Origin of the sequence: Escherichia sp. E14S1 (genome assembly GCF_004211995.1) — a bacterium.
GTDB lineage: Bacteria > Pseudomonadota > Gammaproteobacteria > Enterobacterales > Enterobacteriaceae > Escherichia.
This window is the reverse complement of sequence record NZ_RHJQ01000017.1, coordinates 1-57,671: the sequence shown is the minus strand read 5'-3', so window position 1 is coordinate 57,671 and position 57,671 is coordinate 1. Positions and strand designations below refer to the sequence as shown.

At 45.4% G+C, this 57,671-nt stretch carries 44 protein-coding genes and 2 pseudogenes (1 of these 46 running past the window's edge); 33 read left to right on the top strand and 13 right to left on the bottom strand.

Annotation, left to right across the window (positions count from 1 at the left end):
- Window positions 1-649, bottom strand: partial view of a conjugal transfer protein TraF gene (locus D9734_RS18460; protein ID WP_205712822.1) — the 5' portion only. It extends 563 nt beyond the left edge of the window; the window shows 649 of its 1,212 coding nt (coding positions 1-649); it begins with the start codon at window positions 647-649; its stop codon lies beyond the left edge, outside the window.
- 844 nt (window positions 650-1,493) lie between these two features.
- Here D9734_RS18460 and D9734_RS18455 point away from each other — a divergent pair.
- From D9734_RS18455 to D9734_RS18450, 3 genes are all read left to right on the top strand, one after another.
- Window positions 1,494-2,033 (top strand): C40 family peptidase, encoded by a 540-nt coding sequence (locus D9734_RS18455; RefSeq protein ID WP_130209563.1) that lies wholly within the window; start codon window positions 1,494-1,496, stop codon window positions 2,031-2,033.
- Between the two features lie 482 nt (window positions 2,034-2,515).
- Window positions 2,516-2,776 (top strand): Ig-like domain-containing protein, encoded by a 261-nt coding sequence (locus tag D9734_RS23600; RefSeq protein ID WP_240730454.1) that lies wholly within the window; start codon window positions 2,516-2,518, stop codon window positions 2,774-2,776.
- Window positions 2,736-3,161, top strand: a complete 426-nt coding sequence (locus D9734_RS18450; RefSeq protein ID WP_240780414.1) for a hypothetical protein — start codon at window positions 2,736-2,738, stop codon at window positions 3,159-3,161. The genes D9734_RS23600 and D9734_RS18450 overlap by 41 nt, the downstream gene beginning before the upstream one ends.
- Window positions 3,162-3,492: 331 nt before the next feature.
- Here D9734_RS18450 and D9734_RS18445 read toward each other — a convergent pair whose 3' ends face one another.
- From D9734_RS18445 to D9734_RS18435, 3 genes are all read right to left on the bottom strand, one after another.
- The gene (locus tag D9734_RS18445; protein WP_165382768.1) at window positions 3,493-4,020 is read right to left on the bottom strand and encodes a polymer-forming cytoskeletal protein; all 528 of its coding nucleotides are present in this window, start codon (window positions 4,018-4,020) and stop codon (window positions 3,493-3,495) included.
- Between the two features lie 1,188 nt (window positions 4,021-5,208).
- Complete coding sequence (locus D9734_RS18440; RefSeq protein WP_130209559.1) at window positions 5,209-6,630, bottom strand: hypothetical protein; 1,422 nt, start codon at window positions 6,628-6,630, stop codon at window positions 5,209-5,211.
- 2,362 nt (window positions 6,631-8,992) lie between these two features.
- The gene (locus tag D9734_RS18435; protein ID WP_130209653.1) at window positions 8,993-9,985 is read right to left on the bottom strand and encodes a RepB family plasmid replication initiator protein; all 993 of its coding nucleotides are present in this window, start codon (window positions 9,983-9,985) and stop codon (window positions 8,993-8,995) included.
- 569 nt (window positions 9,986-10,554) lie between these two features.
- Between D9734_RS18435 and D9734_RS23595 the strand changes: the two are divergent.
- The 4 genes and pseudogenes from D9734_RS23595 to flhC form a co-directional block, all read left to right on the top strand.
- Window positions 10,555-10,701 (top strand): annotated as a pseudogene (locus tag D9734_RS23595) (IS3 family transposase); the annotation flags it as partial.
- 325 nt (window positions 10,702-11,026) lie between these two features.
- Window positions 11,027-11,659: a response regulator transcription factor gene (locus D9734_RS18430; RefSeq protein WP_130209557.1), complete on the top strand. Its 633-nt coding sequence runs from the start codon at window positions 11,027-11,029 to the stop codon at window positions 11,657-11,659.
- A 1,109-nt stretch (window positions 11,660-12,768) separates the two neighbouring features.
- On the top strand, window positions 12,769-13,116 hold the full coding sequence (gene flhD / locus D9734_RS18425) for a flagellar transcriptional regulator FlhD (RefSeq protein WP_130209555.1): 348 nt from the start codon (window positions 12,769-12,771) through the stop codon (window positions 13,114-13,116).
- A gap of 10 nt (window positions 13,117-13,126) precedes the next feature.
- Entirely contained in the window at window positions 13,127-13,678 is a 552-nt protein-coding gene (gene flhC, locus D9734_RS18420; RefSeq protein ID WP_130209553.1) for a flagellar transcriptional regulator FlhC, read from the top strand.
- Window positions 13,679-13,800: 122 nt separating this feature from the next.
- Here the strand turns inward: flhC and flgN are convergent, their stop codons facing one another.
- The 3 genes from flgN to flgA all read right to left on the bottom strand — a co-directional run bounded on the left by flgN (window position 13,801) and on the right by flgA (window position 15,323).
- Window positions 13,801-14,247 carry a flagellar export chaperone FlgN gene (flgN, locus tag D9734_RS18415; protein WP_130209551.1) on the bottom strand — a complete coding sequence of 149 codons (447 nt, stop codon included), beginning with the start codon at window positions 14,245-14,247 and terminating at the stop codon, window positions 13,801-13,803.
- Window positions 14,248-14,262: 15 nt separating this feature from the next.
- Window positions 14,263-14,556, bottom strand: coding sequence for a flagellar biosynthesis anti-sigma factor FlgM (gene flgM, locus D9734_RS18410; RefSeq protein WP_130209549.1), 294 nt, complete (start codon window positions 14,554-14,556; stop codon window positions 14,263-14,265).
- A 68-nt stretch (window positions 14,557-14,624) separates the two neighbouring features.
- A complete protein-coding gene (gene flgA / locus D9734_RS18405; protein ID WP_130209547.1) occupies window positions 14,625-15,323 on the bottom strand; it encodes a flagellar basal body P-ring formation chaperone FlgA in 699 nt (232 codons plus the stop codon).
- 277 nt (window positions 15,324-15,600) lie between these two features.
- Here flgA and flgB point away from each other — a divergent pair, with 277 nt between their 5' ends.
- The 21 genes from flgB (at window position 15,601) to cadA (ending at window position 40,237) form a co-directional block, all read left to right on the top strand.
- The gene (flgB, locus tag D9734_RS18400) at window positions 15,601-16,014 is read left to right on the top strand and encodes a flagellar basal body rod protein FlgB (RefSeq protein WP_130209651.1); all 414 of its coding nucleotides are present in this window, start codon (window positions 15,601-15,603) and stop codon (window positions 16,012-16,014) included.
- Window positions 16,015-16,022: 8 nt separating this feature from the next.
- Window positions 16,023-16,427, top strand: coding sequence for a flagellar basal body rod protein FlgC (gene flgC, locus D9734_RS18395; RefSeq protein WP_130209545.1), 405 nt, complete (start codon window positions 16,023-16,025; stop codon window positions 16,425-16,427).
- 10 nt (window positions 16,428-16,437) lie between these two features.
- Window positions 16,438-17,151: a flagellar hook capping FlgD N-terminal domain-containing protein gene (locus D9734_RS18390; protein ID WP_130209543.1), complete on the top strand. Its 714-nt coding sequence runs from the start codon at window positions 16,438-16,440 to the stop codon at window positions 17,149-17,151.
- A gap of 33 nt (window positions 17,152-17,184) precedes the next feature.
- Window positions 17,185-18,393, top strand: coding sequence for a flagellar hook protein FlgE (gene flgE / locus D9734_RS18385; protein ID WP_130209541.1), 1,209 nt, complete (start codon window positions 17,185-17,187; stop codon window positions 18,391-18,393).
- A 9-nt stretch (window positions 18,394-18,402) separates the two neighbouring features.
- Complete coding sequence (locus D9734_RS18380; RefSeq protein ID WP_130209539.1) at window positions 18,403-19,140, top strand: flagellar basal body rod protein FlgF; 738 nt, start codon at window positions 18,403-18,405, stop codon at window positions 19,138-19,140.
- A 23-nt stretch (window positions 19,141-19,163) separates the two neighbouring features.
- A complete protein-coding gene (flgG, locus tag D9734_RS18375; protein WP_130209537.1) occupies window positions 19,164-19,946 on the top strand; it encodes a flagellar basal-body rod protein FlgG in 783 nt (260 codons plus the stop codon).
- A gap of 55 nt (window positions 19,947-20,001) precedes the next feature.
- Window positions 20,002-20,715, top strand: coding sequence for a flagellar basal body L-ring protein FlgH (locus D9734_RS18370; protein WP_130209535.1), 714 nt, complete (start codon window positions 20,002-20,004; stop codon window positions 20,713-20,715).
- Window positions 20,716-20,783: 68 nt separating this feature from the next.
- The gene (locus D9734_RS18365) at window positions 20,784-21,845 is read left to right on the top strand and encodes a flagellar basal body P-ring protein FlgI (RefSeq protein ID WP_276319617.1); all 1,062 of its coding nucleotides are present in this window, start codon (window positions 20,784-20,786) and stop codon (window positions 21,843-21,845) included.
- Window positions 21,845-22,795: a flagellar assembly peptidoglycan hydrolase FlgJ gene (gene flgJ, locus D9734_RS18360; protein ID WP_165382767.1), complete on the top strand. Its 951-nt coding sequence runs from the start codon at window positions 21,845-21,847 to the stop codon at window positions 22,793-22,795. Before D9734_RS18365 ends, flgJ begins: the two co-directional genes overlap by 1 nt.
- Window positions 22,796-22,893: 98 nt before the next feature.
- The gene (flgK, locus tag D9734_RS18355; protein WP_130209531.1) at window positions 22,894-24,531 is read left to right on the top strand and encodes a flagellar hook-associated protein FlgK; all 1,638 of its coding nucleotides are present in this window, start codon (window positions 22,894-22,896) and stop codon (window positions 24,529-24,531) included.
- Between the two features lie 36 nt (window positions 24,532-24,567).
- Window positions 24,568-25,503: a flagellar hook-associated protein FlgL gene (gene flgL, locus D9734_RS18350; RefSeq protein ID WP_130209529.1), complete on the top strand. Its 936-nt coding sequence runs from the start codon at window positions 24,568-24,570 to the stop codon at window positions 25,501-25,503.
- Window positions 25,504-25,599: 96 nt separating this feature from the next.
- Complete coding sequence (locus tag D9734_RS18345; RefSeq protein ID WP_130209527.1) at window positions 25,600-27,252, top strand: methyl-accepting chemotaxis protein; 1,653 nt, start codon at window positions 25,600-25,602, stop codon at window positions 27,250-27,252.
- Between the two features lie 175 nt (window positions 27,253-27,427).
- Window positions 27,428-28,165: an RNA polymerase sigma factor FliA gene (locus D9734_RS18340; RefSeq protein ID WP_130209525.1), complete on the top strand. Its 738-nt coding sequence runs from the start codon at window positions 27,428-27,430 to the stop codon at window positions 28,163-28,165.
- A 237-nt stretch (window positions 28,166-28,402) separates the two neighbouring features.
- Window positions 28,403-29,296, top strand: coding sequence for a flagellar motor stator protein MotA (gene motA, locus D9734_RS18335; protein ID WP_130209523.1), 894 nt, complete (start codon window positions 28,403-28,405; stop codon window positions 29,294-29,296).
- On the top strand, window positions 29,293-30,372 hold the full coding sequence (gene motB / locus D9734_RS18330; RefSeq protein WP_130209521.1) for a flagellar motor protein MotB: 1,080 nt from the start codon (window positions 29,293-29,295) through the stop codon (window positions 30,370-30,372). Before motA ends, motB begins: the two co-directional genes overlap by 4 nt.
- 1 nt (window position 30,373) lies before the next feature.
- A complete protein-coding gene (gene cheA, locus D9734_RS18325; protein WP_130209519.1) occupies window positions 30,374-32,392 on the top strand; it encodes a chemotaxis protein CheA in 2,019 nt (672 codons plus the stop codon).
- Between the two features lie 10 nt (window positions 32,393-32,402).
- Entirely contained in the window at window positions 32,403-32,912 is a 510-nt protein-coding gene (locus D9734_RS18320) for a chemotaxis protein CheW (RefSeq protein WP_130209517.1), read from the top strand.
- Between the two features lie 43 nt (window positions 32,913-32,955).
- The gene (locus D9734_RS18315) at window positions 32,956-34,476 is read left to right on the top strand and encodes a methyl-accepting chemotaxis protein (protein WP_130209515.1); all 1,521 of its coding nucleotides are present in this window, start codon (window positions 32,956-32,958) and stop codon (window positions 34,474-34,476) included.
- 338 nt (window positions 34,477-34,814) lie between these two features.
- Window positions 34,815-36,332 carry a lysine decarboxylation/transport transcriptional activator CadC gene (gene cadC / locus D9734_RS18310; RefSeq protein ID WP_130209647.1) on the top strand — a complete coding sequence of 506 codons (1,518 nt, stop codon included), beginning with the start codon at window positions 34,815-34,817 and terminating at the stop codon, window positions 36,330-36,332.
- A 363-nt stretch (window positions 36,333-36,695) separates the two neighbouring features.
- Window positions 36,696-38,027 carry a cadaverine/lysine antiporter gene (cadB, locus tag D9734_RS18305; RefSeq protein ID WP_130209513.1) on the top strand — a complete coding sequence of 444 codons (1,332 nt, stop codon included), beginning with the start codon at window positions 36,696-36,698 and terminating at the stop codon, window positions 38,025-38,027.
- Between the two features lie 77 nt (window positions 38,028-38,104).
- Entirely contained in the window at window positions 38,105-40,237 is a 2,133-nt protein-coding gene (gene cadA / locus D9734_RS18300; protein ID WP_130209511.1) for a lysine decarboxylase CadA, read from the top strand.
- A 680-nt stretch (window positions 40,238-40,917) separates the two neighbouring features.
- On the opposite strand, the gene D9734_RS18295 is transcribed toward cadA, so the two are convergent.
- The 3 genes from D9734_RS18295 to D9734_RS18285 all read right to left on the bottom strand — a co-directional run bounded on the left by D9734_RS18295 (window position 40,918) and on the right by D9734_RS18285 (window position 51,396).
- Window positions 40,918-41,889 (bottom strand): ParB family protein, encoded by a 972-nt coding sequence (locus D9734_RS18295; RefSeq protein ID WP_240780413.1) that lies wholly within the window; start codon window positions 41,887-41,889, stop codon window positions 40,918-40,920.
- Window positions 41,886-43,091 (bottom strand): AAA family ATPase, encoded by a 1,206-nt coding sequence (locus D9734_RS18290; protein ID WP_130209509.1) that lies wholly within the window; start codon window positions 43,089-43,091, stop codon window positions 41,886-41,888. The genes D9734_RS18295 and D9734_RS18290 overlap by 4 nt, the downstream gene beginning before the upstream one ends.
- Before the next feature lie 448 nt (window positions 43,092-43,539).
- On the bottom strand, window positions 43,540-51,396 hold the full coding sequence (locus tag D9734_RS18285; RefSeq protein ID WP_165383294.1) for an Ig-like domain-containing protein: 7,857 nt from the start codon (window positions 51,394-51,396) through the stop codon (window positions 43,540-43,542).
- Between the two features lie 849 nt (window positions 51,397-52,245).
- On the opposite strand from D9734_RS18285, the gene D9734_RS18280 reads away from it, so the two are divergent.
- The 3 genes from D9734_RS18280 to D9734_RS18270 all read left to right on the top strand — a co-directional run bounded on the left by D9734_RS18280 (window position 52,246) and on the right by D9734_RS18270 (window position 54,135).
- Window positions 52,246-53,169 carry an omptin family outer membrane protease gene (locus tag D9734_RS18280; RefSeq protein WP_130209505.1) on the top strand — a complete coding sequence of 308 codons (924 nt, stop codon included), beginning with the start codon at window positions 52,246-52,248 and terminating at the stop codon, window positions 53,167-53,169.
- Between the two features lie 229 nt (window positions 53,170-53,398).
- Window positions 53,399-53,665, top strand: coding sequence for a DUF1778 domain-containing protein (locus D9734_RS18275; RefSeq protein WP_130209503.1), 267 nt, complete (start codon window positions 53,399-53,401; stop codon window positions 53,663-53,665).
- Entirely contained in the window at window positions 53,653-54,135 is a 483-nt protein-coding gene (locus D9734_RS18270) for a GNAT family N-acetyltransferase (RefSeq protein ID WP_130209501.1), read from the top strand. The genes D9734_RS18275 and D9734_RS18270 overlap by 13 nt, the downstream gene beginning before the upstream one ends.
- 513 nt (window positions 54,136-54,648) lie before the next feature.
- Here the strand turns inward: D9734_RS18270 and D9734_RS18265 are convergent.
- The 3 genes from D9734_RS18265 to D9734_RS23265 form a co-directional block, all read right to left on the bottom strand.
- Window positions 54,649-55,149, bottom strand: a complete 501-nt coding sequence (locus tag D9734_RS18265) for a DUF6622 family protein (RefSeq protein WP_130209499.1) — start codon at window positions 55,147-55,149, stop codon at window positions 54,649-54,651.
- 56 nt (window positions 55,150-55,205) lie between these two features.
- The gene (locus D9734_RS18260; RefSeq protein WP_130209643.1) at window positions 55,206-55,709 is read right to left on the bottom strand and encodes a helix-turn-helix domain-containing protein; all 504 of its coding nucleotides are present in this window, start codon (window positions 55,707-55,709) and stop codon (window positions 55,206-55,208) included.
- A gap of 312 nt (window positions 55,710-56,021) precedes the next feature.
- Window positions 56,022-56,183 carry a hypothetical protein gene (locus tag D9734_RS23265; RefSeq protein ID WP_165382765.1) on the bottom strand — a complete coding sequence of 54 codons (162 nt, stop codon included), beginning with the start codon at window positions 56,181-56,183 and terminating at the stop codon, window positions 56,022-56,024.
- A gap of 449 nt (window positions 56,184-56,632) precedes the next feature.
- Between D9734_RS23265 and hipB the strand changes: the two genes are divergently transcribed.
- Together hipB and D9734_RS18250 are read left to right on the top strand one after the other, a co-directional pair.
- On the top strand, window positions 56,633-56,899 hold the full coding sequence (hipB, locus tag D9734_RS18255) for a type II toxin-antitoxin system antitoxin HipB (protein WP_130209497.1): 267 nt from the start codon (window positions 56,633-56,635) through the stop codon (window positions 56,897-56,899).
- Window positions 56,899-57,671 (top strand): annotated as a pseudogene (locus D9734_RS18250) (HipA N-terminal domain-containing protein); the annotation flags it as partial. The gene hipB and the pseudogene D9734_RS18250, both read left to right, overlap by 1 nt.

The following is a 57,671-nucleotide window of genomic DNA, read 5'->3' as shown; positions in this document are numbered from 1 at the left end:
ACCTGAGCCCGTTCGTCTCAAACGTCCTAGCAATAGCAATCCCGACATCACTCACTGCCGCCGCACGACCATAGGCCCGCGATGTCAACGTATCAGTATCGCTCGCTGTTGGAATAATTTTGCCCTTAGTCACATCATCCAGATATTGCAGATCGTGGTCGCTGACCTTTCCTGCCACCGTTGCCGTCCCCCATGACTTCAGTATCAGGGCAAAAGGTAATTGACTGTTCGGAACTGTCGCGACCATGCCTACACTCGCCAGGACATTCACCTGTGTATTTTTAAATTTCTCCAGTTGATGTTGCAGATCGGTCGCGGCCCCCAAAGGCGCGACTGCACCAGATAGAGCTGCATCATAGCGATCCCAGGCATCTTTCACGGCATCCACATCGCTCTGCAAATGGTCAGGATCCGATACCTGTACTCCGACTGACGGCAGAATCATGCTGAAATCATCGGAAGCGGTGGCACTCGTCATCAGTGCCGGATTAGCGAGTGCTGCCGCACAATAATGAGACGATGCAACTCCCGTCCCTCCCATAGCATCATTACTGGCTTCCATATAGGTCGTAGACGACTGAGCATTACCAGACAGAGCAGTAAAAAAAGCACAGGTCAGCAGAGAATACTGACTTAGCGTAAATTTCATTTTTATTTTCCTGGCCAAAAGAATGAATTGTTTTTAATAAAAATCCCACCGAAGCTATATACAGGCATCGCCCCCAAAAAATAGTGCGTAGTTATCACGAAGGGAGATGCTGATATTTAATCGATGCCGAAACAGATTGTTTCCTATAACTCAAGACACCTAACCAATCGGTAAGTTCACGGATATTAATCGCAGTAACTAATAATCTTTTTTTAATACTCTGAGGCTGGTTCAGCACTACCATGTCCAGCATCAGACAATGCTTACTTATTGATTTTAATGAATATAACTTACATAAACGACAATGTGTATTTAATTTACGACTTACAAGCACGCCATTCCTGTGTTACGCAGGACTCTCATATTTTCCGTATTTTGCACATTATTTTATTTATGTTTATTTAAATTCATTCAGTTATGATTTTTTATCAAACATCATATTTTAGCCTTATGTAAAATAAAATCACCACCACCGTACAATTCATTAACAAATAAACCATTGATGATATACAAAAATAGTCACACCAAACAGTAAATTACTTTAAGAAAACACAATTCTTATTTCACGTTCTAATCCATCACTGAATAGAAAAGCAGATTCATTGTAACAGCTCCTGCTTTATGACTTCCCATCAGAATTTCATCACGACACCATCAGGATATTCCAGTCTCCCGTTGCAATGATAGACGAACAAAATCCGATCTTTTCTACCCGTTCAAAAGCCGGTCCAGAGTTAACAGTTTTTCACATCGTGCCAACTCCCGGGTTCAAAGAGATCTTAAAGAAATCATCGGATGAATTTACAGCATCGGAATTTCTACATATTAACGAGAGGTCTACATTATGTATCGACATCATCGTTCTTTATTGTTTTTACTGATGTTAGGTTACCATGCCTCAACACTGGCATCGCCGGTACACCACATCAGACACACTCCTGTCGTCAATCATCATCGCAAAACAAAAACATCCCACTCGACAAGACAGCATAAATTGTCGCCCAATACAGTCTTCATTAATACGCTGATGGCACAACTGGGTAAGCCATATCGCTGGGGAGGCGCTTCCCCTGAAACCGGATTTGATTGCAGTGGTCTTATCTGGTACGCGTGGCGTAAGAATTTTCACATTACCCTTCCCAGGACCGCCGCCGGCATGTATTCCATGCCACAGGCACACCATGTTCCTTATATGCTTCTACAACCTGGTGACATGGTATTTTTCTCAATACATGGGGAACGTGTCGATCATGTCGGTGTTTATGTGGGAAATGGACATTTCATAGAAGCGCCACATACAGGGCAAAATGTCAAAATTGTCAGCCTGGAAAAAGATTTTTACCGCCGTCATTATCTGGGAGCAAGACGTCTGATGATTTCCTGAGGCGTTCCGATTCCGTATGCTGACCACACAAAAGCAGGGAGGACTTCAGTACATCCTTATACTGGACGGACTGGAGTTCTCCCTCCAATGGATATGTGCTTAGAAAGCGTCATATATATCCATCATTCTCTCTGGAGAGAGACCGCCCGGAAACGGGGAACACTTATGCGATCATCGAGAAGAACAATTCACCAGACATATCAAATTATTTCTATATCGCACACCACTTTATACCTATCAAATTAATTAACCAAATGATTTAAAACGATATTTATAGACTTCACCATAAGGATATAATAATTATTATTCCTATGGTAATAAATTATACAGTACATAAGATTGAATGAACAATAAGATAACCATAAACAGGTTAGTATATAAGCCATAAATAACATCGGATTTCATTTAATTTTATTAATATCCATAGTGTTCCATTCTACAGGAATAAAAATATTAATTTTACCAGCAATGAGGGGTTGTTTATGAATGCAATTACCGGTGTTTTAGTGGATGGATATATTTTTGATATTAAAAATTATATGATTGATGATTATCATTTTCCTAACACTCTGTTCCCTGGTGCTACCTTTAAGATGGTCATTGATGATGACCCGGCCAACAATACTAACGTAGCCTGGAAGTGTATTCCTGATAAAATACTGACTGTTAGTCAGGATGGCACAGTGACCTTTCCGAACGTGGATGAAAGTTGTTGTAGTAAATCGTTTTATATTTTTGCTTAGTGAATTTTTGTCAGGATATACCTTTACTGTAAAACGTTATTTTAAATATAGCACTGAAATTTATCACACAAAAGAAGGGGCTTTAACATGGATTGCAAGTGTAAAGGGACAACTTCCAGCACGGCGCGATATTAATGATTCCGATTTGAACAATTATGAACAATATAACAGGCGCGAGGTTAATACCGGCCTTTATCAGGAATGGGGCACATTGGCTAATGTTGGATGGAAATTAGAACCACAGTTAGATGGTTACTGTCGCATTTATACGGCTGAAAACGATGAATTTTATTGTGCAGAGAATAATAGACTAGATCAGCTCACTGATTCTGGGTATATCGTTCAGGCAGTAGCATTCTATGGCGAGCCTATAGCCAAGTGGTGAGAAAGGTTAAATTCCTTTGCTCACTGTCATTTTCATTATTGTAAAGTAAACAACCACTAAAATTATCAAAATACACGCAGTAAAAAAGGATCTTATAAAGATCCTTTCTTGCGCTATCCATACAGTCCTTATCCTTACCAAACCTGTCTGCAACACCAGACCGTACGAATGAGGACGTTTGAGGTACAACCTTACTGCATTTCGCTCGTTTTTATGCTCCAGGAAATCTGAAGCGTTTAACGTTCATAGCAGGAATCGATTACCTGTCTGTTGTAAATCCTGACCAGGCACTTTCACCAGTTACAGTTCTTAAATTGCAACCATGTGCAGATTATCGCTTCTCGCGTGATGCACATTTTTCTGGAACAACAGTGACGCTCTCACTTTTTAGCTCGACAATTTTTTGTTTTACGGGAGCCTGAGTTAATACTTCAGCTTTACCTGTAAAAACACCCCCTTTCTTAATAGATAAAGAAATATAAACCAATGTTCCATCCAGACGGCCATTTTCATAAATATCAACAGAATCAGACTGACAATGCCCTTTTATATTACCATCCACAATTAACTCCCGGCTGGTAATATTTCCTTCCACGACACCATTGCGCATTATTTTCACCAACCCATCCTTAGCAATTACGTTCCCATTCACACAACCATAGATGTATATTTGTTTATTAGAATTTATATTGCCATCAAAGACGACATCACTGGCAATAACCGTGCTATCTGTCCCTGTCTCATTAGCTGAATTTCTGTTTTCCATTTTTTTTACAGTACTACCGACGTCTACAACACTTTCCGGTGTTGAAAGTATTTCTAATTTATCTTTTGCTGCCTTAGATTTGTTAAACATCATGAGTATCCTTTTCTGTAAAAAATGCGTTGAGAAAGAAAAAATTATGAGAAAAAACAATATCACTGCGATAAAAAACTTTCCTGAATACCAGAAAAATAATGCCAGACTCCAGGAAATGATTCCCGCATTCAGAAACATGTTGTTCGCTGTATAATTATGAGAAATAGAGTTCATCGGTGAAATCATCTGTAAACGATATCTTCGGGAAGATGCTTATCCCAAATGATGTTAAGGCAAGGTAACTTCCCCATAAATACAGTCGCCATTACTGTGATTGTGTACGCTACCTCATCCCACAATAACTGTGATGTATTGCTTCTCATCTCAACATATTTACTTTGATTTACAATAATCATGGACCGGGACATAACATACCTTCTTCAGTGGTTATACGACTGCAATGAGGATCGCTGCCGCAATGTACATTGACTCACTGTACAAATCGGCCCAGGGGGAAAATTCTAAAGGGTTGAGGTCATGCGCTAAACGGTAGGTAACCAGAAAGTGTCGTTGGCCATCTGAACAGAGATAATATGCTCTCCACAGAACATGACAGCCGATGGCGTAAAAAGTATCGCAACAATAACAACACATGAAGGGTGTAATGATGGGACTATAGCCTGATGGCGGCTCACGAAAGAACAGGGGTAGTTAGTTGCCAGCTGCCCACCATGGGTATAAACGCGGTGGTCCTGGATACACGCTATCTTGAATCACCTTAACTGGTTGAGAGATGGCCAGTTTTAGTTAATCAATACAAATCCACGTTAAGCGTTATGTGTTGATATCGATGCGAAGGTATTGAGAAAGTAGTGAGCCGTACAGGGTTAGCCTACCGGACATCATGAAACCGGCGCGAATGCCTTCGCCCCTGTACACCCATCATATGCGAAAGTGACCATGCTTAGGGCATAAAAAAACCGCTAATGCGGTATATGGCACGATGATTGTCGGGAGGCTAATCCCGGCCGCAGATTTACTACAGCACTGGAATATTCTACCAATGGCACATTTATGTCAATTCGGGTAATTACCGGGGAGTTATTCAAATGGTTAATGAGTCAACGCTAAGTCAGGCATTGCCCATGAGCCCCTGATCAGCAAGTCATCCATAACATCAGGAATAGAGAAAGATATGAGCCAGACATTAGCTGCTCGGGTTCTTATAAATAATCAGTAACAGCCAAATCAACCTGAGCTAATAGACCTTATAAGTTCAGAAGCACTATTCTTATAATTAGTTACTAACTCAATGATCTGTTTAACTTCAAAATAAAGAGAAGGATCAACTACAGGAATAACATCATTACTCTTACATATAAATTTAGTTTTCTCACTACCTGAATAACAACGTTCAGCCTCAGCAAGAATAGATATTACTGAACCGCATTCAATATTGTATTCTATTAAATTTCCATTTAATGAGATAGCAGGGATCCTGAATTTTGATTTGATTTTATCATTACCATCTATTATCAAACCTTTTGATTCAAGATATTTTTCCATTACTGTAACATAATCAGTACCCAATGCTTCCAACCCTGCAACTATCGCAAAGATGTTCTGTATATTATTCTGTATAATCAATGTGTTATCTAATAATTTTTTCGCATATTCTATATATTGCAAGGATGATTTTTGCCACTTTTGATACTCTTCGTTTCTGTTTTCATTTTCCTTTTTTACAACATCTATATATTGATAAATTTCCCTAAAATCCCCCTCTCCCCCATTCAGTTCGAAAATACCAGAAATGCCTCGCGTTATATCGTGCAGTAATATTTTAATTGCTTCATTGAGCTTATCATTTGCTTTCTGGTAACGTTTTGAACGTATTAAAGCTTGTTGGCGAGTTTTCTCTAATTTTTCTGCGATTCGAGCATTAACAACAAAATCACCTTCAATTGTGGATTCAGGGAAGGCCGGATAATGATATTTTTTGATAAGTGACAGAGCGTAAGGTTCTTTGCTTACATCTACCACCTGAACAGGAAATTGAACCAGTATTGGCAGGTCATCGCAATAATGTGATGACGTCTCACTACGAAAAGCTAATGTCCCGTTAATCCCTAATTTTTTTACACAATGGTCGTCAACGCTACACATAGTAAAGTATGCGTCTACTAACTGAAACCTCTTCAACAACCGCTGTCGGCAATCAGAATTTTTTGCTATATCCAGCAATCGGCATAATAGCCGGTAGTTGCCGTAACCAGACTTATCATTTGTAGATACCAATAAACTCAAACTGAGACAGGCCTGTGAGACCAGGTGACGCAATGCTTCAACATAGTTTTGTTGAGCAAGTTCTTTTTCTGCGCTTTCAGATAGTTTTGCTATTTGCGAAGATACCATTAATAAACCAGCAATTACCTTCGCTTCTTTTTTCTGCGCCTTGCCAAAATCAGGGCTAATTGTACGCATGATAATATTGAGACAGTTATGAATTGCATAATCAGCAATAGCATCAGCCCTGCAAAAATCGACGTTTACCCCTGCAACATCCAGCTGATATTTTGTCGAATACGTTTCAATTCCATCCAATGCAGCGGTTTCTAAATGACTCATCGCACATACAGTAGAGCATACCTGGACATATTTTTCTGACATATGCGATTTTCTCCCTTCAAAAGGATCGGCACACTAAGCTGATATGTCTTAACACGACTTAACAAGCACAGAACACATCATCAGTTGCGATCCCGACGCTTAATCCTTACGGTTCTTTTATTCAGATTTTCCAACGTTAACGTTAATAAAATAAAAACTGGGTCAAACAGCCATCATGGCAATACTGTCGCAAGGTGAACAGTTCAGTATTTATCTAAACGTTTTTTGCCTACATACCTGAAAAGTACATGAAGGATTATTGGTACATAGTAGCCATTACATTCCGAAATAAAGCTCTTTTCTATCAGGTTGTTGCCTTACTGTAATCTGCCATTTAGTCATGCTGACTTATACAAAGCGATTTCATGTTCTACTGAACCGCCTTTTTCATTCATGATGATTAAAATCTTTCGCCAACCTTCAGTGTAAGCAATCCATTGATTTACTGAATTTTTTCAAAAAATTTCAGGTTGAAATCGTCAACATTAGCATTCGTGTACTTAAGGTTCCTCTGTCAGTCATTAACCATACGTTGGTCCACACCTTTAACAGATGCGTTTTATAACAACGTTTCATCATTTAACAATGTTAAGTGAGATTTTTATTGATAAAGCGACCAGGTAGCTATTTGCAGGCAGTAAGAAAAGCGCATCAACAGACTTTATAGCCCAAAAATTTGAGGTCAGAACTCAATCCGTAAATTCCACTTTCAGTTCCGGCGCCAATGAGTCGAGAGTCACAATAGGTATAATGTGTTAACAATCACTGAATGATATTTCAGCCCTCTTCACCCTGGTGATTTCGCCATAGAGAAAACACAAATAAAGCTTTGATTTATAGCGTTTTTTACTGCCGATTTCAGGGTGAAATCGACACACGGTTACTCAGTGCAAACTATTATTTCATACATAACTTTATAATTTTTTTTACCAATGAGAAATATGGCAGAAATGGATACTACGTCCACATATCAGCCATATTAAATGGAGTACCTTTCCACATATGACATAAAAAAAGGACTAAGCATCTCGATCAAAGAAAAGCTATCTTCACACAGCGGGCTAAGAACGTAAGGAATGAATTAATAATGACAAGAAGAAAACAATTAAATAGCCTGCTAAAAATCGGGCGACATCATGGGGGAAGCTTTTCAACTTACAGACTGATATGAATCAAAAAAGAATAACACACATATGAATAACAGAATTAAAGGGTAATTAGCCAGAAAAGACGGTTCAAGTTTTGATGTCATTTCTATAAAAGACCAATTCAAATTAATACTATAGATAGTAATCTTATACTCTGGCTGACCAGGATAATGAAGGATTGTCCTTATGATAAACTATAGACAGAACATACTTATTAAGGATAAATAAGCTACAGTGAGTAATAAGCATCTTTAATATGCATGAGCATAAGTATGATCATCACCAGGCTCTAACCTAGAATGCCAGGATATAGTTATCGTTTTGAATTATTTATTGTTTATTCATATATTGATTTTAAATTGCACAAACATTCGTACGCTCAAAAGAGCAAGAAGCCAGAGCTATCAAAGCAATCTGAACCAGATCATGATGCATAAGCTATAGAGAGAACAGATGTTGTAAGAGATATCTTCAGATTAGCTCTGTTATTTTGAAATAACATATAGATATAAAAATACATATGATAAATGATACAGATATAACAGGCACTTTCGTTAATCAGACAACATTATATCCTCATCGCTCAAACCAATATAACAGTGTGTCATAAGCACTTTATCAGCTTTCTTACACTCTTACCTGATAACCACGTCCCGAACTTTGGCCTCTGAGCTTTCCTGTCTTTATCTTTTCTTTAGCTGATGTTTCTCAGCATATCAGTACGTTAGTTTCATTTAAATAAACTATAGGCAGCAATATAAACTATAGAGAGTAACCTATGCTATAGGTAGTAACATAAACTATAGAGAGGGAGTAGTGTCGATTTTTAAGATTAATATAAGCTATAGCGAGTATAAGCACTAAGGCAAAAAACAAGTAACTATCTGATTTATATTGCATTAATAGTATTTGTGTTTACTTTTTAATCTGCTTATTACTTATTATATTTAAATCAGTAATCCTTAACTTGATGCAAACACCATTGAGCAGAGCAAAGGTCGTCAAAATCCTATGTAAAACCAGGCTTAAAAGAAATCAATAGTGATGCAGAACAGCACCACTATTGATGTAAGAATGAGAGGGGATGTATAAAACACATTAATTTTCAGCTAGTTATATAAAAAACTGAAGATATCAGCGTTGCAAAATCGAAAGACACTATCCGATTAAACATAAACTATAGTGAGTATTCAGTCCATTCTACTGACTACAGCTTATGTTTTATGAAGGTTCAAAAGAGCTTCCAAATCTTTGAGATCAATCCCCAGCTTTTCTAGTAACTTAACTTTTTCAATCAGAGAAGGATCAACCGAGTCATTTGTATGCTCAGGTTGTTCATAGGCTTCACTATCAGAGCGGGGAGCTTTTAACTTAGGCCTGCGATAATGCACGTTAAAATACACACTCCGTCCACGTTGCAGCTCCGTGTAATCCAGATATCCGATCTCTTTCAGCTGCTCCATTGCCCTGCGAACCGTCTGATTTTGCGAAAAAACAGGCGATTTCAGGTTTAGCCTGGCGCGCAAACGCGCTATTGAGATAGGTGCAGGATTTTTGGGCAAGCTTTCGATATAGGTGTACAGAGCCTGCGCGGACTCACGCCGCTTAAGCGCGTTTATCGCTTTTAACTGCAACAGAACTTTTCGGTCAAACTGATAAAGCTCAAATAATCGGGGGTCAGCCTGGAGTATGACGATATCTTTAGCTGTGTCGTAGTACGCGGATTGAACCAAATGCGTCGTATATTCTTTAGTCTGGCTGGTAAACGAAATGACTGTCCCGGCAATCCGTTTTAAGGAAGGGCTGATACGTTCACGAAGCTTTTTAGACGATCGGCTTGACGGGATCCCGCAAAGCTTTACAAATTCAACAAACGAAAGCTGAACCTTATCACCTATAACTTTATGTTTTGCAAAAGAATGTATGATTCCCACCCAGGTTTTGAAATCATTGTCCATATCCAGTCGCGGGCCAATGATTTCCACTTTGTCAAAACCCTCAGCCTTAGCAAGTGAGAGTCTGGTCAACTCTTCAGTGGCATCTGTCGTTGAGAGTGTATTTTTTTTACTGTTTTTAAGCGATTTGAGGGTAGGCACAAATACCCCCAGGCGCATTAGCGCAACAGGCTGTACAGTGTTATTAGCGTTCGGAGTAAGAGATACAACTTCTCCTGTTCGCTTATCTACTTCATCAAAAAAATCTTTAATATCAATATCTTTTTCCAAAATCAGCTCCAAGTTTGGGCACCCAGTCCATATAACCGAGCTAATAGCACAAGAAAACAGCTGTTGATATGCTGTGCGTAACCTGTGTATACACCTGTATAAATCTATAAGGGCATCCGTATGTCATTATAAAATAAAGAAAAAATACATTATCGCTATCGTTTAATTTTATAGAGAGTGCTCACTATAGCTTATACAGACTGCAAACTACAGCCTGGGTTTATCTCGCTACAGCATATATGAATGCAGGCTATAGTTTATAATTTACAAACTATAGCTTATCAAGATCGCCCGGAAGTCAATGTTGACGGAGGCTACAGCGATCTGGGATCTATTTAGGATCTTAAAAGGATCTACTTAGGATCAACTACTGTGATCTAAACGAATAAAGTAATTATGAGTAATGAGCAGAAAAGTTCATCGCCAGAACCCGGGAATGACAAGAGACATCAGCTGATTATCTGAAGGTAAAGTGTGCCAGGCAATCATCATCAACCTGAGGCCACATACGATTACTACCGGTACGCATCATCTCGTACGACGGGAAGACGTCCTGTAATACCCTGTAAATAGCGCTGTAGAGACGTGAGAGGCCTCAAAACGTCACAGTACACTGATGTGGTAGCCAATACGGTTCAACTGACTATCAGGCGCTGCTGGAGCAGCATAATCTGTACAGACGAATGAGCAAGAAAGGTTACTGGATGATAAAACTGTGTGAAGAAAAGTCACAATTGGAAGGTATTAAACAACAAATAAACATCATAAAAAATAACTCAATAGCATTGAACGAATAACAACAACAAAAATTGAGATCATATATTTATGAAAATAAAAACAGAGCTTATTACATTAAGCACATAGTTAGTCATTAATAAATTATCAGAAAAATATAAAAGTAGTTATGAACTATAAATCATATTTCCATCATGACTATATAACTAGTCCTATTTACAATCAATAGGGTTAATCACCTAAAATTTATAAGGTGATCCAGGGATTTGCCGGAAAAGGAAGAAGACAATGAAGAAAATTAGTGTGGTGGTAGCTGATAAATATCCACTGATGTTAAAGGGAATAGTAACATTCTTATCAAAGTATCCATCTATTTATGAAGTATCATCTACCTTCACTGATGCTCTGAGTGCAGCTGAGTATTGTTCACAATATCAGCCAGATGTATTGATTCTTGGTGAGTTCTCTGACGGTCTGGGGGGCATTGAACTTATACGCTGGATACACTCTATGAGAATAAAATCAAAATTAATATCATATATGGAAAAAAAACCATATATAGATGCAAACAAATTCATTGATGCCGGTGCTATGGGGGTTGTCTGGAAGACCAGTCCTCCTGAAAATTTAAACCACGCGATTGAAAATATTTATAATAATACTCATTATTTCGATGATGGTTTGCTTCAGACATCGCCCGTCACAAGAAAACCCGTCCCTTGTAATTTTCTGACTATGCGTGAAAGACAAATTCTGCAACTTATTGCAGATGGGCAAACAAATAAACATATCGCAAAAATTTTGGACGTCAGTAATAAAACTGTTGAAACACACCGCTTAAATCTGATGAAAAAAATGGATGTTCATAGTGGAATTGAACTTCTAAAAGTAGGTCTGAGAATGGGTGTATGTACCATATAGTGTATAAGGGAAAGGTATAGCGCCTGGTAGTTAGTATAAATTTCGCTCGTTTCGGGTGTTTTTAGCTCTATAGGAGTAAGAGCCTGTCAAGGAAAGCGTTGTCAGAATACTGTCACTGTAGTGGTCATATGATTGTGACCACTATTCTACGGCAAGAGCAATAACCGCACTCTGATTCTTCACATGTCAGCCCGCCGTTGGAAAAAGAGAGAGCCGACACAATAGTCGTCGCCCACTACATAACCTCTGTTTTACTGCCAGACCTTGTCTTTAGTCGCTTAACCATTTACGGGACCCCATTTTGTTTCCAGACGTCTGAAGAGCTCTTCATGGCGCTTTTCGTCCTGCTATTCCCTGCTGACTGGTGATGCAGCCCCTGACGTTTTCGTCTGAGATACTCCAGCCAACGTTTATCACTTCACTGTCTTTCCTGTCTGAATAACCTGATATCAACGAAAATCGGCAATGCATACAAAAATGGGTATTTGTCTGATAACTCAACTGAAAGGTGGATGACAGCTTTTAAGAATGAAATCTCTCTAAGCCAGTTGAATTTACTGTAAAGTATCATTTGTTAGTACAAGATACTTAATTACAACTTAAATATCATTAGGAATGTTTTTATAGTACACACGTAACATCTTGTTTATATTAGAATAATATTTTATCATGAAATGATTCCTAAGGTCTTTTGATAGCGAGATCATTTGTTTAAAATCTAACTCATGAAATAACTCAACGGCATTTTGCTTTTCTGGAAATAACCCATAGTTATCACCATTCATAAGAGTTATGACCTTTTATGTAAAATTGAAATCATCCTCACAGTGCTGTGATGCCATCTCGACCTATCATAAGAGTGGCATGTCTGCGTATATACTATGATTTTTTTCTTTTAAAATAATATGTTAGATGATTTTTTGCACTTAATAGCAGAAAACCATAGGTTTCCCAACACCAGGATATTATTTTGAAGCAGTCATCTTTAAATATTTATCAGTAAGCCAACCTGATGTGTTCAGTAGAATCAGGCGATAATATAATGTTTTATTTTGTGTCTAAATATTAATAGCTGGGCTCAATAAGAGTCTGTCTGGAGAAATAACATAATGAATGCGATTGAACTTTCTGAACAATCACAAGCAATCCATGATTTGAATCTGACTTACCTTTTATTGGCACAACGATTAATTTTGGAGGATAAAATATCTGCCGGCTTCAGACTGGGACTAAATGAAGCGACAATGGAATCTCTGGTGGGTTTATCTCTTCCTCAGTTGATTAAATTATCGTCTACCGGACAATTAATTTGTCGTTTACGTATAGACAGTGAAATGATACTTAATTGTTTAACCAGAGATTCAAGGATTGATGCTCTGCAACGTATTCACACTGGAATTATTCTTTCCACAGAATTACTGGATTCATTGTCCGAACAGAAAAACATTGCCATCTGAGGGTACGATTATGAGTGATAAAAGCATTATTAATGAAGTTAAGGATGCTCAAATTGCAATGGAACTGATTAATCTTGGCGCAAGAATGCAGGTTCTTGAAAGTGAAACGAATCTGAGTCGTCGGTGGTTATTAAGACTTTATAAAGAAATTAAAGGGTGTTCGCCTGCAAAAGGTATGCTGCCATTTTCTGCTGACTGGTATATGTCATGGGAACAGAACATTCATTCTTCGATTTTCTATAACATCTATCGCTTTTTGCAAAAGAAAAACTTTGGCCGTCCAGTCGAAGTCATGCTTAAAGCTTACCGACTGTATCTGGACCAGATTCAGAAGGAATCCGGTGAGAAGTCTATCCTGAGCTTAACCAGAGCCTGGACGCTGTTACGCTTCATTGACTGCGGAATGGTAGAATTGACGCGTTGTTGCGGTTGCGGTGGCAGTTTTGTCACAACACCAGGATACAGTTTGCACACCTTTACCTGTAGCCTGTGTTTTCCACCTTCTCGCGCAAGCAAAAAAATGAAAGAACAATCAATTGAACATGTAAGCCATGAGATTTAATGAAAACTAATACGCATATCTTCCTGCCATCTGTGGATTTCAAATGCACAGAATGGCAGGGATGGGGGCGATTATAAAGACGTGGAGTGACAGAGGTTTTCTGGCTGCTATCTTCACCAGACTCATACAGAAATCCGGTAACTATTTCCAACGTGATGATGAGAATGATCGCCGTCTTCTCCATAAAGTGATGGCATATTTCCAGTCTGAACTATTAATTTTCGCAGAGTGGTTACTCTTTCCATATGGATTTCGAGTAATTGATTACTCCTTTGATTCAAATCACTTGCACGACGTAGCACCAAAGTAATCCCTTCCCAACGAGTGGCAAGTCTGGCATTATTTTTATAAGGAATATAAAGCTGTGCATTTTTTTCTGCATGCTTACGTTCTTCATCATAAAAATTAATTGCAGCCAACAAACGACTTTTATTATCAGAGATAACCTGAAGCGAGACTGGATTTATTCTCGCGCGGCTGAGCTGGGAAACTTCTTCCAGCAAGGTACCTTCCAGTTCATCAAGAAGTGTTTGCAATTTAATAAGATTTTTTTCTAACTGAACTTTCACTTTGTTACTCCTGGTTTATGAAAATCGAATAATCTCATCAACCAACCGGGCGGCGATATGATCACTGTCCAGGGTTAATTCACCGGCGGCTATTTGCGCAGAGATTTTGGCGAGGCGGGCGTGGTCTACATCGTTGGAATCATCTGAGGTAAATCTGTCAGACAGATGACTTAATTCAACATGCACACTGGCATCTTGATCGTCGGATCGCAGTGATCCACCCTGCGGTTGAGGCTGACGTGAATCCGTTGATTGTCGGATGTCAGCTCCCTGTACAGGAGAGGTCTGGCAAATACGCTCGATACTCATAGTTATCCTGATTCGAAATAATAATGAATGGGTACTATGTATATCGGCGTACAGGGAAATAACTGAAGTCAGTCGTTCTGGCTGATAAATGCCTTACCGTTACCTACGGCTGTCGCCAGCAGGGTTTGCCCGGAGTGCATTTGTACGCGAAATGACTCTCTGAGGGTTGCATTGTCTAATGCTTTTCCGGTGGTATGAATCTCATAATCATCGCCTTTGGTCATCACATCAACTTTTTCACCTGTGTGGATCACCCATTGCTGGCGTAGTTCGCTGAAAGTCAGAGGATGATTTGGTTGTATCCATCGGGTTGGCGTTGCACCAATAATCTTCTGTGGGTCGAGGATGAGATCGGCTGGAAGATGGTCAATATTCCCTCGTTGTGACTGGATATCATTCTGACTTACCGTTTGCCCAGGTGTAAGTTCATGTGCTGCCAGCCAGTATGTCGCCGTGGCACTTACAGAAACCTGGATGAATTTCTGATGTGTTCCGCAAGAGGCAATAATGCTGTGATTGCCGCTTAGTTTTTTTGTATGGCCAGGTAAACGTAATGCCGGGTTTCCACAAAGTGTTGCCAGTTGAGTGGTAGGGGTCAGGATCGTAACCTGTAATTGTGGCATTCCCTGACTATAAGGGGCCAGCAGCAATGCGATACGCGACGACAGCGACTGACCGGTTGACTGTGAGGCATGAGCCAAGATTGTCAGATTAAGATAAACGATCAGGAAAAGTAATAAAACGAGGGGTAAACGTTTAAATAACATTTGTTATCGACCTTTCGTCAGAAAAGCTTTCGACTTAAGACATGCACAATAATATATCCTGAGAAGCAATTTTTTTACTCGCTAATGTGATGCCGTAAAAGCGTTTGTTTGCAGGATAGACATTTCAAAATATATCAAAGTGTTTTTTGTATGCCATTTTGGGGAACAATCTGGTTAATTGACGTCATTGCTGTCGCATATTTGCGTTATGGTTTTTTCGACTTCTCACCATAAAATGCACCGCAATATTGTTAATAAACAAGAAAGGTTTTATCTCATGCTGGATAAACTCGACAGTGAATTCCGGTTTCAGCAGCATGCGTTGAGTCTGCTGACGCAACGCCAGGGCATCCTTGCTTCTAATATCGCGAATGCTGATACACCAGGATATCTCGCACGGGATATCGATTTTTCGCAACAGTTAAAGGAAGCCGTTAACCGCAGTCAGGCGACTGACAATAATATGAGTCTGACGGTCACCTCTGAAAGACATATTGCTGACAGTACGCATTTAATGACTGATCCACGACCTCTTTATCGTATACCCGATCAACCCAGCGCTGATGGTAATACCGTAGATATGGATCGCGAGCGTGTTAATTTTGCAGATAACTCAGTGAAATATCAGTCCAGTTTAACGTTTCTGACATCACAGATTAAAAACATGATGACGGTTGTTAGTCAGGGATAAATAAAATTATGTCACTTCTAAGTATTTTTGATATTTCCGGTTCAGCGATGGCCGCCCAGTCTCAGCGTCTGAACGTCAGCGCCAGTAATATGGCTAATGCCGACAGTATCGCCGGGCCGGACGGTAAACCATATAAAGCCAAACAGGTCATTTTTAGCGTTGATCATGCTGCGGATCAGGAGATCGGCGGAGTGAAAGTCAGTGATGTGGTGGAAAGCGATGCGCCGGATCGTCTGGTCTATGACCCTGACAACCCTCAGTCAGATAACAAAGGCTATCTCCATATGCCGAATGTCGATGTGGTGGGCGAAATGGTTAATACCATCTCAGCTTCCCGCAGTTATCAGGCCAATGTCGACGTAATGAATACCGCGAAAACCATGATGCTCAAAACACTGACTTTGGGTCAGTAAGGAAATAGTAATGTCGGTTTTACCCGTCATGACACAACGCAGTTCTGCCGCAGTTAATAAAGCCAGTCAAGCAGCAACCAGTAATAGCGCGGCCTCCGCCACCAATGGCAGCAGCGCCGAAGATATTATGAATAACTTTATGCAGTTGCTGGTTGCGCAAATGCAGAATCAGGACCCCACCAATCCGATGGATAACAACCAGCTTACGACTCAGCTGGCGCAGTTTAATACGGCGGCGGGTGTGCAGCAGTTGAACGGCACAGTGAATAGCGTCGGGATGCTGGTCACCAGTATGCAGCAGATGAATGCTGCCGAATGGGTAGGGCGCCAGGTATTGGTAGAAGGTGATACCACTGTTTCTACCGCACAGGGTGGCAATAATCAGTTTGCGCTCTCTGTCAATCAGGATGCGAGCGACGTCACTGTCACGCTGACTGATGATGCAGGAAATGCTTACACCGGAAAATTGAAAGATGTTAAAGCCGGCGTGCATGAATATACCCTGGACGATCTCAGTGATTTCGAGCCTTCCGATCCACGCACAGTAAGCGATACGAATTTTACCGTTTCGTATTCCGCTACCAACCCGGACGGCAGCACTCCTGACATCGTGTCGCTGAAAAAATCAAAAGTAGACAGTGTTTCTTTCACCCAGACAGGGGCTGTTCTGCAGTTAGGTAATGATGAGACGGCCACGCTGGCCAATGTCTATCTCATTGAATAATCAATTTCATTATGTTGTTTTTCGGGAAATAAAATGAGTTTTTCACAAGGTCTTAGCGGGTTAAACGCCGCATCACAGGCGCTGGACGTCGTCGGCAACAATATTGCCAACTCGCAAACTGTCGGGTTTAAGTCCGGCTCTATTTCATTTGCCGACGTGTTTGCAGGTTCGCAAATCGGTATGGGCGTTCAGGTCGCTGGCGTTGATCAGAATTTCAGCGATGGTGTTCTTGGCGCTGGCGCCAGCCCGCTGGATATGGGTATTCAGGGCAATGGCTTCTTCCGTATGGAAACCGAAGCGGGGAAAATATTCTATAGCCGTAACGGTCAGTTTAAGACCGATGCCAATGGCTATATCGTGAACAGTCAGGGGATGCGCCTGAGCGGTTATATGGCCATTGGTACACCGCCAACTGTCCAGGCTGGTTCACCGGTCGGGCCTTTGCAGATCCCAACGGGCGCGATGCCGGCAAAAGCCTCTAATGCAGGTAGCCTGAGCGGTAACCTGGATTCCGGAAATACAAAAATTGATACAGTAACGCATCCGTTTAAAACGACTGATGGCGATTCCTATAACTATTCTACCCAAGTGAATGCGTATGACAGCCAGGGTAATGAGCATGCCATTAATGTTTATTTTGTCAAAACGGCAGATAACACATGGTCCGTCTACTCTAATGACTCTACCGCTCCGGGCGCTACACCGCAAAAACTTGACATAACATTTGATTCCAGCGGAAAGCTCGTTACGACCCCCGCAAATCTGAAAGTCGATGGCGCTTCGTACAACGGTGCCGCAGCACTTAACTTCGATCTCGATTTATCCAAACTGTCGCAGCAGGCTTCCGATAACTCGATGGATAGCCCGGAAACTACGGGTTATGCGCCGGGTACGATGACGGGTTATGTCGTTGGCGATAACGGCCAGATTGTTGCTTCTTACAGCAACGGGCAGCAGCAGTTACTGGGCCAGGTTGTTCTGGCTAACTTCAATAACCCAGGCGGGCTGCAGCCAGCAGGGAACAACTGTTGGTCTGCGAGCCCGGAATCCGGCCAGCCGGTCGTTGGGATTTCTGATACCGGGAACCTCGGTACGCTGCGCGGTAACGCACTGGAAGCCTCAAACGTGGATCTGAGTAAAGAGATGGTCAACATGATCGTCTACCAACGCAACTATCAGTCCAACTCTCAGACCATCAAAACACAGTCTGAAGTCCTGCAAACGCTGGTTAACCTGGGTTAATAGCAAAACATGGATCACGCGATATATACCGCTATGGGGGCCGCAACGGCGGCCCTCGATCGCCAGGCCGTGGTGTCTGATAACCTGGCTAATGCCTCGACGCCGGGGTTTCGCGCACAGATTGCCGCTTATCGTGCCGTTCCGGTAGACGGCCCGTCAATGGCGACCCGCACGCTGGTGACCGAATCGACTCCTGGTAGTGACTACTCCTCGGGAACAGTCGAAAAAACCGACCGCACGCTGGATGTCGCGCTGCCAAAAGAAGGGTGGCTGGCAGTACAACTGCCGGATGGTACCGAAGGTTACACCAAAAACGGCAATATCCAGATGACGGCGGACGGGCAACTGCAAGTCCGTGGTCTGCCACTGATGGGCGATGGTGGTCCGCTGACCGTACCTACTCAGGCAAAGTTAACTATCGCGCCAGACGGCACCATTTCTGCGTTGGGTGCCGGTGAAGAACCGTCAGCCGTAGCGCAAACCGGGCGCATCAAGATTGTCAATGCGCTACCAGGCGAACTACAGCACGGCGATGACGGTGTATTCCATACCCGTGATGCCAGTTCGCTGGCGGCGGATACGAGTCTGCAGCTTATGCCGGGGATGCTGGAAGGCAGCAATGTCAGCCCCGTCAATTCAATGGTGAACATGATCACCACCGCGCGCAGCTTTGAAATGAATATGAAGGTCATCACAACCGTTGATGACAATGAACGTAACGCTAATCAGTTATTGAGCGCCAGCTAATCACTGGTAAGGAGTAATAACGCATGATCCGTTCCCTGTGGATTGCAAAAACGGGCCTGGAAGCACAACAGACCAATATGGATGTTATATCCAACAACCTGGCTAACGTAAGTACCAATGGTTTTAAACGTCAGCGAGCTGTATTTGAAGATCTGTTGTACCAGACGCTACGCCAGCCGGGCGCTCAGTCATCTGAACAAACCACTATTCCTTCCGGTTTACAGTTAGGAACAGGGGTAAGACCGGTGGCCACTGAGCGAATTCATAGCCAGGGCAGCCTGGCCCAGACCAACAACTCGAAAGATGTGGCTATTGAAGGGGATGGATTCCTGCAAGTTATGATGCCGGATGGCACCACAGCGTATACCCGTGATGGTTCGTTCCAGCTTGATCAGAACGGTCAACTGGTGACTTCCAGCGGTTATCCGGTTCAGCCGGCGATAAACGTACCGCAGGATGCAAAATCTATCACCATCGGCAACGACGGTATTGTCAGCGTCACCATTGCCGGGCAGGCGCAGCCACAACAGGTTGGGCAGCTTACCCTGAGTACTTTTATCAATGATACCGGTCTGGAAAGCATTGGTGAAAACCTGTACCGGGAGACGCAATCTTCCGGTGCACCGAATGAAACAACACCTGGTCAGAATGGCGCAGGTACGCTGCGACAGGGCTACGTGGAAACGTCGAACGTCAACGTGGCCGAGGAACTGGTCAACATGATTCAGACTCAGCGTGCCTATGAGATTAACAGCAAAGCTGTCTCTACTTCGGACCAGATGCTGCAGCGTTTAACGCAGCTTTGATTTGTGCCTTTGAGCCGCAGGTGGTTTCGCGGCTTTTTTTTATTATGTGATCGTTATGACCTATCCGATAGATTCTGGCCGCTTACTGCGGCGTCTGTTAACGCATGTTGCCCTGGTCGCGCTTCTTTCAGGATGCGCGTATATCCCTCATAAACCGTTGGTCGAAGGTGCAACATCTGTGACGCCGCAGATCCCGTATCAGCCTGCTAATAATGGCGCGATTTTTCAGCCTGGCGGCACGATGAACTATGGCTTTCAGCCGATGTTTGAAGATCGTCGCCCAAGAAATGTGGGTGATACATTGACCATCGTGTTGCAGGAAAATGTCAGCGCCAGCAAAAGTTCGTCTGCCAATGCTTCTCATGGCGGTTCGACAGGGCTTTCATTCAAGACAATCCCGCACTTTATCGAAGGATTGTTTGGTGGCGATCGGGCTAATACGGAGATCAGCGGTAAAAATGAATTCTCGGGTAAAGGCGGTGCGGCTGCTCGAAATACTTTCAGCGGTACGCTCACCGTCACGGTCAGCGATGTCCTCGCTAACGGCAACCTGCGCGTGGTCGGGGAAAAGCAAATAGCGATAAACCAGGGGACTGAGTTTATCCGTTTCACCGGTGTGGTTAACCCACGGACAATCAGTGGTAGCAATACAGTGGTTTCCACGCAGGTTGCCGATGCGCGTATCGAATATGTTGGTAACGGTTATATCAACGAAGCCGAACAAATGGGCTGGTTACAGCGTCTGTTCCTGAATCTTTCTCCGTTCTAAAGGTGTCGGTGATGAATCGTTATTTTTGGCATAAATTTACCCGTCTGACCGGCCTGTTATTGTTAATTATGCTCTCCCTGTCGGTCAGGGCAGAGCGTATCCGCGATTTGGCTTCGTTGTCAGGTGTGCGTGGTAACTCTCTGATGGGGTACGGTCTGGTCGTTGGTCTGGATGGTACAGGCGACCAGACCATGCAAACACCGTTTACGACGCAGACGCTAAACAACATGCTTTCGCAGCTGGGGATCACCGTCCCGCCTGGGTCGAGTATGCAGTTGAAAAACGTTGCTGCAGTAATGGTAACGGCAGAACTGCCGCCTTTTGCCCGTGCGGGTGAAAAATTCGATGTGGTCGTCTCGTCTATGGGTAACGCCAAAAGTTTGCGTGGCGGCACATTGCTGATGACGCCGCTGAAAGGCGCGGATAATCAGATCTATGCGCTGGCGCAGGGCAATTTGCTGGTTTCCGGCGCCGGAGCTCAGAGCCGCGGAAGCAGCGTACAGGTGAATCAGCTCAACGGCGCACGTATTACCGACGGCGCAACCGTTGAACGTGAAGTACCGATGGATTACGCCAACCAGCGCCCGTTAAAACTGTTGCTTAACGCGAGTGATTTCTCTGTTGCCCAGAAGATTAGCGACACCATTAATCGCCGTTTCTATTCCGCAGCTGTGGCTGAAGATGCGCGGACAGTAAAACTGTATGCGCCAAATGGCGAGGCTGCCAGAGTCCGTTTTCTGGCTGCGGTGATGGATTTGTCACTGAATGTTGGTTCCGGAGATGCTCGCGTCATTATTAACTCGCGTACCGGGTCGGTGGTCATAAACCGCCATGTCACACTTGATACCTGTGCTGTTGCCCAGGGAGATCTGAGCGTGGATATCGCCCATTCCAGTCAGGTGAGTCAACCGGACACGCCATTGGCTGGCGGACAGACGGTAGTTGTGCCGCAAACTCAAGTCTCTGTTCGTGAGCAGGGCGGTTCTTTGCAACGTGTCAGCACCAGTGCCGATTTAAGCCATGTAGTACGGGCGCTGAACAGTCTCGGTGCGACGCCGAATGATTTGATGGCGATCCTGCAAGCGATGAATGACGCCGGTTGCCTGCACGCACGCCTGGAGATCAATTAATGAACAGCCTGTCAATGATATCTAATGGTGCCGCATTTGATGAACATAGCCTTGACGGGCTTAAGCGGGACGTAAAAAGTAATTCGGCAAACGGTCTGAGAGCCGCGGCACAACAACTCGAAGGGTTGTTTGTACAGATGATGCTGAAGAGTATGCGCGATGCCTCGTTGGGAAGCGGGGCGATGGATTCACAACAGTCCTCGATGTTTACTTCGATGTTCGATCAGCAAATTTCGCAGAACATCGCGCAAACGGGGAAACTTGGCTTTGCGGATCAGATGGTCGCCCAGATGGGCGGTGGTGTTCATCCGCATACCGCCACTTCTCAGCCGTATGTCCCGTCCACGTCGCATTTTAATGCGGCGCTGCCTCATTTACCGGCGCATTCTTTCTCGCTATCGCAATTAGTGCCTCGTTCTGTTCGGGAGCTACCCGAAACGGCACTACGGGAAGGGGGCGGTTTTATTTCACGCCTGCTGCAACCTGCTCTGGCCGTTGCCCGCAAAAGTGGGATCCCGCATCAGCTTATTATTGCGCAGGCCGCGCTTGAATCAGGCTGGGGAAATCGTGAAATCCCAACACAAAGCGGCAAACCAAGCCATAACCTGTTTGGCATAAAAGCCGCATCTGACTGGCACGGTGAAACGACGGAAATAACCACCACCGAATATAAACATGGGGTGGCGAATAAGACTAAAGCGCGATTTAAGGTTTATCCGTCTTATACAGCGGCGCTGGAGGATTACGCGTCATTACTGGTTAATAACCCGCGTTACCGACATGTCTGCAATGCCGTAAAACCAGAGGCGGCGGCAAAAGCGCTTCAGTCAGCCGGTTATGCTACCGATCCTGCATACGCACATAAATTAATTAACATTATTCAACAAGTTAAAGGTCGGGCTGAGCATGCTGTGAATGCCTATAACACGGACCTTTCATCAATATTTTAAATACAGTCTTTAGGGAATTTCACTCAGGCCGATTTATTAGTAAAGCAGCGTTTTTATAACCTAAAGATTTCAATCAGCGTCGACATGGCGGGTACTTTATGAATTTATTATATCTGGCTCAGAATGGATTAAGCGCGGCGCAGTGTGCCCTTAACGTCGTCGGAAACAACCTGACGAATGCCGTAACGGCAGGGTATAGCCGTCAAAACATTATGCTTGGAGAAGCGGGCGGCCAGTCTACTAATTATGGTTTTTTTGGTTATGGTGTCGCCGTGGATGACGTTCAGCGCATGTATGACGGATTCCTGAATAATCAGGTACGTGGTGCAACAACAGAATTTACCACCATGCAGGGCCGTTACCAGCAGGTCAGCCAGATTGATGACATGTTAGGGGATGATACCAATAACATCTCCACGACGCTTGGCAATATGTTTACGGCAATGGAAGCGGTCAGTGATAACCCGCTCGATCCTGCTGCGCGTCAGGGTGTATTGTCGCAATTTGAAGCGCTGGCGAATCAGTATCGTTCTAACAGCAAGACTCTGAATGGCCTTGATAAAAATACCAACACGCAAATCAGTCAAAGCGTTGAAGATATCAACTCCTGTACCACTCAGTTAGCAAATCTGAATGCGGAGATCGACAAGATTCATGGCCAGACGGGCGGAATGCCTTCCGATTTACTCGATAAACGCGATCAACTGTTAAATAAACTGAGTACGCAGATCGGCATTAATGTCACGGAAAATAAAGACACGGGCAGTGTGAATGTCTCAATGCAAAACGGCATGTCACTGGTCAATGGCAGTAAGTCTTACAATTTAAAAGCGACTCCGTCAGATAAAAATCCGTCTCAGATGCAGGTTGCTTACATCGATGCCACCGGTAATCCCCAGTTGCTGGATGAAAATGCCACGACAGGTAATCTCGGCGGTTTGTTTAAATTCCGTAATACCGATCTGGTCGATGCCCGTAATCAGCTTAATCAGTTAGCGCTGAAAATGGCGTCGAGATTTAATGAGGTCAATAAAGGTGGCTATGATCATAACGGTAATCACGGTGGCGATATTTTCAGTCTCGATGCTCCGCAGGCAACAGGCTATAACTCTAATAGCGGCAGTGCTTCCCTGGGAGTGACCATAGATAACGCCTCAGCGGTTAATGCCGAAGATTATACTATCACCTGGAATGGCACATCTAATGCCTGGGAAGTGAAAAACAGCGAGGGTAAAGCCGTTACGCCAACCGTTAATCCTGGTGGTTCACTCTCATTTGACGGCATCACCGTGACACCGACAGGTACACCCAATGATGGTGACAGCTTTACGCTGAATCCTGCTTCCGGCGCGGCAGATAGCATTAAAGTGGCGATTACCGATGGCGATGGAATTGCTGCCTCCGACTCGCAAGATGTGACAGACCAAAGCAACAACAAAAATATTGCGATACTGCTCGGTCTTAAGGATGAAAAGATTGTCGGAGATATGACCCTGACCGGTGCTTATGCCAACCTGGTAAGTTCTGTGGGATCGACGGTCAGCACCCTTCAGGCAGAACAGGATACCGCCGGAAAAGCCTGCGACCAGTGGGCAATGCAACAGCAGGCGGTTTCAGGGGTAGATATGAATGAGGAATACGTCAACTTACAGATGTTTTCTCAATATTATCAGGCCAATGCCGAAGTGCTTAAAACAGCTAACAGTCTTTTTGACACACTGTTAAGCCTTAAATAATACGTCACTGACATATTCTATTTTGAGATAATCGCTATGCGCCTTAGCACCAGTTTTATGTATCAGCGTCAGTTAGACAGTATGTCTAAAGCCATGACCAATTATAACGATCTCTCCGTGCGCCTTTCTGCCGGTCAGACTCTGTTGAAACCGTCTGACGATCCAGGTCAGGCATCACAGGCGGTGATGTATCAAAATGCGCTTTCACGTCTGGGCGAGTTTGATACTGCAAGAAAATATGCTCAGGATGCCCTCGGGCAGGAAGATAACACGCTGACGTCTATATCCGGCTTACTGACCGAAGACCTTGCTGGCAAAATTGTTCAGGCGGGATCTGAAACGTACAGCAAAGCGGACCGCGAAGCGCTGGCGACAGAATTATCCGGGATCCGCAGCCGTTTGCTCGACCTGGCGAACAGCAAAAACAGCGATGGACAGTACATTTTTGCGGGCTATAAAACAGGTGCTGCACCGTTTCAGGCCGATGGCACCTACGTTGGCGGTACGACGCCAATGACACAGAATGTGTCAGACAGTACGGAAATGCAGACCGGTACGACAGGTGATGCGCTTTTCCCGACTGATGCGGTAACGGGCGATAATATCCTGCAATCCTTACAGAAGACCATTGACGCGTTAAATAATCTGCCGGAAAACCCGACCAACGCTGACCGTAAAACGTTTGAAGCAACCATTGGGCAAACCAATACTGATGTACATAAAGCCATTGATAACCTGGGAAAAATCCAGGCGCGTGTAGGCTCAAGCCTGCAACAGCTGGAAACGCTGGGAAGCAGTGCTGATACTCAGGCGATTACCGTACAGAGTCGACTGCAGGAATCAACCGGTTCTGACTGGGACACCATGATCAGCGTATTATCTGAATCGAAAATGTCTGAATTTGCTTTAAATTCATCCATGAGCGTTTTTCAGGCAATGCAGCAGCTTTCTATATTCAAAACGCTTGGGTAAATATTGAACCCTGACCTGATTCAGGGAAGGGGAAATATATCTATTATTAGGGTAATCACTTACCAGTAGGGTATTTTTTACTTTGGTTAAGAAATCATGTTAAAACACTTTAATATTTCGACCTGGATGAATATCCTGCTGGGTATGTTCATCTTATTTCTCGTGTTGGTATCCGGTTTGAGTTATGTGAACTCAAATAACGCATCAAGGAATTTTGACAGAGCCATCTTATCTCTGGATAAGAATGAATCTCTGATGATGGCGGCTATCTATACGCTTGACAGTTTCAGCGGAATTAATTCGCTGATGATGCACAATATTACCAAACAAGAAATTACTCAGGATGAAATAGATACTTATCGTGATGTGTTAAATAAATCACGTAAGCTAATCAGCCAGTTTATGGATAAGCCGTTCACCACCCAGGAAGAACATAACCGGGCGCTGGTTGTCAAAAAAAGCTTTGAGGATGCTCTGGACAGAGAAACCAATAAAATGGGATTCATCACGCATCCGGAAGATTATCCAGGCAATATCGTTGCTGACGATATGGACGTGCAACATGCATTACGCACTAGTATTGACGCTTATCTGGACGAAGCCGCTCGTGTTACCAACAAATTTAATGTCGAGTCAGACATAGAAACGCAAAGAATAACCACCATCTCGGTGATTACGCTATTGCTGGGCTTTGTAATATTTTTAGTTTCGCGGATCTGGTTGAAACGCAATCTTTTTCAACGACTTGAGATGGCAAAAGAGGCGTTCAGGGCAATAGCCAGCGGCGACCTGAGCCATCAGACAAAAATTGGTAATCTGAATGAAATCGGCTTAATGCTGGCTGAAGTTGAAAAAATGCGTTTGTCGCTGACGGAAACGGTTAATGGCATCCGTGGCGGCGTGAAGCAGATTTACCATAATGTTCATGAAATTGCTAGTAGCAACAATGACTTGTCATCACGCACGGAAGAACAGGCTTCTGCACTGCAGCAAACTGCTGCCAGTATGGAAGAGCTAAAAATCACCGTTCGTCAGAACGCCGATAACGCCCACAGCGCCAGACAACTTGCAGAAAGCGCCAGCATTAGCGCACGCAACGGCGGTGATGTGATGAGTAATCTTGACGGAATTATGCGTGAAATATCAGACAGTTCCCGCCAGATTGCAGATATCAACGGCGTTATCGACAGCATTGCTAATCAGACCAATATTCTGGCGTTGAACGCGGCAGTAGAAGCGGCGCGTGCAGGTGAACAGGGGCGCGGGTTTGCCGTTGTTGCCGGTGAAGTTCGCAACCTGGCTAAACGTAGCGCAGATGCAGCAAAAGAGATTCGTTTGCTGATTAATACTTGTGTCGCCAACATGAATACCGGTTCTCAGGAGATGGTTGTCGCCGGGGAATCGATGAAGGAGATCGTCAAATCTGTCATTCAGGTTACTGATATCATGGCAGAAATTACCTCAGCTTCTGATGAGCAAAGTATCGGCATAAGCCAGATTGCGCAGGCAATCAATGAAATGGATCTGGTTACGCAACAAAATGCTGCGATGGTAGAGCAGGCCGCTAAAACCACCAGTGATGTCGAAACGAATGCCGGGGAATTGGATAATATGGTTTCTTCTTTTGTTGTCGAAGAAGAAAAAGATAAACGTTCCTGGAATGTTAAAAAACAAACCAGAAAACATGTATTACCTGATGTATCGAAAAAAACACCAATTCAGTCAGATGATGAGTGGGAATCATTCTAAATTAAAATAATAGTAAGATACATATCAGGATAATTATTAGGTATATAAAAGATGAATTTACCTTTGATTATTGAAGTCCTGATATGTTTCACTTTAATCGCTTTTATCAGGCTATGTGATTACCCGGGAATGCCGAATAATAAGCCTTCATTGTAATAATACGGAATATGGTAAAGTGAAGGGGTTATATAATCTGGCTGTAACATATAATAAGAGTGATTTATGGGCGCAATTTGGCGGATTGGTCCGCCACGAAGCCCTTAAATTGCAAGCTCGACTCCCTGCCGGGGTTGAACTGGATGACCTGATGCAGGCTGGTGCAATAGCAGTGATGAACGCAGTCGATCAGTTTGATCCCAGTATGGGGGTGAAACTGAAAGTTTTTCTGGCGCAGCGTGTTCGCTGGGCATTCATTGATGAACTGCGTGAAAATGACTGGGCGCCGCGCCGCATAAGGCGAAAATCGCGTGAAGTTAGCGCAGCGATAGCTCGCGTGGAACAGCGAACCGGCAATGCAGCGACAGAACAAGAAGTCGCAGCGGAACTGGAAATGTCGCTGCAGGATTACCAGACTGTTTTACAGGAAACAAACTCAAGCCTGATATGTTCGCTTGATGAGCTGATGGAAGATGGGGTTGAAGGGTTCGAACTTTCTGAATTTCAAACTGATGAGGAAAATCCTTTAAACGATATTCTGCGTAAAGATCTTATGCAGAAAATTAGTGAAGAAATTCAGCAGTTACCCGAGCGAGAGCAGTTTCTATTAAATCTGTATTATCAGCAGGATCTTAATATGAAAGAGATTGGCCTCTTGTTATCTGTGACAGAAACACGCATCAGCCAATTACACAGTCAGACAATCAAAAGATTAAGAGCAAGGCTTGAAATGCATGCAGATATTAATCTGCAATAACTTGATGTCCTGAGGTTGGTCATTCAGTTACAGATATTATTATCTAATATGTGATTGTCGTACCTCCTGTACAGATATGCAACCATGAGCATTCGCCTTCGTGATTTTATTATCACGATAGAGATTTCTCTTTGTCGTTGTTTACGCTGCCGTCGGGATGTTCGGTAGTTTTTCATCGTAGTGAACATCTCTGTCAGCCTTTTTTATACCAGGCATGACCGATGGTAAGGAGCGAACATGCTTGTTTTATTAGGATATTTTGTAGTTTTTGTGACTGTGTTTGGTGGTTATGTCCTCGCCGGAGGATATCTGATGTCATTATATCAGCCAACCGAATTTTTGATTATCGCTGGCGCAGGTCTGGGTGCATTTATCGTTGGTAATAATGGCAAGGCTATTCGTTCAACTATAAAAACATTTCCTGTCTTATTCCGGGCTAAGGCACTTTACTCAAAAGAAATGTACATGGATTTACTGGCCATGATGTTTTTACTGCTAAGTAAAGGACGTCAAAAAGGGCTAATGTCACTGGAAAATGATATTGAAGATCCTGAAAGCAGTGATATTTTTTCTTCTTATCCCCGCTTATTGAAAGATAAAAGCGTGATGAATTTTATGGTTGATTACCTGCGACTGATGATCAGTGGCAGTATGAACGCCTTTGAAATGGAATCTTTAATGGATGAGGAAATTGAAACCTGCGAAATGGAATATGAAACAACGGTTCACAGTTTGCAGACTGCAGGTGATGCTTTACCGGCATTCGGTATTGTGGCGGCCGTTATGGGGGTCGTAAACGCCCTTAGCGCAGTAGATAAACCCGCCGCTGAACTTGGTGCTTTGATAGCCCATGCGATGGTGGGAACCTTTTTAGGGATCCTACTGGCCTATGGTTTGGTGCTTCCGCTGGCGTCTCTGTTACGGCAGAAAAGTGCCGAGCAAATAAAAATGCTTCAGTGTATTAAAACTACGTTGCTGTCATGTATTCATGGTTCTGCGCCGCAAATTGCGGTTGAGTTCGGTCGAAAAACCCTCTTTACCAGCGAACGTCCGGGCTTTGCCGAGCTTGAGGAACATGTTCGCCAGGCGAAATATTCGGCCAATAATTCTTCCACAGGTGAGGCCCCATGAAGAACAACGGGACCGGCAACATTGTTGTTGTAAGACGCTCAGGTAATAAAAAAGAAGGTTTACATGGTGGTTCGTGGAAAATCGCTTATGCCGATTTTATGACTGCCATGATGTCCTTTTTTTTGGTTATGTGGCTGGTTTCTTCCTCCACGCCAGAGCAGCGTCATCAGCTTGCAGAGTATTTCAAAATCCCCATCGGCGTACCTATGGCCGAACATGGCGACAAAGATACTCAGAGCCAAAGTATTATTCCCGGCGGTGGCGAGGATGTTGTTCATCAGAATGGGGAAGTTCAGAAAACTGTTTTGCAAAAGCAGGAAGATCATTTCTATTCGGGAAATAAAACGCTGAAGCATGCAGAGTCAAAGCTGCACGACATCATGAAGACGGATGCCCGTCTGAACAAATTCCGTTCAAATTTACGTTTATCGTTGACCCCGAATGGACTGTTGATACAGATAACGGACAGCCAGGAACGCCCGATGTTTAAAGTTGGTAGCTGGACACCGGAAACCTATATGGTCGGAATTCTGGAGGCATTAGTGCCTGTTTTGAACCAATTACCGAATCACATAATGGTAACCGGACATACTGATTCGTTGCCTTATGCCGGCGGCGACGCAGGCTATAGCAACTGGGAACTTTCCGTTGATCGTGCTAACGCGGCGAGAAGAATACTTATTAATCATGGTCTGGAAGTTGGCAAATTCTTACAGGTTATCGGTGATGCTGACAGTATGAATCAGACCGGTACAGCGAAAGACGATCCCGTCAACCGTCGCATCAGTATCCTCGTGCTGAGTGAAGAGAAAGAACAAGAAATTATGAACGAGGATAAGTTGCTTAACAGTGATGTGACAGAACAAAAACTCTCTGCGCCATCCAGCAAACCTGATATTGCGCCATCCAGCAAACCTGATATTGCGCCATCCAGTAAACCTGATATTGCGCCATCCAGCAAACCTGGTATTGCACTATCCAGTACACCTGATATTGCGCCATCCAGCACACTTGGCACCGCTAACCCGCCGTTACACCCCGCGTCCGAAATTCCTGTTCAGGAGAAGACGAAATAAGATGGATATCAGCGATTTTTATCAGACTTTCTTTGATGAAGCCGATGAGCTATTGGCAGATATGGAAGGGCATTTGCTTGAGCTTAATCCGCGAACGCCTGATAAGGAAAGCCTGAACGCTATCTTCCGAGCCGCTCATTCGATTAAAGGCGGCGCGGGGACATTTGGTTTTACCATATTGCAGGAAACAACGCATATTCTGGAAAATATTCTGGATGATGCCCGCAGCGGAAAACTCCAGCTCAATGAAGGCATCATTAATCTTTTTTTAGAAAGTAAGGATATTATGCAGGATCAACTTGATGCATATAAATCTTCCCGCTCGCCGGATGAGGACAGCTACCGGTATATTTGCGAGGCACTGAGACAGATGGCCCTGGAATCCAGGGAGGGCACTGTTAATAACAACACTCAGTCCGAGCCGATAAAAGAAAGTAAAAAAGATACAGGAACGGGAGAAGATATTTTAAAGATTACCCTCAGGGATCTGGGAGAAAAGGATTTCGAACCTCTTGTTGAGGAACTTAAAAATCTTGGCGAGTTGCAGGATCTTAAAATTGAGAAAAGCAGCCTGCAGGCTCGTATGTTTACCACTACCGCTGCGGATGATATTCTGGCGGTATTATGTTTTATTCTGGAACCAGAACAAATCACAATTGATGTTTGTGATGACGATTTTGTAGAAAATACCTGTCCGGATACAGGCGGTGTTGCGGGAGAAACAAACGATAGTGGATTTTCTGCAACAGCCAGTTCCCCGACTGGCGCTGCGCCAGCAAGAAAACTGCGTGGTGCCAGCGAATCCCGTAAACAAGGTACTGAATCCGGTAGTATTCGTGTCGCCGTAGAAAAAGTAGATCAGATAATTAACCAGGTCGGTGAACTTATTATCACCCAGACCATGCTTACACAGTTATCTGCGGGGCTGGATCCTGCTCAGTACGATTCGCTGATTAACAGTATTGCGCAACTCGAACGTAATGCACGGGATTTGCAGGCATCGGTGATGTCGATCCGTATGATGCCGATGGAATATGTCTTCAGCCGTTTTCCGCGTTTAGTTCATGATCTTGCTAATAAATTAAATAAACAGGTAGAACTGACGCTGTGGGGCGGTTCTGCTGAACTGGATAAAAGTTTAATCGAACGCATTATCGACCCTCTTACACATCTGGTACGTAATAGTCTGGATCACGGTATTGAGCCGATTGATGTCAGGCTCGCTAATGGTAAACCTGCTACCGGTAGCCTGACGCTATCGGCAGAGCACCACGGCGGTAATATTGTTATCGAAGTCGTGGATGATGGCGCCGGCCTCAACAGAGAAAAAATCCTTAATCGCGCTCATGCGCAGGGCGTCGCTATTAGTGATAACCCCAGCGATGAAGAAGTCTGGATGCTCATTTTTGCAGCGGGTTTCTCCACCGCAGAGAAAGTTACCGATGTCTCCGGTCGTGGCGTTGGTATGGATGTCGTGAAACGAAACATTCAGGATATGGGCGGCCATGTGACAATCCATTCAGAGCAGGGGCGTGGAACCACTATCCGGATAATATTACCTCTGACGCTGGCAATTCTGGACGGTATGTCTGTACGCGTTGGGTCAGAAATTTATGTTCTTCCGCTTGGCGCAGTGATGGAATCGCTGATGTTACTGGAAATGCCGTTAAACAGAATGTCCGGCGGTGAGCTGGTATTGAAAGTCAGAGAGGAATATCTGGCCCTCATAGAGCTGAATAATCTTTTCGGTATCCAGAGTGATTTACAGAGTGTAAATGAAGGTATTGCGGTCGTCGTGCAAAGTGCTGGCGTTCGTTATGCGCTACTGGTTGATCAACTGATTGGTCAGCATCAGGTTGTCGTCAAAAATCTCGAACAAAACTATCGTAAGGTGCCGGGAATTGCTGCTGCCACTATTCTGGGGGACGGCAGCGTAGCTATGATCCTGGATGTTGCTGCGCTTTATTCCAGAACAGCAATGACGCCTGCAATAGTGGATTCCGGCAAGGTTCTCAATTAAGGAATACATTATGAAACTCACAGATAACGATAAGCAGTCGGCAAAAGAAAATGTCGGTAATGAATATTTAATTTTTACTCTTGGACAAGAAGAGTATGGGATCGAGATATTAAAGGTTCAGGAAATTCGCGGCTATGAACGTGTTACACGCATTGCGAATACCCCTGATTTTATTGCCGGTGTGACAAACCTTCGCGGCGTTATTGTACCTGTAGTTGACTTTCGCGTTAAATTTCATCTCGACACTGTCGCATTTGATGAAAACACTGTCGTTATCGTGTTAAGTTTTTCTAATAAAATAGTTGGGATAGTGGTCGATGGTGTCTCTGATGTGCTCTCCTTGTCACCCGAACAAATTCGCCCGGCACCTGATTTTAGTGGCGCAAAATTAGCTACGGATTACTTGCTTGGCTTAGGTACGCTTGATTCCAGAATGCTTATTCTCGTAGATATTGAAAAATTGCTTAACAGTGAAGAAATGCAATTGGTTGAGCGTACAGCAGAAATATCAGTTGACTAAAATGTTGCTTTAGTAATTTTCATGCTTACAGGTCAGGTGCATAATGATTTTTTCATCAAAAATCAGCGAGAAGCTCAGGTTTTTACCTGACTCATTATCTCTAAAAACAACTTTTATTATTGCCGTTTCTTTTGTTGTTTTGCTCTTCACTATGTCAAATATTATAACATTATATCATTTTATTGAGATTAAGAATAACGTTTTCAGGCTAACGACAGGTTTAGATCAGATCAATAAATTGTCAAAGACACGGCAAGCGCTTGAACTTGTCTTTGAAGAATGGGATTACCGTGACAATAGTAAATCCATGCATAACATGGAATCTGCTAAAAATTATTTCCATGAGTATCTGAATGTAATTTCTGATGATGCTAAAGTTGGTTCGAAATCCACTCAGGCAGTCAGTAATGCTTTTGCAAATGTTGAAAAGGCGTTTAGTTCGGGTCGACTGAGTGAAGTGCAAAAAGAGGTCGATAATTTTGTTATTCAGGAAAATGCTCTGGATGATTATGTCTATAAATATGATGAGCCTGAAGCTAAGGATATTATTAACTGTCTGTTAACTGACTCTTATTATGTTAGTATATTCTCTTTCGGTTTTTGGATAATATTATCGGCTGTTGGCTGGCTATGGTTAAAAAATAAAGTATTCTCACGATTTGAATACATTAAAGAATGCTTTTCTTTAATTTCTAATGGCGAACTTAACCATACCTTAGACATCGGTCAGAAAAACGAAATTGGCGAAGTTATTGAGCAACTGGATACTATGCGGCTCAATTTAAGCGAAATCCTTACAACGTTTAAAAGTTCAATTGAATTAATCAGTGACAGTACTGATGAAATGGCGCATGGCAACAGCGACCTGTCAACTCGTACAGAGGAGCAGGCGGGGGCATTACAGCTTACGGCTGCCAATATGGAAGAGATTAGTACGACAGTCGCGCATAATGCTGACAACGCAAAAAAAGCGAATGAATTTGCCAGCGCGGCAAATACGACGGCACAGGAAGGGCTGACGGCGGCGCAGGCGGTTACGGAAACCATCCGTACTATTGAGCAAAGTGTTAAAAAGATATCGGAAATTAACAAAGTTGTGGATGACATCGCTCGCCAGACATATATCCTGGCGCTTAATGCTGCTGTTGAAGCGGCAAGAGCCGGAGATCATGGACGTGGATTTGCTGTCGTTGCCAGTGAAGTACGGCATCTGGCTCAAAACAGCGCCAGTGCGGCAAAAGAAATCAATGAATTGATAACCACAGCCGTTGAACATGTTAATACAGGCAATGCGCTGGCTTCCAATGCGGGTAAGACGATTAATGAAATGGTAGATGCCATTTATGATGTCAACAGCATTATGAATGATATCTCACAGGCGTCTGAAGAGCAGAGCAAGGGAATTCAGCAGGTTGCGTATGCACTGACTGAAATGGATAACGTGACGCAGCGTAATAGCATATTGGTCGGCGAATCGGAAACCATCGCACTGAGTCTGCATGATCAGGTCAGACAATTACAGGAAATGATCGCCTTCTTTAAATTACCGATTAATGATCTTTGATTATCCCCGATGCACATCAGATATAGCACCCTACCAGGGTGTTATATCTGCCATCGTTGTCGATAACTACGATTACTATTCCTGTTTTTCTCGTTACTACTCCTGGTTTGGACTGGTTAATTTTTAGTAGTAGGCTTAATCTATTTATATAGGATTAATATAAATGCCTTTATATTAGCCAGGGTAAACACCTGAGTTAATCTCATTAAATATCTTAAGTTAGTTTCTTTTTGCTACAGATTTAACTTATTTTATGGTTAATAATATGGAAACAGATGCAACAATTGAAGAGGGTGTTAATATCAGCATATAACAAGCCGTTTTTTGGAGCTAATTTTATGCAGCAACCTGTCGTTCGAGTGGGCGAATGGTTAGTCAGTCCCGATGTTAATCAAATCAGCTGCAACGGGCGGCGGACAACACTCGAACCGCGATTAATCGATCTTCTGGTTTTTCTTGCTCATCACCCCGGAGAGGTGCTTACGCGCGATGAGTTGATTGACCATGTGTGGAAGCGTAATATCGTTACCAGCCACGTTGTAACACAATCTATTTCTGAATTACGCAAGTCATTAAAAAATGGCGATGATGATGAAAATAATGAATATATCGTTACTATCCCCAAGCGTGGATATAAACTCACCGCGCCGGTAATATGGTGTGCTGAAGAAATGGAATTGACGCCTGAACAATCCGATATTATGTCTGATACTCCGCCACCGACCAATGCCCCCACCATTACCGCACCTCAATTAACGGATAATCAGCCGCGTAAATATCATCATTTCCGTGTTGTTATCGTTTGGGCTATATTTTTACTAGCCGTGCTCAGTTGTGTATTTATGGTTGCAAAAACAGCAATTAAATCTAATTTAACGACGACCAATACTCAGCTTCTGCTGAATCCACTTGATATTGATATACACCTCGTTAATGGAAATGCATGTAATAACTGGAATTTACAGCTTTTTTATGCCGTTGGCTTAGGAAGCCTGGTGACATCCACGCTTAACACATTTTCTAATTATATGGTGCATGACAAAATAAACTACAGCGGCCATGTTTCGGGGAATTCAGGGAAAACGTTAACGCTGGAGTTTCTCAATCAACGTCACTATCGCGCACAGCAATGTTTTATGTCTGTCCGCCTGGTCGATCATGCGAACGGCGAGGTTATGCTGGATAAACGTTACTTCATTACGGGGTCTAATGAGGTTGCGATCCAGAATGATTTACTGAGCAATTTATCATCGGCGCTTTCGCTATCCCGGTCAGACAAAATGACGGAAATGATGAGCCATTATCAACCCATTAAAAGTCAGTCTCTGGCACATTTTTTTGAAGCACATCAGTTGTTAATGCAGGGGGATGCTGCATCGCTAAACAAAGCCAGTGAAATCCTCGAAGACGTGGCGAAACAGTCCCCGGAATTTACCTATGTTAATGCTGAAAAAGCATTGATCGATATTTTTCGCCATACGCAGCAGTTGCTTGATGACAAACAGCTTAAAACGTTATATGCCTCGATGGAGAAAATTCGTAACAGCCCAGGGATCAAGGATTCAGCGATTTACTATCAGATTAAAACTGTCGATTTGTTAGATCGTGGCAACGTGGAGGAGGCGTATCAGGCAATTAATCTTGGTATCAGAAATGAGCTCTCCTGGCTAAACTATATCCTGCTGGGAAAAGTCTACGAAATGAAAGGCGAAAACCGTCTTGCTGCTGATGCCTATATTACCGCATTTAATTTTCGTCCTGGTGAAAACACGCTGTACTGGATTAAAAACGGAATATTCCAGACATCACTAAACCGCATCGTACCCTACCTTGAAAATTATTCTTCAGCAGAATAAATGAAGCCTTATCATATTTTTTCTTAAATAATATGATAAGGCGTTTTTTTCATGTCATCAGTCACCGTATTTATATTTTACGTAATCCATCATAAGTCAGATGAACTACGGTTTTATTCTTAAGAAAGTTGCTTTAATTGGTTGATAATAAACAAGATTTATCTTTTCATGATAACCGTAGATAATCCAGATAACCTTTATGGATCTCTAAAAAACATCATTTATATATCGTTTATTGTTTATTCATTTTATCTTTAGGACTTCATTCTCCTGAATTAGTACTCTTTTCTGTAGTCGGCCAGTCTTCAGCGTTGTTTACATGTTGACTAGTGCCTTGAATATTAAATCCAGGAGATTGAAAATATGAGTTCTGCCAAACAGATCGGGCTATTTGCCTGCACTGGCGTGGTAGCCGGTAATATGATGGGCAGCGGGATTGCATTATTACCCGCGAATCTTGCCAGCATTGGTGGTATTGCTATCTGGGGATGGATTATCTCTATTATTGGCGCGATGTCGCTGGCCTATGTTTATGCCCGCCTGGCGACCAAAAACCCGCAACAAGGTGGTCCAATTGCTTATGCAGGGGAAATATCTCCGGCATTCGGTTTCCAGACCGGTGTTCTTTATTACCATGCGAACTGGATCGGTAACCTTGCTATTGGTATTACCGCAGTCTCTTATCTTTCTACTTTCTTCCCTGTATTAAATAGCCCAATTCCAGCCGGCATTGCCTGTATTGCTATCGTCTGGATCTTTACGTTCGTCAACATGCTTGGCGGTACCTGGGTGAGTCGTTTGACGACGATTGGCCTGATACTGGTTCTGATTCCTGTCGCATTGACTGCTGTTATTGGCTGGCACTGGTTTGATCTGGCGACTTACCAGGCGAACTGGAACACCTCCGGTACGACTGACAGCCGCGCTGTGATTAACAGTATTCTGCTCTGCCTGTGGGCTTTCGTTGGCGTTGAATCTGCTGCGGTGAGCAGCGGCATGGTGAAGAATCCAAAACGCACCGTTCCGCTGGCAACCATGCTGGGCACGGCAATGGCCGGTATCGTTTATATTGCCGCAACCCAGGTGCTTTCCGGGATGTTCCCTGCCGACCGTATGGCTGCTTCTGGTGCTCCGTTCGCCGTTAGCGCCGCGACGATGTTTGGCGGCTGGGCCGCACCGGTGGTTTCTGCTTTTACCGCTTTCGCCTGTCTGACTTCCCTCGGTTCCTGGATGATGCTGGTTGGCCAGGCGGGTGTCCGTGCGGCAAACGACGGCAACTTCCCGAAAGTTTATGGTGATGTTGACAGTAATAACATCCCTAAAAAAGGCCTGCTGCTTGCAGCTGTGAAAATGACAGCCCTGATGGTGTTGATCACGGTGATGAACTCTACCGGTGGTAAAGCTTCTGACCTGTTTGGCGTGCTAACCGGGATCGCCGTGCTGTTAACCATGCTTCCTTACTTCTACTCCTGTGTTGATCTGATTCGTTTCGAAGGCGTCAACCTGCGCAACTGCGCCAGCCTGGTTTGTTCAGTGCTGGGTTGTGTCTTCTGCTTCATCGCTCTGTCAGGCGCCACGTCCTTCGAGCTGACCGGTACATTTATCGTCAGCCTGATAATCCTGATGTTTTACGGTCGTAAATTGCACCAGCGCGAACATGCTGCTGACGACGTTAGCAGCGTAGACACCCACTAATTCCCTTCGTTTCTCTGCGTTCCTCTCGTTCTCCCACAACGAGACGGGAGGAGCCAGCTCTATCAGGAGATATAAATATGAACGTTATCGCGATAATGAATCAGATGGGTGTTTACTTTAAAGAAGAGCCTATCCGTGAATTGCATTGCGCCCTTGAAAAACGAGGCTTCCACGTTGTCTATCCAAACGACCGCGAAGATCTGCTGAAGCTGATTGAAAATAATGCTCAACTTTGCGGCGTGATCTTCGACTGGGATAAGTACAATCTTGCGCTGTGCGAAGAAATCAGCGCCATGAATGAGTACATGCCACTGTATGCGTTTGCAAATACTCACTCTACCCTGGATGTCAGCCTTAACGAGCTGCGTATGCAGGTGCGTTTCTTCGAATACGCGCTGGGCGCGGCGGAAGATATCGCCTTAAAAATCAAGCAAAATACTGACGAATATATCGATACCATTCTGCCGCCACTGACCAAAGCCCTGTTCAAATATGTTCGTGAAGGTAAGTACACATTCTGTACCCCTGGTCATATGAGCGGTACGGCATTCCTGAAAAGCCCGGTCGGTAGCATTTTCTATGACTTCTTTGGTGCAAACACCATGAAGTCAGACATCTCCATCTCGGTATCTGAGCTGGGATCTCTGCTGGATCACTCTGGTCCGCACAAAGAAGCGGAAGAGTATATTGCTCGCGTGTTCAACGCTGAACGCAGCTATATGGTCACCAACGGTACGTCAACCGCTAACAAAATCGTCGGCATGTATTCCGCTCCGGCGGGCAGTACTGTGCTGATTGACCGTAACTGCCACAAATCGCTGACCCATCTGATGATGATGAGCGATATTACGCCGATCTACTTCCGCCCGACCCGTAATGCTTACGGTATTTTAGGCGGTATTCCGCAGAGCGAATTTCAGCATGAAACCATCGCCAAACGCGTGCAAGAAACTCCGAATGCCACCTGGCCTGTACATGCTGTTATTACCAACTCGACTTATGACGGCCTGCTGTACAACACCGATTACATCAAGAAAACGCTGGACGTAAAATCCATCCACTTTGATTCCGCTTGGGTGCCTTACACCAATTTCTCGCCAATTTACAAAGGTAAATGCGGGATGAGCGGTGGTCGTGTTGAAGGTAAAGTGATTTACGAAACTCAGTCTACGCATAAATTGCTCGCGGCGTTTTCTCAGGCATCCATGATCCATGTGAAAGGGGATGTCAACGAAGAGACGTTCAGCGAAGCCTATATGATGCACACCACGACTTCACCGCATTACGGTATTGTTGCATCGACTGAAACTGCTGCGGCAATGATGAAAGGAAATGCCGGTAAGCGTCTGATTGATGGCTCTATTAATCGTGCAATCAGGTTCCGTAAAGAGATTAAACGCTTAAAAGGTGAATCAGAAGGTTGGTTCTTTGATGTCTGGCAGCCAGAGCAGATTGACCAGGTTGAATGCTGGCCGCTCAATTCTGACAACGGCTGGCATGGTTTCCAGAACATTGACAACGAGCATATGTATCTGGACCCGATCAAAGTCACTCTGCTGACGCCGGGTATGACGAAAGACGGCACGATGGACGATTTCGGTATTCCAGCAAGCATTGTGGCGAAATACCTTGATGAACACGGCATTATTGTTGAGAAAACCGGTCCTTATAACCTGCTCTTCCTTTTCAGCATTGGTATCGATAAAACCAAAGCTCTGAGCCTGTTGCGTGGCCTGACCGAGTTCAAACGCGCCTTTGATTTAAACCTGCGTGTGAAAAACATGCTGCCGTCACTGTATCAGGAAGATCCTGAATTCTATGAAGACATGCGTATTCAGGAACTGGCGCAGAACATTCATAAACTGATTTCTCACCATAATTTGCCGGATCTGATGTATCGCGCGTTCGAAGTTCTGCCTGAAATGGTGGTAACGCCGTATCGTGCATTCCAGAAAGAACTGCATAGCGAAGTAGAAGAAGTTTATCTGGATGACATGGTCGGTCGCGTTAACGCCAATATGATCCTGCCGTATCCTCCGGGTGTACCGCTGGTGATGCCTGGCGAAATGATCACCGCTGAAAGCCGTCCGGTACTGGAGTTCCTGCAGATGCTGTGTGAAATTGGCGCGCATTATCCGGGCTTTGAAACCGATATTCATGGTGCGTATCGTCAGGCCGATGGCCGTTATACCGTGAAAGTACTTAAGTAATTAAAGTAGTAAATTGATATAACAGTTTATTTCCTTCTGTCTTATATCGATCTATTGGAAGGGGCCGGTGAATACATGCTGTCGTTCACCGGCTTTATTTTTGCCCGCTGCTTACTCCTCTTTTAGCCATATTATCAATACCTCCTGGCCGCTAAACTAAGGCCAAATCCTGATGGTTTTCTCTTACGCTGAGTGTCAGTATGTGATAGTGCACATACAGAGAAAATAAATTTTGGCACAAAAATCAAAAATAAGATAAAGACTTTATTCACACCCGGATTTAGAACAAAACAGCATTTTAGATAAATATTGCTCTGTAAAAGATATACCCGCTATTAACCAGGATAGAAAAAGGAGAAGCAAGATGGAAGGATATGAGATTATGTTCAGCAACCGAAAAGTTAAGTTTAGTCATCATGTGTCGATAATTTTTTTACTCAGCGTTATTGGTTTTTTTGCGGTGATAGCAGGAATAGTTCTGTTGTGGCATAATTATAATTTATAGGCAGTGCCTGAGTTTTTCGTTTTACTATCAGGTTATCACATGAAGTAAGCGCTTACATCTACATGGTTCTGTAGGCCGGATAAGGCGTTTACGCCGCATCCGGCAAGAAACTACGTCGGGCTAAATAGCCATTTTGCCGTTACCGCGTACATTCATGATGTCCGCGCGAAAACGGTTAATCAAGGTGCCTGGCGAGCACGTCATTAATTGACTGCTCCAGCTCGTCCATGACCTCTTTTGTCAGACGATTAAATTCAAAAGAGATTGTCCGGCCATTAATGCGTTTACGCGCGTATCTGTCTTTGTCATCAAAAGCCCATAGCGACACCACTTTCGCTTTCTCTTTTTTAGGCAGTGAGATCAGCAAAGAGGATTTTTTCTGAATAAGCTTCAGCAGCTTATTTTTAATCTCATCTTCCGCAAGGCCACCTTCGCTCAGAATAAGATCAATATCTTCTGAAATTTGTTCGATCAGCGTGCTCAGTTCGACATTTTTCTCGGCGAGACTTTCGTCCACCGCAGCGAGTAATTTGTAATCGGAAAAATGAAGCTCCGACTGCACCGGAAACAGGGAAACCAGTTCCTGCGGAACGGATGCCGCCTGCATGGCGCGGGAGACTTTGGCCGGCGACAGTTTTTCCTGTGCGGCTATCTGTTTCTGATTCAGACCAGACGCTTTAAGCGCCATCAGGCGTAACCCGACTTCACGCAGGTTATGTTCTTTCGCCGTCTGAATATCTGCCGCCAGTTTACGAGCTTCATCGGCAGATACTGTTGAAGTGGTGACCAGCACTTTCAGTGGGGTATGGCACAAAATTGCCGCCGCGCGTCTGCGGGAACCATCAATAATTTCCACGCCGTCTTCCCGCTCGATGCCGATGCAAGGGAAAAACTGTTGCAGACGAAGCGTGCGGGTAATGTCTTTCAGGGACTCGCTGGTCAGTGAAGTCTGATCGCGGCCATTGATCTCCTGAATAACATACGTCCCATTTTCAACCTCGTTGGCCGGGATGGTGCGCAGCGAAAAAGTAACATGACGCCCAGTGGAGAGGGTAAAGATTTGCTCCTGAGACGGTCCGCCATCATCCTCGTGCAGCGCAGGGGTTTTGAAGGTACGGCCTATGGTGACTCTCTTGGCGCTCATCATACACCTCCATTGGTTCTGATAAATTCAATGCGGTCGAAGACTGCCCGGGCGAAATCTTCGGCGGCGTGGCGGGCATTTTTCAACGCTTCGCTGCTGCCGATATAGGTGGCTGGGTTTGCCGAGACAACGGTGTCGAAAGACTCACCACAACGCTCAAAGCCATCCAGTCGCGGTAATGCGACATCAAGCATATCGCCGCCAAAAATTTCCTTCGCCAGGCTATGACAAAGCTTATGGTCGGCCTTGTTCGACAGTTTTGACATAAAGCCGATATTGCCTTGCAGATTACATTTCATGCCGGATTCATTAATAATTTCAACCAGTTCAGGGAGCCTGGTTAAATATTTCAGCGTCGAGTGGAAATCAACCTGCGCAGGCGGAACCGGCGTTAACAGCAGATCGGCTGAGGCGATAGCATTTTTGAGAAACGCATCAAGGTGTGGGCCGCTATCGATAAAGATGAAATCGTAATCTTTGCGCAGTTTATCAATCACATTCTCTTTCAACACCGCGTGAACATTCTGTCCAGGCAGGTGTTCGGCGCATAACTCATCCCAGCGTGAGGCGATAAACGCATCTTCAATTGAGGCTGGCAGTACGTCCACGCCCGGCACAATGGAAGGCACGATAAATTCTGAGAGCAACTCCTCACGCGATACATTTTGCAGCATGGCCTGTGCGGAGGTGGCCTCGACCATGCCAATGGCCCGGGTATGGTTGAGGAACATGGTTGCTGAAGACTGCGGATCGAGATCAACGACCAGGATGCGTAAGTCTTCATAAAGCAGGTGAGGGTGGGTGCGTAGCGCATGGGCCAGAGAAACGGTAGAAACCGTTTTAGACACGCCACCTTTCAGGTTGCCGATGAAAACGGCGAATGCCGATGGATAGCGGTCGCGATATTTGGGAACGCCACGGTGATGGTAAATGTCGATAATGTTCTGAATCGACATCGCGTATTTGGTGGAGCTACCGGCGGGGCGCTTATCAAACACATAGCCGCTTTCTTCCATCTCGTTGACGGCGTAGTCCACGCTGGCGCGCGTGAGACGGGGCAGCCGGGCAAGCGCTGCCTTGGCATAGACCTGATAAAACTTGTTTTCCTGCAACTCTTCTTTCTGTGACTGAATTTGTTCGGTAAGAGAAAACAGCATTTTCTCTGAACGTTGCGCAACTTTTAACAGATGGACAGGCGTATCCATGATTTTCTGCCTTTATGCTGAAATGATGAATTTCGTCAAGAATGCTACATACAAGTGGCAAAGTAAACATTTCAGATGCAATAAGGTAAAAATAGCGGGTAGCGTCTCACTTATCCGCTGAGTAGTGAGCGTCTCTGGGCGTTATTCGCCAGATCGGAGCGGGGCAGAAGGGCGAGTCATGTAGTGCTGATGACGTACATAAAGCGTCTGTCTGGATAATATCGTTGTTGTATTGCGTTCAACCTGATGGAACTCTGATAGCACTATTTTCAGCCAATACGCGTCAGGTCAATAGTCCAAAAAAATCGGTAATATCAGGGTATTTTTGATAAAAAATGGCCTGCGCAATAAATGTTGCGCAGGCCATTAGATGTTATTTAAGCTGATGCGGTGGGTAATCTCACTGCGTTAGTCAGGCACCTTTATTGGGTGCTAGCGTGATTTCTGTTTAGCTAATGGTTAAATCCAGATCAATGTTGAAATCAACAGCCCAGCTCCAACGGTTACGGGCCATAAAGTGAATCTGACCAGTGTAATGACCGGGGGGAATCTCACTATTATCACTACGAAGCCATGTAAGTTTGGCGGTGAGATTGGGTGCTGAACAAGAATTATAGGCAGAATTAAAGACGCTTTCTCCACATTGAGTTACGCGGTTACCCCTCAGATGAATCGTATATTGGTTGCCATTTTCATCTGTCACAGGTGTCGTAATTTCCGCATAGCCAGCCCCGGAAGAGAGTGTTTCCGCGCCCATTGTGGGGGAGACAGTGACAAATCCCGCTGAAGCACGAGTTTCTAAAGTAACAGATTTATAGATGGCTGAGTCTGTGTTGATGACCCAGCTATTGGATAGTTTACCGTTAAAGAACACAACGTTGCTGTCCTGTTGTGTCGAACCATTAATGAGAGCAGTGACTGTAGCCTTTCCTTCCTCACGCCCCTTAAGTGTGACAGTTGCGACTCCAGAATTATTTGTCTTCGAAGTTGCAGCAGAAAGGGCGTTCAGCGTCGTCTGCCAGTTAACTGTGGCACCGGGAACCACATTATTATTGATGTCCTTAACCGTAGCGTAATAAGTAGACATATCCGAATCGTCATTGTTAATAAGGTTTTTTGCATACGTTAAATCAAATATCGTTGCTGTTTTAACATCGCCAATAAAGGTGACTCCGGGCGCGGCAAGCTGTGTGCCACTTATTGGCATCGTGGCGGTGACAATTGTTGTGGCTGCGATTTTTGTGTGTCCGGTGATGGTTGCGACGCCCTGGTTATCTGTCAGGCTGCTGGTGCCGTCTAACGTCAGATTTGGGTTGTTACTGGTCCAGTCGACCTGGACACCCTCAACCGGATTGCTATGCGCATCTTTGATTATAACTGACCAGGTCACCAGTTCCTTGTCATCGGCTACGGCCTGGGTTTTGTCCACTTTGCTGTCAGACAGAGTCGCGGTAGCAATGTTGCCAATCATATTCACCGTCACGTTCTGGTGACTGTTATTACTTTCCGCCGTGATGTGCGTGGCTCCGGCCTGGGTGGCAGAATAGGTTATCTCTGTAATACCCTGGTTGTTGGTGTCACTGTAATTATTAGCCTGGAAAATCCCACTGGTATTATCGGAGCTCCAGTTAACACGTTGGTTAATAACAGGATGACCGGATTTGTCCGTTACTGTGGCTTTCAGCGTTATGCTATCACCTGCGATCACATCCGTTGTTGTGGATGGGATGAGCACAGAGACTGTGGCGGTAGTCGCATCGGCACCAAAGCTGATGGTTTCAGATGACTGGTTCACGCCATTAACGGTTGCCACGGCCTGATAAGCGAGCACATCCTCTGAGGTGAGCGTTGCTGTAGCCTGACCCTGGGCGTCGGTTTTTTGCGGACTGCCGGTAAGATGATATTTACCTGTTGCTGGCTGAATCTGCCAGGTCACCTCACTCTGGTTGACGGGGTTCTTGTATTCATCTTCCACGGTGGCGGTCAGGGTAACCACATCCTTGTTATTCGCCATTGCGCTGGTTTTACTGGCGCTGACGTTAACCGGTTTTGCACTCTGTATATCAGGCGTGATGGTTAGCTGAATAGTTTTCTGGCTGTGATTGTCGCTGGATGCCGTAATGGTGGTGGCTTTCGCGAGCGTGCTGCTGTAAGTCACCTTCACGTTACCCTGCGCATCGGTGTTCGACGTTGTTTCACTGAAAACACCTGCGGCATTGTCAGACTGCCAGACAACAGGTTTATTCGCGACCGGGTGACCGGATGCGTCCAGAACCTGGGCGGTCAACGTAACAATACCTTTACCGGCTGTGACACTGGTGTTATCTGCCGTCAGGCTTTGCAGCGTAGCAGACGTCGCGTCCTCAGTGAATTTCACTGTACCTGATGTTGCCAGTGCTCCGCTGGCAACATGGCCAATGTTACCGCTGATCTGATGCTCCCCACGTTGTTTTGAGGTCAGAGATACCGTCACTTTACCATTGCTGTCTGACGTGCTGGACGCTGCCGACAGAAGACCCGTTGCAGGTATCGCCGCCCAGTTGATGCTGATGCCCGGCAGCGGGTTATTGTTTGCATCCACCACAATCCCCGTGAAAACAATTTCATCGGTGCCGTTAGCGAGTGCGTTCTGTTTACTGAGTTTCAGGTCGGTAAGCTGCGCAGTGCGGGCGTCACCGATAAAGGTTACCAGTGGCGCATTAAACGCACTGCCTGCTTCTGCCTGTGCGGAGAGGCTGACCGTACCGGCTTTGAGCGCCAACAGTGTAACGGACGCGACGCCCGAAGCACCGGTTGTTGCGCTCGGTGCTGAAAGCGTAACAACCGTACCAGAAGCGCTCCAGGTCACTTTATGATTTGCAACAGGGTTGCCTTTAGCATCTTTTACTGCTGCGGTGTAGGTAATAAGCTCCTTGCCGTCGGCAATAGCCTGCGTTTTATCCACGGTGACGCCAGTCACTTTTGCCGAAGTGCTGTCGGCAATAAAGTGCAGACTTTGTGAACCTACTGCGGCACCTGTCGCGGTGCTGGCGGAAACAACCACATCCCCGCTTGACTGTGACGTTAGTGTTACCACGCTGTTGCCACTGGCATCGGTGGTGTTCTGCGTGCTACTGAGCGTTCCCTTACCGGACGTAATAACCCACTTCACCTGGCTGCCGATCACCGGATGCTTACTGGCATCAGTGACTAGCGCCGTCAATTGAATGGCATCATTCAGGTTGGCGACGGCAGTTTTTTTGTCGGCGTTAAGTGAAGTTACCGCGGCGGTTTTACTGTCCGCCATAAAGTGCAGGACCGGAGACGCCAGCTTCTGCCCCTGCAGCGTGGCAGTCAGCGTAACCTCTTCCACCGCCGGAGAACTGACCTGGACTGTGACATGTCCCTGCTCGTCCGTCTGGGTGGTCGTAGCGGTTAACTGTGCGGTGTTGCTGGTTGAACTCCAGTCGATCTGGACATTCTTTAACGGATTACCCTGTGCGTCTTCTGCGACAGCAGTCAGCGTAGCGCTGTCCTTTCCGTCGGCCAGCAGGGTGGTTTTATCCGGTGAAATGCTTTTCAGCACGGCGCTTTTGGCGTCGGCAACAAACGTCAGCGTGGTGGTTTGTTTCGCTGCACCGTTCGCGGTGGTGGCGGAAACAGTTGTCTGCCCGGCGTGTGTGGAGGTGAAATGCATGGTTGCAACCCCCTGATTATCCGCAAGGCTGTTGGTGCTGGCGAAGATCAGCTTCGGATCGTTGCTGCTCCAGTTAACCTGTGCGCCAGGCAGGATATTGCCGTTTGCATCTTTCACCGTGACCGACCATGTTATCTGTTCATTGCCATCGGCTACGGCCTGGGTTTTGTCCACTTTACTGTCAGACAGGGTCGCGGTGGTCATATCACCGATAATATTCACCGTTATATCCCGGCTGGTTTGATTGGAACTCGCCGTGATATGCGTGGCACCGGAACGGGTGGCCTTATATTTCATCTCCGCGATACCCTGACTGTTGGTTTCGCTGGCAGCAGCTGGCGAGAAATCGCCAGTGGTGTTATCAGAACTCCAGTAAACTATTTGCTTTGCAACAGGGTGGCCGCTGCTGTCAGTGACTACGGCCCGTAGCGTAATGATATCTTTGCCCGCAACAATATCGGATGTTGTGGACGATGTCAGGGCGGCAACACCGATGGTGGCTGCGTCGACATCAAAGTTGATGGTTGCAGACGATTTGTTCACACCGTTAGCGGTTGCCACGGCCTGACAGGCGACCACATCCTCTGAAGCCAGCGTTGCGGTAACCCGGCCCTGATCATCGGTTTTTTGTGGGCTACCGGTAAGATGATACTTACCTGCCGGTTGGATCTGCCAGTTAACATCACTCTGGCTGACGGGGTTTTTGTATTGATCTTCCACTCTGGCGGTCAGGGTGACCACATCCTTGCCATTCGCCGTTGCGCTGGTTTTATTGACACTGACATCAACAGGTTTTGCGCTCTTGACATCGGGCGTGATGGTTAGCTTCACGGTTTTCTGACTGTTATTGTCACTGGATGCGGTGATCGTGGTGGCCTGTGCACGGGTGCTGCTGTAGGTCACCTTCGCATTACCCTGGGCGTCGGTATTCGAGGTGGTTTCACTGAAAACCCCCGCGGCATTGTCAGACTTCCAGACGACAGATTTATTCGCCACCGGATGGCCGGATGCGTCCAGCACCTGAGTGGTCAGCGTGACGCTGCCTGTACCGGCGGTGATACTGGTTTTGTCTGCATTCAGGGCAGACAGGCTGGCCGTGGCGGCATCCTCGGTGAATATCACGCTGTTTGAGGTAATTGCTTTACCGTTCACCAGAGCGGTAACCTGATGCGCCCCGCGTTGTTTTGAAGCCAGGGATACCGTCACGTTACCGTTGCTGTCTGACGTACCAGAGGCCGCGGACAGGTGGCCAGTGGCAGGTGTTGCGCTCCAGTTGATGCTGATACCCGACAGCGGGTTACTGTTCGCATCCATCACTGTACCCGTGAAGGTGACTTCATCGGTGCCGTTGGCGAGCGCATTCTGTTTACTGATTTTAAGGTCAGTAAGCTGTGCGGTGCGGGTGTCTCCGGTAAAGGTTACCGGGGAAGCATTAAACGCAACGCCTGCTTCAGCCTGTGCAGAGAGGCTGGCTGTACCGGCTTTCAGCGCCGACAGTGTGACCGAGGTTATCCCGGAAGCATCAGTTTGCGTGGTTGCTGCAGAAAGGATGACGCCAGCGCCGGAGGCATGCCATGTTACTTTATGGCTTGCCAGGGCGTTGCCTTTCTCATCTTTTACTGTCGCGATGTAGGTTACAGATTCTTTTCCGTCGGCAACGGCGTGTTTTTTATCCACGGTGACGTCGGTGACTTTTGCCGAAGTGCTGTCGGCAATAAAATGCAGGTTATGAGAAGCCACTGCGCTACTGCCTGCGGTGCTGGCAGTAACCACCACATCCCCGCTTGAGGCTGACGTCAGCATGACCTTGCTGTAACCACTGGCATCGGTGGTGTTCTGCTCGGTGCTGAGTACCCCTTTACCGGACGTAATGGTCCACTTCACCGGGCTGCCGGATACAGGATGCTGGTGTGCATCGCAAATCAGTGCAGTCAGCTGAATGGCGTCATTCAGGTTGGCAATGGCGGTTTCTTTACTGGTGTTAAGCGACGTTACCGCAGCACTTTTATTATCAACCGTAAAATGCAACGTCGGGGAGGTCATCTTCTTCCCCTGGAGGGCAGCCGTCAGTGCCACATCTTCCACAGCAGAGGAGCTAACCTGGGTTGTAGCTTTGCCTTCGTCATCCGTCAGCGCGGTTGTCGGGGCAAAATGCGCGGTAGTACTGAGGGTACTCCAGTCGATCTGGACATTTTTTAATGGGTTACCTAACGCATCTTCTATAATAACGGTTAGCGTTGCGCTCTCTTTCCCGTCGGCCAGCAGCGTGGTCTTATCCGGTGTAATATTTTTCAGCACGGCGCTTTTGGCGTCGGCCGCAAAAGTCAGAGGAATGGAGTGTTTTGGTACCGCTTTCCCGGTTGTCTTGTCTCCGGTGGTGGCGGAAACGGTAACCTGTCCGGCACTGGTGGAGGTGAGAAGCATGGTTGCCACGCCATTCTCGTTGGTTTGGCTCTGGCTGCCAGCCAGATGTGCTGTGGTACTACCGGAACTAATGGCCCAGTTCACGGTCTGGTTTGGTAAAGGGTGGTTGCTGGTATCGGTCACGATGGCCTGCAGGATGATAGTGTCCTGGCCATTGGCGATAGCACCGGTTTTATCGCCATCAATCTGGCTGATCACTGCGTTGGCATTATCCGCAATAAACTGCAGCGCTTCACTTTTAATCATTTCGCCGTTATCGAGATGGGCGCTGATTGTTGTACTCAGGAGCTGGGAACTGGTCAGCGAGATGCTGGCGTTCCCCTGGGCATCGGTGCGAGCGGACGTTGCCGACAGGAGAGCTTGCGCATTATCCGTGGTCCAGGTAACGGGGACGCCCGATACAGGATTCCCCGTTGCATCCACGACGTGTGCAGTGAGGCTGATGGCATCTTTGCCGTTAGCCAGGGCTGACGGCACAGATGCGGTTATCCCGTGGGCAGCAAAGCGCTCGCTGGCAGCGGGAGATTCCAGAGTAATGGTTGTGCTGCTAATCTTCTGAGTTTTGTTATAGAAAACATCGACAGTTGTCTGTCCAGGCATATTGCCGGCATGGAAAGTACTGACATACACACCGGGCGAGGTTTCTTTAAACGCTGAGATACTGGCTGGCACCTGCGTTGGCGCGGTTGCCGGAGAGAGGTTGGTTTTCTTTTGCAGCCTGGCTTTCTTTTGTGGCTTCTGTTGTTTTGAGTTGGCTTGCGTGATTTGAGCACTGAGGTTAGCTGCCTGACCGGTGACTTTCTCACCACTGGCGGTGGTCAGCGTCACGCTAATCGGTGTGCTGCTTGCTCCGTCCGCTGGCAGCGTCATTTTAGCGGCGCTGGCGGTGGTGACTGCGTGTTGAATATTAAAACTGTCAACCTGCACAGTCATGTACGCCGGTGGCGACTGGTTACCTTTCGTATCCAGAGCCGTCGCGGAAACAACATAGACATTCTTCACGGCGTTGCCGGTATGATAATGCGGGAATGTGACGGACCAGGCGCCATTTTTCTCGCTGATGTTGCCGCCGTTTTTCAGCAGACTGTCGGCCTGCCAGTGGATGTGATCAAGGGGATATTTGCTCTTTACCTGCACATTTACCGGCAGGGTCATAGATTCAGTGCCGGAAATTTTATCCTGCAGGGTCAGCCAGATAACCTGTTGCTTACGGTACTCCAGCACAATGTCGTTGTTTCTGTTTACCAGCTCGTAACGGCTACCCATCAGCGTTCTGCTGGCGCCGACGGCGTCTGGATCGAGATGGCTCGCCAGGGATTCGCCCATTTTCCAGTTGAGATTGAGGTTCACCTGGGTGTCGTTCTGATCACCTTTACCCATTTTTTGGTTCAGGCCCACGGTCATCAGTGGGAATGGCGTGTAGTTGACGCCCAGCGTCATGGCCCACGAGTTGCTCAGGCGCTTATCACTGCTATTCTGCGAGAGTGCCACTTCCTCACCAAAGTACTGCTCCCACGCCAGTTCTGCGCCTAACTGTGGATAAACGGGTAAATACCCCTCGGCGCGAATGTCATAGCCATTGGCGACGCGTTCCTGATAATCGTCATAGCGTTTTGAATTCTTCCAGCCGGAAAGTCGGCGGTAACCGTTTGCGCTCAGGCGGAAGAAATCGCCACCCAGCTCCGTACCGACGCCCAGACGCTGATGCTTATTACCGGAGAGCTGCTGGTCATAAAAAGTGTTGACGCCCCACATCCAGTGGTCAGCGAAGTAACGATAACCAATACCGATATTGGCTATATCGCGGTTATCATTGCGGCGGGCGCCAACCTGGGTAAACACGAGATCCTGCTTCTTGTTATCGTAAAGAGGGACCAGGAGATCCACGCTGGCATTATTGAGTGCCATTTTGCGGTCCAGGGTCGCGTTAACTTTGGCGGTTCCGAACTGCTGCAACCACTGTTGCACTTCACTGGTGGCAATCGAAGAAGTGCTGCCGATGGCTGAGGATATCAGCGCATCTGTTCTGTTGCTCTGCTTTAATAATTCAGCCGTGCTGGTAATGATCGAAGCGATTTTTTTATCGTCACCATCATCCTGTGCTGCCGTTTTTGCAGAGTGCTTTCCTTTTTCTTCTTGTTTGGATTTATTCTCCGGCGAATTCGTTGCTGCCTGAGCAGGGAACGTAAAAACAAAGGAGTTCATAAAAATAACCGTGAGCTGCAAAAATATTTGCAGGCAGGCCGTGAGTCTCTGTTTCATAATAACATCAGTCTGTTGTTTGAAATTTGTTAATAGACGGCGGACAGTATTTAAATATATCCGTGCCAATCTTCCTTAAAGTACTTTTTTCTTCTGTTCAAATTGCCTGAGGCAGACGGCGGAACAGTGTATTGCTGACGTTTATTTGCACGTCGGTGTAATGTGTTTAATTTGTATCTCCTGGCCTGGGAGGTGATAGAAACTAAAGAATGTTAATGATTTTTTGTTAATAATGGAATATTCGGATAGTTATGGTTTTATGTGTATTTTTTAATGAAAACATACTGTTGCGTATAACAGTTGCTATAATTCCTGGTAATGTTGTTTATAACTAGAATATATAGGTCTGGTTGCTATGTGAAATCACAGCATAAAATTCCATTATTACTGCGTTGGTTGGCGTCGATGCTATAGTGATTTATCTTTGTGATATGATTATATGTATGTATATCAATCAATTATATTTCTTTGGAGTTGTGTTGTATTTTGAGTTACGTTGTTTGAGTTTTTATTAGGGGTTTTACCTTAATTTGTTCTGATGTCAATGAATGTTCTATTTTAAAATGTGGAATAACCACGTAATTCTGCATAATTTGATTGATTGCAGTCGCGGGATGTATGGCATTATGGGCTGTAAAAATATCATAGTCCAATCAGGTTAAATATATCCATAAATGACAGCATTTCCATCATTTAGTCAGTAGTAATTGCTGCTGAGGTATAACTGAAAAATTTATCGGTGCGCTGATGTCAGTCATAAGGCATATCCACCAGGTTATAAGGGTAAAAGCGATGTTTAAAAGAGTATTACTTACCGGGGCAGGTTTACTTGCATTAACGCCATTGGCATATGCTGACCAGAGCGTTAACTTTTCTCCTGAGAGTGTGTCAGTTGAAACTTCCCTTTCGGTGTTAAACGGGGAGTCTCGCGAATTTGTTTATGATGAAGGGGTTAAAGCAAGCCAGCTTAACTGGAAAATAAACAATGCGCCGATTATTAAAGCAGGTATTACCTGGGAGCCATTATCATGGTTGTCGCTGAATGCTAATGGGTGGACAACGCTGGCATCTCGCGGTTCAGGTATGGATGATTATGACTGGTCTTATCCTTCGCAAAGCCACTGGAGTGACTGGTCTGGCAGTCCTGACACGCACCTGAATTTTGCCAACCAGTTTGATCTGAACCTTACTGGCTGGTTGCTGAAAGAAGATAGCTTTAAGCTCGGTGCTTTGGTGGGGTATCAAGAAACCCGTTTTAGTTGGCTGGCCGAGGGCGGGCATTATTCCTATGATAATGGTGCTAATGAGGGCGATTTCCCGCGAGGTGAGCGTACCATTGGTTACCAGCAGAAATACCGGGTGCCTTACTTAGGGCTGAAGGGTCAATATATTTACCAGGATTTTGATATCACAGCCCAGTTTAAATTCAGTCCGTGGGTAGAAGCGCGTGACCATGATGAGCATTACCTGCGTGACTTGAGTTTTAATGAAAGTGCCAGTAATTCAAACTATTACTCAGGGACTATCAATGCGGGATATCACATTACTTCTCAGGCTCGTGTCTTCACTGAACTGAGCTGGACGCGTTTTTCTGAAGGCAGGGGTGACACAGCTGTACGTGATAAAGTCACAGGTGACTCTGAACATTACAATGATGCTGCGGGTATTCAAAACTATAACTACGCCATTGGCGCAGGGATTGAGTACCGCTTCTGATGGTTAAATGCGTCTTCGGGGGCAGTAAACGCCCCCGAATTTAAATAAAAATTACGTAGTTACAACATCCTGATAGTTTACCCATCCGTTGCAGCAGCCGTCTTGCCAACATTAAGTACCTTTAGTCAGTAACACTCTGGTGAAAGATTCAGTTATCCGCTATGTATAGTAATTGCTACACAGCAATAATCTGCTATGCTGTATAGCAAATGCTATACGGAGTGTTACCATGAAATCAGATGTCCAACTCAACCTTCGCGCCAGAGAATCCCAGCGGGCGCTGATAGATACGGCAGCAGAAATTCTGCATAAGTCGCGCACGGATTTTATCCTCGAAATGGCTTGCCAGGCCGCAGAGAATGTCATTCTTGAACGCAGGGTGTTTAATTTGAACGAGGAGCAGTATGCCGAGTTTATCGATATGATCGATGCACCGGTAGAATCTAACCCAGCATTAGAAAAACTTCTGGCAAGGAAACCACAGTGGGATTTGTAACTCAGCCTGAACCTTTATCGAGTTCTCATCAACTTGCGGAATTTGTTAGCGGTGAGGCTGTTCTGGATGAATGGTTAAAACACCGAGGCTTAAAGAATCAGGCGCTTGGGGCTGCGCGGACGTTTGTTATCTGCAAGCAAGAGACAAAACGTGTAGTTGGTTATTACTCACTTGCAACCGGTAGTGTGAATCATGTCGAAGCAACGGGAAATATTCGCCGTAATATGCCTGACCCCATACCGGTGATTATCCTGGCTCGTCTGGCGGTCGATCTTTCATTCCACGGTAAAGGACTGGGCGCCGATCTGCTTCATGATGCGGTATTGCGATGCTATAGAGTCGCTGAAAATATTGGTGTTCGCGCCATTATGGTTCATGCACTTACTGACACTGCCCGACGCTTTTACCTGCATCATGGTTTTAAAGCATCACAAACGCAGGAGAGAACGTTGTTTCTCCGACTGCCGTAATAATGGGGGGCAAGGGAGATTGAAATGTGCATACCGAGGCCTTCCAGATGTGTCATTTAACATAATCTTTGTTATATGTACTTTAAAATCAATAAGTTACTTTTTTATGCGATTCATTGTACGCACTTAGGCATGGCTTGCGATAAATGTCACTCGGCCCCAGTCGGTTAACAGAACAGCAATATAGAACATTAAGCGCGATAGGTCAGTTATAGACGCGGACGGCGCTGTTGAGTGTCTGCTGTGAAGCAGACATTTAATTAAATAAATGACGGGATAACGATATTGCTCGTTCTCCACGGTTTACGGATTTTAAGCAAAGCTTTTTGTAAGTTATCAATTGTCACAGATCCAAGAGCAATCCTACAACGCTTATAGCGTTTATGCCTTGGGGTATACCCTAACTGTGCGACCATCGCTTACCACAAGCGAAAATTTCAATTTCATCTGGCGTGAGCCAACAACAATGAATAGCGGGTCCTTTGGGTTTCGATCACCGGTAGTTACGGTTAATCATCTTCTGCTGTACCAAGGGATGAAAAGGCTCAGGGTTCCTCCCCAGAATACGCCATCAATAAGTCCTGTTACACCGCCAAACAACATACAAAAACTTGCGGATGACCGTAATCCCGGTTGCAGATAAATGGCTGAAGTAAGTATGAACTTCATGCAAAAAGTAATCACAATCAGCCCCAGGGTCAGCGGCGTCCCAGCCCTGATAATCATGCCCGGATTATCTGAATCTCTCAGCGGTGGCTGTAAGCGCCACAACCTGTATCCAAGAGCCGTGCCTGCGAGCAGTCCTGCTGCCATCATTGAAAGGCTTGCGCCAGCAAGTGCTGTCTCAGTGATAACACCATATGCCCCCCAGACAAGAAAAAGCACTGGGAGAAAAAACAACCGCCTGATTGTCATCTCCCGGACATAAAGAGCAGCAAAGCCGCGTCGCAGTAAAAAAGCCAGCAGGATCCATATCCAGACAGGTGTATCTCTTAAAAAGATTGCAATATTCATAAGTTGTCCCAGTTACGAAAGTTAATCTTTTTCAGTACAGGTGAATCGGCACACCATTACTTTTCAGTGGTATTGTTATTCGATATTTTATTTCCTGACCGAAGAATTTTCTGCAACCTGCGTTGTTGCCATAAGGCGATTTTCCCTCGCATGATAAACACGCGTATTCCCCTGAGTATGACAAGTCCTCCCCATATAACAGCTACCACAACGGACCAGTAACTTTCCGGGGTAAACAGAGAGTTAATTATCATTAATGCTGTGCATACCAGAACAGCAGTAACCAGAATCCGATAAAACCGGGTTTCCTGTGCTACCTGAATTTTGGCTTCGCTGATGCGTTCATCAAGAGCCTGGCTGGCAACGTAAGTCTCTTCCGAGAGATCAGAAACATTTATATCAAAGGCTGAAGCAATCGCACTGAGTGTTTCCAGACTCGGCTTCTGGCCTTTTTCAGTTCGCTGCACAGTCCTTACAGAAAGAGAGGCGACTTCAGCCAGTTGTTCCTGCGACCATGCCTTTCTCAGACGATATGTTTTCACCTTTTCAGCGACAGTCATCATTGTTCCCGTTCTCTGCAATGTCTGTGACAATAATACTTGCACATCAGTCCGGCACCGTATACGACACCACCATGACAGCAAGGCGACACGCCAGTGTCATAAGGTCGGACCCCTGCACATTCAGTTGGGTCTGGGGTTGGGTGACAGCCGCAGCTTCCCGTTCTTTCCGTCGACTTCCAGCATCAGCGGAACGTCTGAATTTATGCTGAATATAGAGAAACTGAAGTAAAAGAGGAGCAGGGTTACCCCTTACTGGTGATGCCGCAGTAATGATGATTATCTCGTCTTATCCGGATTCCGGTCACAAGGTTATGCTCCGTTTTTGTGGATAACCAGCTGTCCGTCAGCATGGATCAACATATCATTCACCCGGCATAGTGGATTACCTACATACGGCTCGCGAGTCCTGCGACCAGTGTCTGTCATGATGGTGGACGCAGGGCTACCTGCGGCAAACTCCGATTCAGCCATGAAGCACACTATACCGGGTGCGCACTTTCACTGGATCCACTACACAGGGTACAGCTTTCACTTCAGTATCATCGCGTTATCAGAGCCGATCATCATTCACGATACACTGTACCAGGTAAAGTTTCCTAACCGTGCCATCACGCTATCAGGTATGGTGGCAATGACGTGATCCACTATATCGGGTACTGATCACATTCTTGGCTAAAATACACACAAAACACACAGAAAAGTCAGAAGAAAATGGACTGCATCGGGGTAATGGGGCTGACGCCACCCGGTGTAGTGGAGATGCACTATACCTGTATGGTCGTTTTTATCCGCGATCGCGGCTATCGCAGTGTTTATCCCGTAAAGCGGATAAAATGCGTTTGCAGATTGACTTTATCCTCACTAAAGGATAAAACTGAAAATATCCCCTAAAGCGGATAAACTTCTTGTGGACGTATGGCATGATAAGCTTTCCGATGATCTATAGCCCAACGCAATTAGCAAATGCAATGAAACTGGTTCGTCAGCAAAATGGCTGGACGCAGAGCGAGCTGGCGAAAAAAATCGGTATAAAACAGGCGACCATTTCCAATTTCGAAAACAACCCTGACAACACCACGCTAACAACATTTTTTAAGATATTACTGTCGCTTAAGCTATCAATGACGCTATGCGACACGAAAAATGCCTCGCCAGAATCAACTGATCAGCAAGATCTGGAGTGGTAATGCCTAAACTTGTCACGTGGATGAACAACCAGCGGGTAGGCGAGTTGACGAAGCTGGCCAACGGTGCCCATACCTTTAAGTATGCGCCGGAGTGGTTAGCCAACCGTTATGCCAGGCCATTGTCGCTTTCGCTGCCATTGCAGAGGGGGAATATCACCTCTGATGCCGTATTTAACTTCTTCGATAACCTGTTACCCGATAGCCCGATTTTACGCGACCGGATCGTTAAACGTTATCATGCTAAATCCAGACAACCGTTTGATTTATTGTCAGAAATAGGGCGAGACAGCGTTGGCGCCGTGACGTTATTACCAGAAGACGAAACCGTAACGCGCCCGATAATGGCATGGGAAAAGCTTACTGAAGCCAGACTTGAAGAAGTATTAACGGCTTATAAAGCAGATATCCCGCTAGACATGATTAGGAGGAAGATGACTTTCGCATCTCGGTTGCTGGCGCGCAGGAGAAGACCGCGCTGCTCAGAATGGGCAATGACTGGTGCATTCCGAAAGGAATAACGCCGACGACGCATATCATTAAATTGCCGATTGGTGAAATCAGGCAGCCCAACGCGACGCTCGATCTCAGTCAGAGTGTTGATAATGAGTATTACTGTCTGCTGCTGGCAAAAGAATTCGGGTTGAATGTTCCCGACGCAGAAATCATTAAAGCGGGAAAGGTGCGCGCGTTAGCGGTCGAACGCTTTGACAGACGCTGGAATACTGAACGAACGGTTTTACTTCGCTTGCCGCAGGAGGATATGTGTCAGACA

Coding starts and splice junctions, on each gene's coding strand:
- D9734_RS18260 (WP_130209643.1), bottom strand. CDS start 55,709: ATGACTGTCGCTGAAAAGGTGAAAACATATCGTCTGAGAAAGGCATGG.
- cadC (WP_130209647.1), top strand. CDS start 34,815: ATGCAGCAACCTGTCGTTCGAGTGGGCGAATGGTTAGTCAGTCCCGAT.
- motA (WP_130209523.1), top strand. CDS start 28,403: ATGCTTGTTTTATTAGGATATTTTGTAGTTTTTGTGACTGTGTTTGGT.
- flgK (WP_130209531.1), top strand. CDS start 22,894: ATGAATTTATTATATCTGGCTCAGAATGGATTAAGCGCGGCGCAGTGT.
- motB (WP_130209521.1), top strand. CDS start 29,293: ATGAAGAACAACGGGACCGGCAACATTGTTGTTGTAAGACGCTCAGGT.
- D9734_RS18455 (WP_130209563.1), top strand. CDS start 1,494: ATGTATCGACATCATCGTTCTTTATTGTTTTTACTGATGTTAGGTTAC.
- D9734_RS18370 (WP_130209535.1), top strand. CDS start 20,002: ATGACCTATCCGATAGATTCTGGCCGCTTACTGCGGCGTCTGTTAACG.
- D9734_RS23265 (WP_165382765.1), bottom strand. CDS start 56,183: ATGGCTGAATCGGAGTTTGCCGCAGGTAGCCCTGCGTCCACCATCATG.
- flgC (WP_130209545.1), top strand. CDS start 16,023: ATGTCACTTCTAAGTATTTTTGATATTTCCGGTTCAGCGATGGCCGCC.
- D9734_RS18450 (WP_240780414.1), top strand. CDS start 2,736: ATGAAAGTTGTTGTAGTAAATCGTTTTATATTTTTGCTTAGTGAATTT.
- cadB (WP_130209513.1), top strand. CDS start 36,696: ATGAGTTCTGCCAAACAGATCGGGCTATTTGCCTGCACTGGCGTGGTA.
- flgL (WP_130209529.1), top strand. CDS start 24,568: ATGCGCCTTAGCACCAGTTTTATGTATCAGCGTCAGTTAGACAGTATG.
- flgA (WP_130209547.1), bottom strand. CDS start 15,323: ATGTTATTTAAACGTTTACCCCTCGTTTTATTACTTTTCCTGATCGTT.
- D9734_RS18365 (WP_276319617.1), top strand. CDS start 20,784: ATGCTCTCCCTGTCGGTCAGGGCAGAGCGTATCCGCGATTTGGCTTCG.
- D9734_RS23600 (WP_240730454.1), top strand. CDS start 2,516: ATGAATGCAATTACCGGTGTTTTAGTGGATGGATATATTTTTGATATT.
- flgE (WP_130209541.1), top strand. CDS start 17,185: ATGAGTTTTTCACAAGGTCTTAGCGGGTTAAACGCCGCATCACAGGCG.
- D9734_RS18445 (WP_165382768.1), bottom strand. CDS start 4,020: ATGATGTTTAACAAATCTAAGGCAGCAAAAGATAAATTAGAAATACTT.
- D9734_RS18345 (WP_130209527.1), top strand. CDS start 25,600: ATGTTAAAACACTTTAATATTTCGACCTGGATGAATATCCTGCTGGGT.
- flhD (WP_130209555.1), top strand. CDS start 12,769: ATGAATGCGATTGAACTTTCTGAACAATCACAAGCAATCCATGATTTG.
- D9734_RS18440 (WP_130209559.1), bottom strand. CDS start 6,630: ATGTCAGAAAAATATGTCCAGGTATGCTCTACTGTATGTGCGATGAGT.
- D9734_RS18295 (WP_240780413.1), bottom strand. CDS start 41,889: ATGATGAGCGCCAAGAGAGTCACCATAGGCCGTACCTTCAAAACCCCT.
- flgM (WP_130209549.1), bottom strand. CDS start 14,556: ATGAGTATCGAGCGTATTTGCCAGACCTCTCCTGTACAGGGAGCTGAC.
- D9734_RS18285 (WP_165383294.1), bottom strand. CDS start 51,396: ATGAACTCCTTTGTTTTTACGTTCCCTGCTCAGGCAGCAACGAATTCG.
- cheA (WP_130209519.1), top strand. CDS start 30,374: ATGGATATCAGCGATTTTTATCAGACTTTCTTTGATGAAGCCGATGAG.
- flhC (WP_130209553.1), top strand. CDS start 13,127: ATGAGTGATAAAAGCATTATTAATGAAGTTAAGGATGCTCAAATTGCA.
- D9734_RS18380 (WP_130209539.1), top strand. CDS start 18,403: ATGGATCACGCGATATATACCGCTATGGGGGCCGCAACGGCGGCCCTC.
- D9734_RS18430 (WP_130209557.1), top strand. CDS start 11,027: ATGAAGAAAATTAGTGTGGTGGTAGCTGATAAATATCCACTGATGTTA.
- D9734_RS18290 (WP_130209509.1), bottom strand. CDS start 43,091: ATGGATACGCCTGTCCATCTGTTAAAAGTTGCGCAACGTTCAGAGAAA.
- D9734_RS18320 (WP_130209517.1), top strand. CDS start 32,403: ATGAAACTCACAGATAACGATAAGCAGTCGGCAAAAGAAAATGTCGGT.
- flgB (WP_130209651.1), top strand. CDS start 15,601: ATGCTGGATAAACTCGACAGTGAATTCCGGTTTCAGCAGCATGCGTTG.
- hipB (WP_130209497.1), top strand. CDS start 56,633: ATGATAAGCTTTCCGATGATCTATAGCCCAACGCAATTAGCAAATGCA.
- flgJ (WP_165382767.1), top strand. CDS start 21,845: ATGAACAGCCTGTCAATGATATCTAATGGTGCCGCATTTGATGAACAT.
- D9734_RS18265 (WP_130209499.1), bottom strand. CDS start 55,149: ATGAATATTGCAATCTTTTTAAGAGATACACCTGTCTGGATATGGATC.
- D9734_RS18275 (WP_130209503.1), top strand. CDS start 53,399: ATGAAATCAGATGTCCAACTCAACCTTCGCGCCAGAGAATCCCAGCGG.
- D9734_RS18280 (WP_130209505.1), top strand. CDS start 52,246: ATGTTTAAAAGAGTATTACTTACCGGGGCAGGTTTACTTGCATTAACG.
- flgG (WP_130209537.1), top strand. CDS start 19,164: ATGATCCGTTCCCTGTGGATTGCAAAAACGGGCCTGGAAGCACAACAG.
- cadA (WP_130209511.1), top strand. CDS start 38,105: ATGAACGTTATCGCGATAATGAATCAGATGGGTGTTTACTTTAAAGAA.
- D9734_RS18315 (WP_130209515.1), top strand. CDS start 32,956: ATGATTTTTTCATCAAAAATCAGCGAGAAGCTCAGGTTTTTACCTGAC.
- D9734_RS18390 (WP_130209543.1), top strand. CDS start 16,438: ATGTCGGTTTTACCCGTCATGACACAACGCAGTTCTGCCGCAGTTAAT.